Below are 57,671 nucleotides of genomic sequence, written 5' to 3'. Positions count from 1 at the left end.
GTTCTTTTAGCTCTTATGATTCGCTGTGTTTGGGGAACGCTTGCAGAGATTAGGACTCAGGCCGTCGAGGGTACTGAACCTTTTTGTATTGTCTGGTATTTTTCCCCCCTAATAATTCCCGTGGGTATTGCATTAGGCAGGATGGGAGGGGCCGAGGCGTCGAAGCGCATGTATCTCACAGTCCAGTTGGTGAATTTTACCGTTCTTTTGGGGGTATTTTGGGGCGTATTATTCCTTGCTGATGGGAATGGTTTAGCCTTCTTTCTCGGTGATCCGGAACCGGGAGTTGTTTCCGTCTATGAAGCATTCTTTATTTGGGTACTTTTCTTCTTCGGCGCGATACTTCAGATGCTGTCGGTGATGAATGATAAGCACCAGAATAAAATTCGTATCGGTGTTGGCGGTATCCTGTTCGTCATCAGTATTTTTCTACCTAAGTTGCTTGACTCATATGCGTTAGTGCGAGCAACTTGCGCGCCCCCGCTACCGGAAGACACATCTATCAAGGCGCAATGTCAACAGCGAGCACTTGAAACAATCCCGATCTTCGCCATGACGATTGCGTTTTCAGCGGCATTAATGGTTCTATTTTTCGTCAGTATGCTCTCGCCTACAATCGAGCGTTTCATTAGTTCGCTCACCTGTGATGGCGCTGACGAAAGAAGATCTGGAGCGCTCTCAGATGCTCAGGAAGGCGCTGAGTCTCAGTGGAATCTACTGGAACGAGAGCCAGAAAGTGCAGTGCTACCTTCCTCCGCTGAGTCGCTACATTCCGCAGTGCAGCGTAATGGCCGCTTTGGAAGCTTTACTGCTGCTGTCCTTGGTGGAGCGGTCGTCTGGATGATCCAGACAGTTGGGAAACGAGTATCCGGTCCTCGATAAGCCGCTCGCGTGAAGCTTCGAGCACATACTTAAAGAGACGTGAGTCAAGACGCTATTCTTGAAGAATAACCTTCACTAGGAGGCCGTATGCGCAAAACTCTCCCCAACGACATCCAAGAGATCCTCGCAAGCGGGGACGTCGAGGCTGTAGCTGACGCAGTGAAAAACTGCGAGATTGGCGCATACCTGCGGAGTGAATACGGAAAGCCCCAGCTCTTGCACCTCATCTGCTCGCAAGAGATCGTCGAGTTCTTGGTCGCTCGAGGCGAGGACATCAACTGTCGCAATGAACGCGGACAAACCCCCATTCACTGCCGCGTCAAGAAACGTCGACCCGATCTGATCCCCGGTCTGATTGCCCTTGGCGGTGACATCAATGCCCGAGATAATGCGGATCAAACTCCGTTGTTCGGCGCTGTCGAACGCCTAGACGCGCCCGAGGTGGAACAGATGATCCAATGGGGTGCTGACCCCACTCTTGATGCGCATTCAAAAATCTATGGGGACTACACGCTGACGAAGTACGCGCTGAGTTGGTACAACTTGTTTGATTCCCCCAGAATCCTACGTGTTTTCAACGTCTTGCGTGCACATGGTGCGCACCCAAGCGGCGAGGAATACAAAGCTCTTCAAGCCATGGATAAAGATCGCTGCTCGATCATCGCTCACAACCCTGAAGAGGCCAGCAGCCCCCGCTTCCTCGAAGCCGCGGAAGCCTTGCGGCAGCTATGCGAAATGTTCGGCGTCGCTCAGCAAGTTGCGCGTCCTGCACCAAGCGTTGGAGAAATGCTCAAGCTTGATTCCTCGAAGAGCTGGAAGAAGCTGTCCAACGAACTTTGGGACTTGCTCGTTCCACTCGATAATCAAGCTGAGACACTCCAAGGCGAAGCCATCAGGATCACGGGTAAGGTCGCCTACGAGGTCTACGACAACGGCGGCATCAACTGGGAACCAACCTTTAACGCGCTCCTCAAGCAATTCCTGGAAATTGTTTCCTCGGAGGTCTCCCTCAGTGCAGACGAGCTTGCACGCGCCGAGAAAGCAGTCGGGGACCTTCGCGGTGGAAAATCAACCGAGGCCAGTGATGTTTTGAGGGAAGCCGCTGTTCACTGGGTGCTTGCGAACCCTGTCTTACGCGCAAACAGCATGCCTTTCCTCGGCCGGTAAACGCGCGCTCTACTCGTCGCTACCCTTACGGCGGCGAACCCGCTTACGCGGAGCGGGCGAGTGTTCACCTCGGCCTCGGCCCTTTGTTCCGCGGTCAGAACGTCCCTGCTTTCCGGAATTCATTGTCTGATCTCCGTCCTTGCGGGTACGACGTCGGGTGCGGGTCCGTTCGCCAGAAGTTGAACGTTCTCCGCGTCCTCCCGAGCGGCTAGAGGAACGACCACCGCGGCCTCGGCCTCGGCCACCACGCGAGGAACCACCCAAGTCCTCAAGCTTTTCAGCACCAAGTCCTTCGCGCGTGCGCTTTGCGCGAGGCAGACGCCCGGTGACATCCTCGGGAATATCCAAATCCGTGTACAGGTGCGGCGAGGTGTGGTAGGTCTCCAGAGGTTCGGGAACTCCCAAGCCCAGCGCCTTGGAAATCAACGACCAGCGCGGGACATCGTCCCAATCAACGAAGGTCACAGCTGTACCGGAATTCCCCGCGCGACCGGTTCGGCCAATGCGGTGAATGTAGACCTTCTCGTCCTCGGGGCACTGGTAGTTGATGACGTGAGTGACATCGTCAACGTCGATGCCTCGCGCGGCAACATCTGTTGCAACCAAAACATCGACCTTGCCATTGCGGAAGGCGCGAAGAGCTTGCTCGCGAGCGCCCTGGCCCAAGTCGCCGTGAAGGGCAGCAACCGCGAAACCGCGCTCGCTGAGTTCGTCGGCAACGCGCGCCGCCGCACGCTTGGTACGGCAGAAAATCACAGCGCGACCACGGCCTCGTGCCTGCAAGATACGTGCAACGATCTCGGTCTTATTCATCGCATGAGCACGGTAAATCACCTGCTGAACCGTGTTGACGGTCTGGCCCTGATCGTCGGGATCCTGCGCGCGGATGTGGGTCGGCTGGGTCATGAACTTGCGAGCCAGCGTGATCACCGGCCCGGGCATGGTCGCCGAAAAGAGCATCATGTGGCGGTCCGCGGGAATGCGCGAGAGCAAAGTTTCCACGTCGGGGAGGAAGCCAAGGTCAAGCATCTCGTCGGCCTCGTCAAGGACAACGTTTTCCACGCCGCTGAGGTGCAGGACACCTTGACGAAGCAAATCGATCAAGCGCCCCGGGGTGCCGACGACGATATCCGCGCCTCGCTTGAGTGCCTCGATCTGCGGTTCAAAAGCAACGCCGCCGTAAATGTCAACGATGCGCGTTGAGAGCTTAGAAGCCGCTGCGCGCAAGTCGTCGGCCACCTGCTTGGTGAGCTCGCGGGTCGGCAAAATGATGAGTGCCTGCGGCATGTTTGGGTTGAGAAGGTCCTCGTAACCCTCTTCATCCGGAGCAATGACGTCTTCCAGCACGGGGATGCCGAATCCCAGTGTTTTACCGGTACCTGTCTTGGCCTGGCCAATAATGTCGTGGCGATCCAGTGCGACGGGAAGAGTCAGGGCCTGGATGGGGAAGGGGTGGGTGATGCCGCGTTCTTCGAGCGCATCAACGATGGGGTCACTGACCCCGAAATCAGCGAAAGATTTCGCTTCGAAAGTTTCATTTCCCGAGTTCGTAATGTCGGGGGTGGTTTCATCTTCCTGGGTCGAAGGGGCTTTGATTGAGCCCAAACGTACGACGCCAGCAGAGAAGTCAGACGGTGAAGTCACGATCAACCTGTTCTGGGAAAAACCCGTTGGAAATTGCAGCCGATCGCGGTTCTTCTTCAAGGGGCGTAGGTGCCCGGGCAAAATATCTCACGTGCGATCGGTCAGCACTGTCATTTGTATTCTACGAGGTTGACGCGGATCGCTCGAGGCGGAACCCGTCACGTTTATCTGATGTAGTGTTAGTGCATGGAACGCACCTATGAACCTGTGCCGGATCGCGACGCTGACGTTGTTGGTCTGATCGCGTATTCGATTTTGGCTGCAATGACACGCTTGGCAAAGGATAGTGACCAGGCGCCGACTTTCGAGGCGAAGGTCGAGCATGCACGCATGGCCACTCGAGTTTTCGATACCTACACCCAGGTTGAAACGTGGTGTCAGCATCGCGGTGTTGACTTAGCTGAGAAAGCTCAGGCTTTTGATGGGCTATATGACGATCTGGATGCCCGTACTCGACCGACGACCTGGTACGAGCGCACGGTGAAAACCTATGTGACTCTGGGGATCTTGGGTGGTTTGCTACGTGAGATCGCGTCGCGTAAAAACCTTTTCGCGGGGGCAAAGTGGGATCTCGAGCAGGGGGAGTGGGAGCGTCAGAATTTGGCTCCGATTTTCGAGGCCGATGAGCAGCTTGCTGCGCGCCTGTCTTTGTGGGCGAGAAGGGTCGCTGGAGAAGTTTTGGGATTGGTGCGTTCAACCCTGTTCATGCACCCTGAGTTATCGGATTCTCCCGAAGATGCAGATGCGATTGCTCAGACTTTGAGTGTTGAGCATGCGCAGCGCATGAAAGGAATCCACCTGCGCGCTTAGACGCAGGTGGATAAGTGCTAGCTTATTCGGCTTGCTTCTAGTGAATTGCAAAGCCGACGCGGTGCGTCTGCGGGGCAGTTACGCGCACGTAGGAAATTGCCTGGGCAGGAATGAGTGTTTTCTCTCCCTTGGTGTCCGTAAGGATCAGGGGAGTCTGCTCGCGTAGGGAATTGGTGACTTGGGCAAAGAGCTCGTCTTCGCTGAGGTCCAGCTCAAGGTCGAGTTCGCGCGGGCTGGCGTTGATACCGATCGTGATGTTCACTGCGACTCCCAGATGTCGTGGATCGAATGGTCTTCTGTGTCCTCATAGTACGTGCAAGCGGGGGAGTGGGCTTGCTATTTCTGCAAGAGCGTAATTGTGGGGGCAGTTGTGAGTTAATGCAGTTTACTGTCCAAATGGTTGAAATGTGGGGTTGTGCTGAAAATCGTGTGAGAAACAGCTGGTATCAGGCGGCTTTAATGTGATATTTTGTGTTCTGTCAGGGGAATTCAAAGTTGAATCTACTCGAAAGGTGAGCGATGTCGCTTCCTCCTCCTTCTTCACAGGGAATGCCCGTTGATGGGGATTCTTCGACTGTTCCTTCTCAAGGGCAATTCGGAGCAGCTGCAGTTAAACCCTTGTCTGCCCTTGCAGTAACAGCACTCGTGTTGGGTATCATTTCTCTCCTTCTGTCTTGGGTTCCGATTCTGAACAATCTAATTTTCATTCTGGCTCTGATTGCTGCGGTCGTGGCAATCGTCGCTGTCGTTCAGACGCGCCCAAATAAGACTCACCGCGGCTCCGGTATGGCAATCACTTCACTGGTGATTTCGATTCTTGCCATTGTTGTTGTTTTTGGAAGCCAGGCTATGTATTCAAAGGCTATTGATGAGGCCTTTGGGACAACTTCTGTAGCACCTTCCGTGAATGCATCCTCCTCTTCAGAGGGCGCTGCTACTCAATCAGCTGAAGCTTCCAAAGCTGGCGAAGACTCGACTGTTGCTCAGCTGAAGAGCGGTAAGGTGACGATCGAAGTGAAAAAGGTCGAGAAGTCAGTAAATGACTACGAAGGCAAGCCGACGGTTGCTGCGACCTTGGTGATCACGAACAATGACACAAGCAATTTGAATCCTTTTGAATACCGCGTCCAGGCGTTCCAGAACAAGGTTGAACTCGATACTGCAGTTTATTTCGATGCAAAGCCTGAAGGATACGAGCCTATGAGTGCGCTTAAAGAACTCCAACCCGGCGGAAGTATGACTGTTGTGAGTGCTTTCGTTCTCAGTGATGAAACTGCTCCAGTTTCCTTGAAGATTGACAGCACTTTCGGCTCCAAGAAGGCATTCGAAAAGGAATACCCGCTTCAGTAAAGGTGAAGCGGTCGCCTTAAGCATGACTGCCAGAGTGTGCCCCTGAAGCCTCCGCTTCGGGGGCACATTTTTCTCAATTTCGCTCTGAAGCCCAAAGTGGTCTCCAAATGCCGGTGGCCTCTGTCAGAATCACTATATGAACAACACACCGGTGCGTATCACGGTCGGCTCTGAATTCTCAGGGCTACCGGAACTCAGCGACCATCAGAGCTTGCTGCTTAAGCAGATTACTGAAGGTGATGCTGTACTTCGCGGTGCACCCGGAAGCGGGAAGACGACTCTTCTTCTTGCTGCTGTTGCTGAACTTGTACGCAACGACCACTCGTTTTTAGTTCTCACTCCGGATCGTTCGCGTGCCGATCAATTATTGCCTGCGGTACAAGCGCTTGCTCCCAATGCGGTACGCCCGGTTCGAACCCCCATTGGGTGGGCCTATTCAATCGTGTCGCAGTGGCGAAATACGCGTGATCAACCGCTGGGTGATGTTGAGCTCCTGACGGGCGCAAGCATGGATCGTATGCTCTCTCAACTGCTAGAAGAAACTGAGATTCGGTGGCCAGAAGAGCTTTCAGATACGATCCGTTCACTTCCGGCATTTCGGATGGAACTACGTGATCTTATTGATACTGCTGCAGAGTCTGGGACCACTGCTGAGCATCTAGAGCAGCTCGGCCGCATTCGCGCAATGAAGCAGTGGGTGAGCCTTGCACCCCTTCTCAGGAAGTGGAACGAACTTCCGCAGCTGGGGGTGGAGTTCCGAGGGACCATGCTGGCGCACGGGGCGCGGCTGGGAAGGCAAGCTGCCCCGCTCCTTGCCGATTGGGATGATCGTGCGCAATCCGCTGGAGTGCGGATTTTCGCCCCGATTCCACAGTATCTTCTGATCGATGACCTACAGGACTGCACTCCCTCGCTGCTGGCGCTACTTCATGTCGCACATCAATTGGGAAGTCGCATCATTGCTTTCTCGAATCCGGATCTCTCAGTAACCTCATACAAGCGTGGTTATGCCCATATGGATCTCGATCTGGCCAGAATCCTCGGCATTCAAATTGAAGATTGCGGGGCTGACTACGTCGGTACTCCTCAGCTTCATGCTTTGACCCTCTCGCTTGCCTCACGCATTACGCAAAGCGGACCCGCCGCAAGAAGAAACGCCCCATTTGCTGGTGACTCTGAAAGACGACTCGGTGAACAAGGGATATTCATCCACAACTGTGCCAGCCTTGCACAGATGGGGGCGGCTCTGGGATATCAGCTGCGCTCCCATTATCTGCGTGACAATATTCCTTGGTCTGAGCAGGTAGTGATTGTTCGCTCGCAATCTCTCATTCAGCAGGCCAGAAGGGCTCTGAAACGTAGCAAAATTCCCCTGGCTGGAGGTCAACAAGCCTTCAATTTTGCGTCTAATTCAATGACCAGTGCCTTGCTGAAAACCTTAATTCCGAATGAAGACAATGGCGTGGGAGTTATCGATCGCTGGCTACGTTCAGATCTGATCTCGATCGATGCTCTGCATGTAAGTTCGCTCCTTCACAACTATGCGTGGGCACATAGCGATCAGAAGCTGGCACAGGGTCGCGTTCAACACCTCAGTACAGATACGATCTCTCGCATTCTTCAGGACCCTTCTCTTGTCTCACAGAACGTGGAAGCGGAACTGCGTAAGCTCCTTAAGGCCTCGACGCTATGGAAAGAAGTAGAAGCCCTCAGCCCTCAAAAAGCACTCTGGGAAGCATGGGCGACGGCAGATGTAGCTGAGGAACTGAGCACACGGGCATTAGCGCACGACTCGGATTCAGATTATTTTGATGACGTCTTAGATTCGGTGATAGCGCTGTTTAGAGTCGCGGATATCTGGCAACAAAGAAATCCGCAGAGAACCGCCGCAGAGTTTGCGCGTGAGCTCCTCGAATCCGATGTACTGACCGACACCATCGCTGCAACCGCATATCGTCACGAAGGAATCCAGGTTCTCACCCCAGAACAGGCGGTTGGGCGGCATTGGGACGTCGTTGCAATTTATGGGCTTCAAGATGGGAGTTGGCCCGATCTTCGGCTTCGACAGCGTCTGCTGCGCGCCGATCTTCTTGGGGAGATCACACGCAGTACGGACCCTGCCCAAGAGGTCATCGATGATCCTCGAATCCAACGTCGGGCAGTTTTAGACGATGAACTTCGGCGACTTCTTGCTGCCGTTTCGCGAACGAATCTGACACTGCACATTGGAGTTGTCTCCAATGAAGATCAAGCACCATCGCAATTTGTTGAACTCGTTGCACAAGGCGCGGGTATGGAAATCCCCGAAGACGGCTTTCCCATTGAAGACGTGCCGCCCGCGTTAGACCTTTCTGGTCACATCTCCAGACTGAGGTATCTTGCCGCGCAGGAGAATGACCCCGAAACAGCTGAGCTTGCCACCCGTCTGCTTGCAATTCTTGCCAGACGCGGAGTCGCCAGCGCAATTCCCAGCAATTGGATTGGAGCCGGAGGAATCAGCTCGGATAGCCCGATCTATGACCAACAGCGTGTCGCCGTGAGCCCCTCCAGTTTTGATAGCGCACGCCAATGTATTCTTCGCTGGTTCTTTGCTTCCAATAGCGGCACTTCGATGCCGACGCAGAGTGCAGCAGATGGAACGTTAATCCACAGCTTGGCCGAGCGCTTCCCATGCGGGCCTCGCAGCGCTGTTATGGATGCGCTCGAAGAAGAGATTTGCGCAATGGGTGTGGATGAAGGACAGGCCGCAAGCAAGATCCACATGGACCACCTTCGAGAGATGGCATCTGCGCTCGGCGAATATCTTGAGCAATCTACTCAAATGGGAAACTGTGCAGATCCGAACGGAAATGTTCAAGTTGAAGTGCCATTCGATGTTCCGATCTCTTCAGTTCACATTCGCGGAAGAATTGACCGAATGGAATTGGATGGCCAAGGCGTTCGGATTATTGATTTCAAGACTGGGAAGAAGGGAAATAAAACCGGCGCGAAAAAGGACCCGGACCACCCGCAGCTCGCTCTCTATCAACTCGCAGTCGAACAACAGGGTTATGAAGTTTTAGGAGCAGAGCTCAAATATCTTGGTTACGGTGATGTCCGGACCATCTCGCAAGACCCCTTAGACCCGGAAACAAAGGCGGATTGGATCAGCCAGCTTGATGAGATCGGGCAGAAAATGAAAGGCCCATCTTTTATTGCAACGCCCTCTGATGAAGCATGCCAATACTGCGAGTTCGCCCGTTCTTGCCCAGCTCGTGAGTCAGGAAAGAGGAGTGTGGAATGAGCATCGATAGTACACAGCTCAGCGTTGATGAAATTCTGCGTTTGGCCACCCCTCGAAGTCGCCAGTATTTCCCCCCGACGGATGAACAGCGTGCCGTCATTGAAGCACCTCTTGAACCGCTGCTTGTCGTTGCGGGAGCGGGCGCAGGGAAGACAACCACCATGTCACAGCGCGTGCTCTACATGGTTGCCCATCATGGAATCGAGCCGGAGCGAATTCTCGGCTTGACCTTTACACGGAAAGCAGCGGGGGAGCTGGGCCTTAAAATGCGACAAGACCTCGGGGTCTTGGCATCAAGTCTTGGCCTTAGCTTCCAGGGCGATCCAACGGCATTGACCTATAACTCTTTTGCCGCTCGAATCCTTGGCGAGTATGGCGCAACAATTGGGGTAGATCCCGACTCGCGCTTGATCGGACAGGCGCAGCAGGTTCAGATCCTTACCGAGATCGTCCAAAACTGGAGGGGAGAATACCCCGAAGAAGATGGACGATACAAACCGACTTCATCAATTGTCGCAGCGGTACTTGCATTAAGCGGTCATATCGCGGAACAAAATATGACTCTTGACCAGGGAACAAAAGCCCTCCGTGCATTTAGCGAAGAGCTGGAAGAAATCGCTCAATCTGCAGGAAAAGATCCAACCGGTTCCCTCAAATCCATGATTACCGTCAATGCCAATAGGATTCTGCTCCTTGATATGGCACGGGTATTCGAAGACTACAAACGCAGTCACGGTCTGATTGATTTTTCAGATCAGCTTCTTCTCGCAACACGAATCGTCACGGAGAATGCTGCAGTTGTCCGCCAGGTGCGCTCCGACTATCAAGCTGTCCTTCTCGACGAATTCCAAGATACATCGGTCATCCAGATGACCTTCCTATCCACCCTTTTTGCAGATCATCCAACTACCGCAGTCGGTGATCCCAGCCAAGCAATTTACGGTTGGAGAGGCGCTTCAGCATCCGCGCTCAGTAACTTCTTGACCGCATTTTCCACCCGGCATGAGGCAAAGCAGCTCACCCTATCTACCGCGTGGAGAAACGACCACGCGATCCTTCAAGCAGCAAATGCGGTTGCTCTTCCACTGCGAGGCCTTCCCAGAATCGGCCAAGAAAACGGCTCGGCAAGCACTTCCATTAAGGTTCCTCAGGTCAAACCTCCAGTTCTTGGGCCAAGGCCTCAAGCGGGAGAAGGGAAAGTCAACGCAAGCTATCCGCTGACCTACCAGGAAGAACTTGAGAATGTCGTCGAATTTATCCGACAGCATCGCATCCAAGACGAAAAAGGGAAGTGGAACACCTGCGCTGTGTTGTGTCGTCGTCGTGCAGATTTTCCTGCGATCGAACGTGCACTCAAAGACGCAGATATCCCGGTTCAAGTTGTTGGTTTAGGGGGCCTCTTAGACCAGCCCTCAGTTAGCGATGTTCGAGCCGCCCTTGAGCTCGCTTCAGATCCGACGAATGCCCCAGCCCTCATGCGCCTCGTCACCGCGATGGATATTGGTGCGGCGGACCTTCTGGTTCTTAACCAATATGCAAAATACCGGGCTCGACAGGGAACACATGCTGAACAGGAACATCCGGATGTTTTCCTTATGGATGCCATCGATCAACTTCCGCCTATGGGATGGCATGCGCCTTCAGGAGGCCCATCATTTACCGCTGTCGCGCATGAACGGCTTTCGATTCTTGCGCGCCGACTTGAAATTATTCGTCAAGGAACCGGCAGACCACTCGATGAGCAAATCGAGCGTGCCATGTCCATCCTTGGGCTCAGAGAAGCCATCATGTCCGACCCCCTGGGCGACGGGGGAATGGAAATGCTCGATGCATTCGTTGATATCGCGGCTGACTACGAAGCACAGGTCGCAGGGGCTGATCTATCCGGATTCCTGACATGGCTGGCGGTCGCAGAGGAGGAAGAAAAAGGACTCCCAATCCCTACCAGCGCCACTCGAGCCGATGCCGTCCAATTGCTGACAATTCACTCTGCAAAGGGACTGGAATGGGATTCGGTCGTGGTCTTTGGCCTCCAAGATTCGCGCTTCCCTAACCACAGTGCCTCTCCAAGAGACTGGAAGCAGGATCCTCCGGGAGCAAAAGAATGGTTTAACTCGCTTTCAGAGTTGCCCTATCCCGTGCGTAGAGATTACTCGGATCTTCCCCAGATCGTCCCCGAAGAGTACGGGGAGATCGGAATAGCAGAATATTTCGATCTGCTTGCATCTGAAGCAACAAGTTCGCGGACCACCGCGATGAGCATCTTCAACAACCACATGCAGGGAAAGTCAGGCAAGGAAACAAATAAAGACAGCATTCACTATCGCCAAGGAATTCACCACGAATGCGAAGAACGGCGTTTGGCTTATGTCGCATGGACTCGAGCGCGACACGATCTGTTCCTGTGCGGTTCTTGGTTTGACTCAGGAAGCCTGAAGCCGCGCGATCCATCCCGGTATCTCATGGAAACAGTAAACGCACTCGATCTAGATGCTCGGCAGATCGCCGCGCGACCTGACGAAGACTGGGAATCTGAGCAGCTTATCGAGGTCGATACTCGACTGCGACAGTATCCAATCCTTCCAGGACGTTCACGCCAACTGGTCATTAAAAGCGCTGCACGCGTTCAAGCTCTCATAGATCAGAGTGAAGGTGACCCAGATGTTGTGGATGCCAGCGGCGACCCCTTGGTTTGCGACACCCAGCTACTGCTTGAAGAACGAGAAAAAACTCTTCATTCGACGCTTGATATTCGCATTGATCGTGTTCGTGCCACCGGGATCTCAGACTTGATTGGGAAGGCAGATACGTGGATTAACAATATCCGCAGGCCTTTGCCCCTTGAACCCCAATCAAGTTCCGTGCTCGGCACGATCTTCCACAAATGGGTTGAAAAAGAACTTCACCTCAGTACCGGTGAGCTGTGGGATGAACCCGTGGAAGGCAGCGAAGCATTGGAAGCTTCTGATCAACAACTGCTTGCTCAGATGCAAGAAAACTTCCATTCGCTAGACCTTGAACAGCTTGAACCCATTGCGATCGAGGAGCCCTTTGCACTTACCCTCGCGGGAATATCTATTCAAGGAAGAATCGACGCGGTGTTTAAAGATGCCAACGGCACATACATCGTCATTGATTGGAAGACATCGCACCTTCCTGGGAAGAACACGCCGCTTTCAACGTGGGAATACTACGCGCGTCAGCTTCAGCTCTACCGCATTGCCTGGGCGCAGCGCGAAGGTCTCTCTCCCAGTGAAGTGCAGGCGCGAGTGTGTTTCCTCAGGGGTCCTATTAGTTACAGCATCGATGACATCGTGACTCAAACCGGTGTGCCCGTCGATCAGCTTGAATCCCAGCTCACTCAGGCGCTCACCGAACTCCAGAAGAAAAATCCCAGCTAACGCTGATGGACAGTGAAGCTAGCACTGACGGACAATGACGGGAGGAACGATTGCCACTGAAGGCCTCCACCTAGCGTCGCTAAGTACCGCGTAGAAAAGAAGAAAATCTGAGAAATAATGCAGAGCCTGATCTACTCGTGAGTAGGCAGGATCACACTCATATCGATGTGCTCAGTCGGCGCTTCGGCCGCTTGCCCAGAGCCACCCTCCAAATCAGCTTGTGACGTATGGGCAGTCAGCCTGACCGGACCGGAGTGAAGACGAGCATGACCTTCGCCCTTGCCGGTGGAGGCAGTGCTTCGAGCTGCTTCGGTAGCGAGCGGGCTCTCGGGAGTAGGCTCAGATGCTCGAGGGGTTGTGTGCTCGCTTTGCGAAGAGGACTCTTTTTCTGAAGTCGAAGAATCGCTTGCAGTCTTCGCAGGCTCTTCCGAGCGCCTGGGAGCACTCTCTCCGACACTTGCCGAGAGCTCTGCCAACATGGCTCGGGCCTCGTCGACGATATCGGAATCCCCACTGTGTAGTCCGTGAACCAACCAACGCACCACGGCCAATTCAGAAAGAAGCTCAGCGCGCGCCAGAAGGTGCAGGTCTTTCTCGGAACGAGTCTGCTGGTAGGCCTCGTGGAAGCGCTCTAAAAACTCATCTGAAGCACGCGCAAATACCCATGCAATATCGACGGCAGGGTCGCCAACGTGTGCGGATGAAAAACCCGTCAGGGCACAGACCCGACCGTGGTCGATGTGAATTGAAGTTTCGGAAAGATCGCCGTGAATGGGGGAGGGCAGGAAACGCCACAGAGACAAATTCTCCAGCGACTCTTCCCAGCGATCCCACAAATTCGCGGGAATGACGACTTCCTGCGCGGCCTCGTCCAAAACCGCTTGATGACGGTCACGGCACTCAATTGCCGAATAAGCCGGAAGATTGACGCCGGTATAGATCAGTTCGGGAAGATTGTGTAGCGAGGCCAATGCATTTCCCAAAGATGCAGGAAGCAAGTGTGGGTCGTCGAAATCCGAGGTTTCCATGACGTGCCCACCCAGATCACGGTGGACCATGACTCGATCACCCTCTGGAGTGCGGGTGAAACCGGCGGGACGCGGCACCTCAAAGGGAATCTTCGAGAAATCGTGAGCCTTCCCCAAACGCTCCAAAACCGCGTTCTGTGCCTCCATGTCCAGTCCGCCGACAGTGTCGTGTGGGCAGACGACCATCCAACGGTCGCCAGAAGTGTCAATGAGTCCGGTGACTGAAAGGACCTCATCGCTGAACTGCGGGGGACGCAGCCCGGCTACTTCGAGCCGAGGAACCGCAACTGTTGCAAGGGCAGCAAGTTCATAGGGAGTCTTAGATCGAGTCACGTTTAGACCTTAATGCGCTGGGCGAACACAGCGGGGCAGGCGCATCGAGAGAAAACAAAATTGCCGTCAGCTACACCGAATATGTGAGCATCTGCTGCGGCTACTGCATGCCTGTGATCAGGGCGTGCGCAATGCAGAGTCCATATGTTGGAAAAGAAAAGGTAAATAAACCGGAGCAGTGCCATGATCAAGACATGAGTGAAAAATTCGATACATCCCAGCTTCCCCGCGAACTCGCATCGGTCTTCGATGAATTGGTAGCGCGCGACCCCCACCAAGGTGAATTCCACCAGGCAGTCTTCGAGGTTCTCTCGACACTGACTCCTCTGGTTGCACGCAAGCCCGAATACCAGGATCTGGCGATTTTCGAGCGAATTGTCGAGCCTGAACGCCAACTTATGTTCCGTGTTCCCTGGAGTGATGATCAGGGACGCATTCACGTCAATCGTGGCTTCCGCGTTCAATTCAATTCCGCGCTTGGCCCCTACAAGGGTGGCCTGCGTTTCCACCCCTCGGTGAACTTGTCGATCATCAAATTCCTTGGCTTTGAGCAGATTTTCAAGAACTCTCTGACTGGCCTGCCCATGGGAGGCGCGAAGGGCGGTGCAAACTTCAACCCCAAGGGTAAGTCTGACGCCGAAATCATGCGATTTTGCCAGTCGTTCATGACTGAACTTCAGCGTCATATTGGTCCCAACGTAGATGTTCCCGCCGGTGATATTGGCGTGGGTGGCCGCGAAATCGGTTACCTTTTCGGCCAGTACCGTCGCATTCGCAATAGCTTTGATGCCGGTGTTCTCACAGGCAAGGGCCTGACCTGGGGCGGCTCCTTTGCTCGCACCGAAGCCACCGGTTATGGCTTGGTTTACTTCGCACAGGAAATGCTTCGTGCTCGCGGAGATTCTTTTGAGGGCAAGCGCGTTGTTGTTTCTGGTTCCGGAAATGTGGCGATTTATGCGACTGAAAAGGCTCAGCAACTGGGTGCGAAGGTCGTTGCGGTTTCCGACTCTTCAGGTTTTGTTATTGATGAAGAGGGAATTGACGTCGATCTGCTGAAGGATGTCAAGGAAGTTCGCCGCGGTCGCGTCAGCGACTATGCCGCCGAGTGTCCCAGTGCTCACTTCTTCTCAGAAGGCTCGATTTGGGAGGTCCCTTGTGACGTTGCTCTTCCCTGTGCTACCCAGAACGAGCTTGGTCTTGAAGGTGTCGAGGCCTTGATTCATAACGGTGTGCAGATGGTTGCGGAGGGTGCGAACATGCCCACCACTCCCGAGGCCATTGATGAGCTGCGCCGCGCCGGTGTCCTTTACGCACCGGGTAAGGCCTCGAATGCCGGTGGTGTGGCCACCTCGGGACTCGAGATGCAGCAGAACTCGGGTCGTACGCAGTGGCCTTTCGAAGAGACCGACGCAAAGCTTCATCAGATCATGATTGGCATTCACGAGAACTGCCTTGCAACTGCTGACGAGTATGGTGTTCCCGGCGATTACGTTGCAGGTGCAAACCTTGCTGGCTTCATCAAGGTTGCCGACGCGATGGTTGCTCAGGGCCTGATCTAATTCACAGGCTGTTTAAGGGGGCTTCACGCCGGTGGGCGTGAAGCCCCCTTCTGTTATAGGCGGGGGGAGCGCGCTCAATGAAACAGAGCAGTTTCCTTTGCGCCTAGTGTGAAATGTAGGACGCGCGTAGCATTTTCGATATCGCAATGAAGCGCGGGCAATGGGTATGCGGAGGTTCAGTGATGTTCTGGGATCGGGTTGCGCCCCTTTATGACTTCTTCGAAAACACATTTAATCGTGCCGTGTACGACGGAACAGGCGTCGCAGTCGCTCAGCTGCTTGGCCCCGAAGACGAGGTCCTTGAATGCGCCTGCGGAACCGGTGCGATCAGTACCTTCCTTGCACCAATATGCAAGAGACTGGTCGCTACCGACTTATCTGAGGGAATGCTGAAACAAGCGCGGAAGAAACTTGCGAAATATCGCAACGTCATGGTCGAAACAGCGGACATCACAAAGTTGCATTACGCGGATGATTCCTTCGACATCGTCGTGGCAGGTAATGTCATCCATCTGCTTCCCGATCCTGGTGCTGTCATGCGGGAACTTGAACGAGTCGCCCGCCCCGGAGGCATCATCGTCGTCCCGACTTACGTCAAGCGTCGGCCAAGCAAACAAGGAATAATCCCAAAGATCCTTGCGAAGCTCGGTGCTGACTTCAAGGAACAATTCGATGTGGACTCCTATCGAGCTTTCTTCGAGAAGTTGGGATATCGCAACGTTACCTACACCGTTATTGAGGGCCGTATTCCTTGTGTGATCGCTTCTTTTATCTGCGCCAAGGCGTTCCGTTAGCGATCACTTGCTGAGTGCCGAGGCCTTGGAACGCCGCGTTCCTTGCTCACTTTTCCCCTCGCCTTTCTTGGCTAGGTGGGGATATCGTTGAGAGTGCAATGGAAAGGTGTGCAGGACAATGCAATCAGTTGCCATAGTTGCTATCGCAGTGTCGTGGCTCCTTGCTGCTCTTGCGATTGTCTTTTCTCTTCGAATGCGCCGAGATATTCAGCGCCTGCGTGCAGAAAAAGAACAACTACGTAAACTTCACCAGGACTACATGGCCGGCCCAGCGGTTCTCTCCCACGAATTACGCACTCCATTAACTGTTGTCAGGGGAGCGGCAGAACTTCTTGCTGATGGTTCGGCTGGCCCCATGAATGAGGTGCAAATGAAGTTTGCGAAGACCATTGCCGAAAATGCGAACCAGGTCGTCGAAATGGCTGATGATCTTCTGGCCGAAGTGCGCCTGGAATCTGATTTGTTCAATCTTCGTCTTCAACGCGTTGAAATGCGCGAACTGGTGCGTAGAAATGTCGCGCAGATGCGTCGTTTCCATTCCTCACCTATCCGTTTGGAAAATCACGGTGCGCCCATCTATATGTCATTGGATCCGCGCTTGATGGGGCAGGCGATCGCCAATGTTATTAATAATGCAGCCCGTCATGCGGGCGATGACGTTTCGATCGTCGTGACAGTACAAGCTTTTGACGAAGACGTCACCATTTCTATCGTTGATGACGGTCGCGGAATGACCCAGGAAGAAAAAGAGCGTCTTTTCATCCCATTCGATACTGGAGGATCGCTACGACCGGGAACGGGCTTAGGGATGATGCTGACGCAAAAGATTCTGAAACTTCACGGTGGCACGATCTTGGTTGATACGGTTTCCTCCAAAGGGACAACCTTCTATCTGACTATTCCGCGTACCATACGAAGTGTCGATCGATCACTCCTTCCTGAGGAGGCCAGGTGAGCGCGAAGGCTTTAGTTGTTGATGATGAGCCCCAGATCCTCATGATTATCAAATTTGCCCTTGAAACCGCGGGAATAACTGTAGAAACTGCAAGCGATGGGGCGAAGGCTTGGGAGAAATTCGCTACTCGCTACTACGACCTGGTCATTCTTGACCTGATGATTCCCGTGATCTCAGGGATTTCGCTTGCTCAAAGAATTCGAGCGATGAGTGATGTTCCGATCATCATGATTACGGCGCTTTCTGAAGAATCCGATCGCATTAAGGGACTCGAAAGCGGTGCGGACGACTACATTACGAAACCTTTTAGCCCAAAGGAAATGACTCTTCGCGCTCAGGCTCTTTTGCGCCGAAGTAAGAAGGATCCCGACGATGTTGTCTCCAACGGTCCTTTGCGTATCGATCGACGTGACCGGAAAGTCTACGTCGACGGTGTGCCGGTGGAGTTGTCCTCGACAGAACGACGGTTCTTGGATTTTCTTGCTTCGCATATCGGGGAGCCTGTGAGCTACCGCGAGCTTCTCAACTCTGTTTGGGAAACGCAGGATAGCTCTGGCGGGAAAGACATGATCAAGATGACCGCTTATCGTTTGCGAGGCGCTCTTGGGGATCGTGGGGGAGAGCTGATCCAATCGGTTCGCTCGGTTGGGTACACGATGCCGGATCTTCGGTAACAGATCAGTTACCGCTCGTTACTAAGGGCGCTCATTTCGTGTTCTGTTTCACGTAAGAATGAAACCAAGAGCGCACGAGCATAGTGACAGCCCCGTGCAAACCCTCGATTCAAAGGAGAATCCGATGAAGAAGAGCTTCATCTCCCTTGCAGCATTCAGCGCGGCGGGTGCACTAGCACTTTCCGGGTGCGTTGTGAATGACTCAGCATCCTCAGGTAGCAGCGAAAGCGGATCTTCGGATTCCATTACCGTTGCTTGCGGTGCAATGGAAGACCTCTGCCAGAAGTGGACAGAGACCTTCTCTCAACAGACCGGAATCAAGGCAACATACGTTCGCCTTTCCTCCGGTGAGACCGTTGCTCGTCTGGACTCTGCGAAGGACAACCCAGAGTTTGATGTTTGGCATGGTGGTCCGGTTGACGGCTACGGTGCAGCTGCAGAAAAGGGCCTGATCGAGGCCTACGATTCGCCCACCGCTAAGGAAATCCCGGATAAGTACAAGGACCCGAACCACTACTGGACCGGTGTCTACGTCGGTGTTCTGGGATTCTGCTCGAACCAGAAGGTGCTTGATGAAAAGGGCCTCCAGGTTCCTCAGTCTTGGGATGACCTTCTCAAGCCTGAACTCAAGGGCCAGATTTCCACGGCACACCCCTCGACCTCAGGAACTGCGTTCACGACACTGTGGACCCAGGTTGTTCTCCGCGGTAGCGAGGATGCTGGTCTCGACTACATGAAGAAGATGCACGCAAATGTCCTGCAGTACACCAAGTCCGGTACTGCCCCCGGCCAGATCGCGGGACGCGGCGAGGTCGCAGTGGGCCTGGTCTTCTCTCACGACTGTGTGAAGTACCGCGATGAGGGTATGAAGGACCTCGTTGTTTCCTTCCCCAAGGAAGGTACCGGTTACGAGATCGGTGGCGTGGCTTTGGTGAAGAACTCGAAGCACTCCGAGGCCGCCAAGAAGTACATCGACTGGGCAATCTCGGCTGACGCTCAGAACCTTGGCCAGACCGTTGGATCGAACCAGATTCTGACCAACCCGAATGCCAAGACCAACGACAAGATGGCCAAGCTCGATGAGATCAACCTGATCGATTACGACTTCGCTGCAGCAGCGGCCGCAAAGCCCGAGCTGACCAAGCGTTTCGATGAAGAGGTTGCCGCACAGCCGCGCCAGTAGTGGTGCATAGGGAGGGGATGGTTCTTTCCATGTCCCTGTTCCATCCCCTCCCTCTTTCTTCGCGTGTCCACTGAAGGACATGCGCATCAACAGGGACTTTTCCGCGTTACGCGGGTACTTGGAGAGATCGGATAGTCAATGTCAGTGGAGACAGTTGCGCCACCACGCACCCAAGGGGCGCAAACCCCGCAGGCGCAAGCCGTGGCCTCGGGAAAGAAAAAACGAACGAAGGTGCGTCGCGACCCTGTGACGGTTGCGATCGTTGCGATCATTACAGCGGTTCTCTTCCTTCTGGTCTTGCTGCCGCTGGTCACGATCTTGGCGCGAGCCTTCTCAACTGATGGCCTGAAGGTTTTGACCTCCTTCGCCAGCTCGACAACGAACCGAACGATTGCGCTGAACACGGTCGTTCTGGGCCTGGTTGTTGGCTTGATCGGCACTCTTGCTGGTTTCTTCTTCGCCTACGTGCAAGCGCGAGTCGATATCCCGGGTAAGAAGATCCTTCACCTGATCTGCATGATCCCGATCGTTTCGCCGCCTTTCGCTGTGGCAACGTCGGTCATCACCCTGTTTGGTCGTAACGGCCTGATCTCGACGCAGGTTCTGGGACAACAGTGGAATATTTATGGCCTCTCAGGTCTGACCCTGGTTTTGTCTCTTTCCTTCTTCCCCGTCGCATACATGAATATGCTCGGAATGCTCAAGAACCTTGACCCGGCGATGGAAGAGGCCGCCGCTTCCTTGGGTGCGTCATCGTGGACAATTTTCCGTACCGTCACGCTTCCGATGCTTGTCCCCGGTTTTGCCGCTTCCTTCCTTCTTCTTTTCGTCGAGGCCATCGCTGACCTAGCGAACCCGCTGGTCATCGGCGGCGACTTCACCGTGCTGGCCTCGCGCGCGTACATCGCTGTTAACGGCGAATACAACACGGCTGCAGGCTCGGCATACTCATTGATCCTTCTGGTTCCTGCGCTACTTGTCTTCCTTCTACAGCGCTACTGGTCAGGACGCTCCTCAACGGTTACCGTGACGGGCAAGCCGACCGGCAAGGTCCGTATGGTTCGCTCAATGAAGGCGCGCATCCCACTGGGAATTGCAACCTTGCTGCTGGCAGCTTTTGTTGTCACCATCTACGCAACGGTTATTGTCGGAGCCTTCGTCTCGATCTTGGGTGTGGACAACACCTTCACTCTGAAGAACTTCAAGTATGTGCTCTCGGGCATCGGCAATGATGCCATCATCGACACGACCATCTTGGCTCTGATCGCAACGCCCATCGCTGGCATCTTGGGCATGGTTGTTGCATGGCTGGTGGTCGTGCGTCTCAAGGCCTCGGCCGGCTTCATGGACTTCCTGGGCATGCTCGGCCTGTCTGTTCCCGGTACGGTTCTGGGTATTGGTTACCTCATCACCTATAACAAGCCGATCATTGTCGGCGGAAAACTGATGCTGATGCCCGCGCTCGCGGGTGGTTCCGCGGTCTTTGGTGGTGCCCTGGCGATCATTATGGTTTACGTTGCGCGTTCGATGCCCTCGGGCCAGCGTTCCGGTATTGCCTCTCTCCACCAGGTCGACCATTCGATTGACGAGGCCTCGACCTCCTTGGGTGCATCGGGCTTGTATACCTTTATGAAGGTGACGCTTCCTCTGATTCGTCCGGCATTCATCGCTGGCTTGACCTATGCATTCGCGCGATCCATGACGACGCTGTCGCCGATCATTTTCATCACGACTCCTAAGACGAAGATCATGACCTCTCAGATTCTTGCTGAGGTTGATGCGGGCCGTTTCGGTAACGCTTTTGCCTTCTGCACGATCTTGATCGTCATCGTGATGGCTGTTATCGGCCTAACAAATGTTCTTGTTCGAGATAAATCTGTCACCGCCACCAATGGCGCGGGCATGTAATTGTTGACAAAGGAAAGACCCATGTCGAATACGAATGACACCAATGCTCCCGGCCGCCTGTCCCTGGTGGAGCTGACCAAGACCTTCTCGAACACCGCTTCCGAGGTCACCGCGGTTGATCACATCAACCTGGATATTCACCCCGGTGAATTCATTACCCTTCTGGGCCCCTCGGGTTGTGGCAAGACCACGACCCTGCGTATGATCGCGGGCTTCGAAGATGCGACTTCGGGCCAGGTCATGCTCGATGGAGAAAACATGGTGGTTGTTCCGCCGAACAAGCGCCCCATGTCCATGGTGTTCCAGTCCTATGCGTTGTTCCCTCACCTGAGTGTGCGTGAGAACGTGGCGTACGGCCTTCACCTGCGTAAGAAGAGCGCAGCGGAAATTAAGGAAGAGGTTGATATCGCACTTGCGGCAATGAACCTGACCGCGATGGCGGATCGCGCTCCTTCCCAACTTTCCGGTGGCCAGCAGCAGCGTGTTGCATTGGCCCGAGCGATGGTTGTGCGTCCGAAGGTTCTGCTCTTCGATGAGCCTTTGTCGAACTTGGATGCGAAGCTGCGTGTGAAGATGCGCGTGGAGATTCGTCGGATGCAAAAGCGTCTGGGAATTTCTTCCGTGTACGTGACTCACGATCAGTCCGAAGCGATGGCGATGTCCGACCGCATTGTCGTGATGAATGCAGGACGAATCGAACAGGTGGATACCCCCGAGGAAATCTACCTGCACCCGGCTAGCGTTTTTGTTGCTGACTTCGTTGGTCGCGCGAACTTTGTTCCCGCAAAGGCCAGTGAGGTCGGCGAGGATGGCAAGGTTCAGATTGAGGCTCTGGGCCAGCAGCTCAACGTCCATGCTTCAGAGAGTGCAAAGGAAGCGGTTCGTTCGGGCGATGACCTGGTTGTTCTGGTTCGTCCTGAATCCATGCGTATCTCTGCAACCGATGAAAAGCCTGCGACACTGACCGGTTCGCTGGGCCAAGTTGTCACCTCGATCTTCTACGGTGAAACCGTTGAGTACGAGATCGAGACCGAGTTCGGTTCGCTCGTGTGTGTGGTCTCCGACCCGCGTGCAGAGGACCTTCTTGAAGAAGGGCAGTATGTGCGCCTGGGAATCGAGGCCGAAAAGGCGTGGCTCTTGCCTTCTGGCCAGCTGGCCTCCTGAACTGCTGGAGGCAATCGTCTGAATGCAGGCGGAAGCACTGTAGAGGCGTTCATACAATGAAATAACGGCACGGCCCGGGGCCGGGTGAGGGGAGTGATTGTCCCTCACCCGGCCCCGGCCTCGTCAATAATTAGATGAATCGGCTACCCTTTAGACGTGGCCATTGAGTTTTCTGAAGAGATCCAGTCCTTGCGTACGACGATGGAAAATATTTCCGCCGTTGTACAGCCCGAGCGTCTTCGCGCTCAAATCGCGGAGCTGTCGCAGAAGGCAGCTGCTCCTGACCTGTGGGATGACCCCGCGCATGCACAGGAAGTGACTTCACAGCTATCGCACCGCCAGAGCGAGCTCGATCGTGTTCTGGCAATGGAAGAGCGCATTGACGACCTCGAGGCGATTGTCGACATGGCCCGTGAGACCGCTGAGAGCGATCCCGCGGACGCGGAAGATATTTTTGCCGAGGCCGAATCTGACCTTGCCGCATTGAAGGACGACATGTCCGCCCTTGAGATCCGCACTCTCCTTGACGGTGAATACGACGAGCGCAACGCAGTCATTACCATCCGAAGCGGCGCTGGCGGCGTGGATGCTGCAGATTTCGCTGAGATTCTGCTGCGCATGTACTTGCGTTGGGCAGAGCGCCACGGCTATCCGACGAAGGTTATGGATACGTCCTACGCAGAAGAAGCTGGCCTGAAGTCCGCAACCTTTGAGGTCCAAGCTCCGTACGCCTATGGCACCCTGTCGGTCGAGGCCGGCACCCACCGCCTCGTGCGTATCAGCCCCTTCGATAACCAGGGGCGTCGTCAGACCTCTTTCGCCGCTGTTGAGGTTATTCCTCTGATCGAGTCGACGGACCACATTGAGATTCCCGAATCTGAACTGAAGGTCGATGTCTTCCGTTCCTCCGGTCCCGGTGGTCAGTCGGTGAATACGACGGACTCCGCCGTTCGAATGACACACATTCCGACGGGTATTGTCGTTTCGATGCAGGATGAAAAGTCGCAGATTCAAAACCGTGCGGCTGCTCTTCGAGTTCTGCAATCTCGCCTTCTTGTGCTGCGTCACGAGGAAGAGCAGGCGAAGAAGAAGGAGCTCGCGGGTGATGTGAAGGCCTCGTGGGGGGACCAGATGCGCTCTTACGTCTTGCAGCCCTACCAGATGGTGAAGGACCTGCGTACCGAATACGAATCGGGCAATCCTCAGAACGTCTTCGATGGTGATATCGACGGCTTTATCAACGCCGGAATTCGTTGGCGTAAGAACCAACAGAATCAAGACTGATGCGAAAAGCCCGGGCCTAGCCCGGGCTTTTGCGCGTGTCGCCTAAGTTTTGAGGCCCGAGCTGCATAGGGTAAAAGGGACCATAACCCCAATCAGAGACGGCTCATGATTCGATTTGATCACGTGACCATGGTGTATCAGCCTGGTGCGCGTCCGGCATTAGATGATGTTTCCCTTGAAGTGAAGCGTGGAGAGTTCGTTTTCCTCGTGGGAAAGTCCGGTTCCGGTAAGTCCACCTTCCTTCAGCTCACCATGAGGGAAATCCGTGCGACGTCGGGAAAGGTGTGGGTTCTTGGCCATGACGTGGGTAAACTCTCGCGTTGGTCGGTTCCTAAGCTTCGACGCCAGGTCGGGACCGTGTTCCAGGACTTCCGTTTGCTGCCTTCAAAGACCGTGTATGAGAACGTTGCTTTGGCGATGGAGGTCATTGGTAAGCCTCGCCATGCTATTGAAACCCAGGTTCCCGATGTTCTGGAACTGGTCGGTTTGGCAGGTAAAGAAAAGCGTCTTCCCCATGAGCTTTCCGGCGGTGAAGAACAGCGTGTGGCAATTGCGCGCGCGATGGTGAACCGTCCCGAGTTGCTTCTTGCAGACGAGCCAACCGGTAACTTGGACCCAGATACCTCGCTTGGAATTATGCGTTTGCTGGATCGTATTAACCGCAATGGGACCACGGTTGTTATGGCAACGCACGACGCTGCAATCGTGAACCAGATGCGTATGCGCGTCATTGAATTGCACGATGGAACGGTTGCTCGCGATCAGAACAGCGGCGTGTATGGGGCGGTGAAGTAATGAAGTTACGTTTTATTCTTTCGGAAGTTGGCAAGGGGCTGTCGCGAAACCGTGCGATGTCTATTGCCGTGGTGATCGTGACCTTCGTGTCCCTGCTCTTTGTGGGTATCGCTGGCCTTTCGCAGATGCAGGTCTCACGTATGAAGAGCCAGTGGTACGACAAGATCGAAGTATCGATCTACATGTGTGCCAACAACGACCAGACTCCGAGCTGCAATAACCAAGAGGCAACGGAAACACAGATTGCGGCGGTCCGCGATAAGCTCCGTTCTGCAGAGCTGGCTCCCTACGTGAAGGACGTCTACGAAGAATCGAAGGCTGAGGCCTTTAAGAACTTCGTGAAGATCTACGGTAATTCTCCGCTGGGGCAGTGGACGACCGAGGACATGATGCAGGTGTCTTTCCGCGTCAAGCTGGTCAATCCCGAGCAATTCAGTATTATTCGCGACGAATTCACCGGTTCAGCTGGTGTATCCGTTGTGAAGGATCAGCGTGAGATTGTTGAGCCCCTGTTCCAGGTTTTGGGTAAGGCCCGAGGCCTGTCGCTGGGCTTGGCGGGCGTGATGATCGTTGCTGCGGTCTTGCTCATTACGACCACTATTCGTCTGTCCGCGATGAGTCGTGAACGCGAAACCTCCATCATGCGATTGGTTGGTGCCTCGAATCTGTTTATTCAAGCTCCCTTCATGATTGAGGGCGCGATCGCTGCGGTAGTCGGTGCTCTCTTGGCAGTGGGAACGCTGTTCGTCGGTGTCCACGTCCTGGTCAATCAGTGGCTTGCGCAGGCCTTCCGTTGGACGAACTTTATTGGCATGCGTGAGGTGTGGATCATGTCGCCGATCCTCATCATTGCTGCGGTGCTCCTTGCGCTGTCGGCATCCGCATTCTCACTCGCGAAGTACACGAAGATCTGATCCTATGGCAAAGACGCGTTCTCACGGTTTTTCAACGGGACTGACCAGTGCGGTCGCGCTGCTTGTTGTTGCAGCGCCCCTAGCTCTGGTACCACCCGCTTTTGCGGATGAAGATCGTGATCGCGTTGCTCAGGCTCAGCGTGAGTCCGCGCAGCACGTGCAAGAGCTTCGCAACAACCTTGAGGGTTTGGATGCTTCGCTCGCCCAGGTTTACTTAGACCTCGAAACTGCGAATGCTCAGATCCCCGTTGCTCAGGCTGAGCTAGACACTGCTAATGAACGCTACGAGGGCGCTAAACGCGAGCACGACGTTGCGCAGGCACAACTGGATGCAGCTCAGGCCGAGGTTGCTCGTCTCAACACAGCGATGGAGAAAGCGCGCAAACAGCAAGAGGAATCTCAAAAAGCTGTGGGTGCATTGGCGCGCGAGATGTACCAGTCTGGGGGAGTGAGCTCGCCCCTTCTGATCGCACTGTCGTCTTCGGGAACCGAGGAAATTGCTGATCGTGCAGCTGCAGCGGATGCGATGACACGCGCACAAGACAGTGCACTCAGCCAAGCAATGGATATGCAGGCAGCGACGCGCAACCAGCAGAGCAGGCAAGACGCCGTCACTTCGCGAATTTCCTCTCTGGAGGAGAAAGCGCGCAAGGCCTCGGAAGAAGCAGAGAGCGCAAAGAACACTGCGGAAACAAAGCTGCGCGAACTCGACGAACTGAAGAAGACCTCGGAAGAAAAGCGCGCCCAGTGGGATGCACAGAAGGCTCAGGCCGAAGAACAGCTCGGTCAGTGGCAGCGTGAATACCAAGATGCGACCTCAAAGCTCGCCGCGATCGATGAAGAAAATCGCCGCCAGAATATGCGCTACACGTCTTCGTCGAACTTCTCGAGCCCCCTTCCGGTTCCGCTGGTCGTGACCTCTCCCTTTGGATGGCGCCTCCACCCGGTTTTGGGAATCTCGCGCTATCACAACGGAACAGACTTCGCGGCGGACTGCGGAACTGAAATTTACCCGGTCGCCGAGGGAGTTGTCACTGCGGTGACGTATGAAACTGCTGGTGGGAACGTTGTCTACGTGAACCATGGGATGATGAATGGCGCGTCCATGTCGACTGCGTATGTTCATATGCAGTCAACGAACGTCCATGTAGGTCAGCAGGTTGGGCGTGACACTGTTTTGGGTTGGGTTGGAGCGACCGGCTACGCCACTGGCTGTCACTTGCACCTGTCCGTTATGCGCAATGGTGCTGATGTTGAACCTCTGGATTACTTGTAGGACAATAGTTCTTCTGTAATTTCTCACTGAGGGGGTGCTTATGCCGAAGGAATGGAAGAAACCAAAGCCTACCGAATCCGAGAAGCGTAAGGCCGCCTCGGATGCGAAGAAGACAATTGCGCGCAACAAGAAGGCTCGCCACGACTATCTCATTGAAGATACGTGGGAGGCCGGCATGGTGCTTTCGGGTACCGAAGTGAAAGCCCTGCGTATGGGGCGTGCGTCGCTTGTCGATGCGTGGGTAGAGATTAAGAACGGCGAGGCTTGGCTGTACGGGGCGAATATCCCCATGTATGCGCAGGGTTCGTGGACCAATCACGCGCCGACACGAAAGAGGAAGCTTTTACTGCATAGCAGTCAGATTTCCACTCTGGCCGATAAGTCTTCTGCCAAGGGGTACACGATTGTTCCCCTTGAGCTGTACTTCATCGGCGGCCGCGCAAAGGTCGAGATTGCCCTTGCTCGCGGTAAACAAGAGTGGGATAAACGTCAGGCCCTGCGCGAAAAACAGGACCAGCGTGAGGCAGAGCGCGCGATGCGTCGCTATGTCAAACAAGCGCGTCGCTGAGAGCGGCGGCGCGTTCACGAGGAAGTGCTGTGTGCCCTCCGTATGGAAGGTGCACAGCCTGTTCTGTTTGAGGAGCTCTTATGAAGCCCGTTATGCGATCGCTCAAGCGGGATATTCGGCGTCTGGTGACCGTGCCTGCCGCCTGGATCGTGATCATTGGTCTTCTCTTTGTTCCAGCACTGTACGCCTGGTTTAACATTGTCGGTTTTTGGGATCCCTATTCGAATACCTCGAAGATTCGCGTCGCAGTTGCCAATGAAGATCAGGGTGCGACGAAGGACGCCATCGGTTTTATTAACGTTGGGACCACGGTAGAAAATCAACTCCGCGCAAATGACCAGCTGGGCTGGTATTTCGTTTCTGCCGATCAAGCACAAAAAGATGTTGAGCGGGGTCACGCGTATGCTGCGATCGTCATCCCCTCAGACTTTTCTCAAAAATTAACGGGCATTGTTGACGGCACCTATTCAAAGCCAAACGTGCAGTACTACGTGAATGAGCGCAACAACGCCATTGCTCCAAAAATTACTGGAGCCGGTGCGAATGCCCTTGACCAACAGATCAACTCGGCTTTTGTCTCGACCGTCGCGCAGACCCTTTCTGCAAAGATCTCCTCAACAGGGCGCTCCATTTCTGACATTTTGCAGAGTAACCGTTCTGATCTTAAAGATAAGATCACCGCCGCTCGCGATCAGTTGGGGGAAGCTGAACAGACACTCAAAGGAATGGATGGCAGGATCGATGCGGCTAAGGAAAAGGTTTCTGGTGCACGCAATTCGTTGAATTCGGCCGATTCGAGCCTGTCTGATCTCAACAGCGCGCTCTCCCAAGCAGATCAATTAGTAAATGACACGCGCTCCACTTTGTCGACTTTCAGCACCAATATGTCTGGTGCGCTCGATGGGCTAGCAAATCATGCTACTGATGCCACCGCGAAGGCATCGGCTGCAGGAGGGGCATTCAACGGGGGAGTGCAAGGCGCAACGACCACGATTAATGGACTCCTGACAGAAGGACAGTCCATCAACCAGACCAATGGGGACATCCTGCGCCAACTTCAAAACTTAGGAATCGCGCAACTTCCCACGGCCTCGCAAGCTTTGCAGGACCTGAGCACGCAAAATTCTCAGGTTGGACAAACTCTGGCGAACTTGTCAACTCTTAACGCCAGCCTTGCCGCGACCTCGAGTTCGATCACCCAAGCGCTCGCGACACTTCACAGCTCCAGCCAAGCACTGAGCAATTCCGCTGCTCAAGCGCGCTCGGGTATCGCAGACCAACTTCCCGCGATTTCCAATGCGCTGGACCAAATGTCGAGCGCCTCAGCGAGTCTTCGTTCCGCAATTGCCGTGCTTCAAGGCCAACGAGACCAGATGAATGGCCTGCTCGATCAGCTCACTGCGCTTCTTGATTCCACGAAGACCACTCTTGCGCAGTCTGCGACAAAGGTAGCCGCATTGATGAATGATCTTGGAAGTGCACAGGGAGATATCTCTGCGATTTCTTCCTCGAATGCGATTCAATCTCTTTCAGGCTCCATGAATCTGAACCCTGAAAAGATCGCTGAATTTATGGCCGCACCGACGTCGATCCAAACCCAGGCCGTCTTCCCAGTTGCCACATATGGCTCCGCGATGGCGCCGCTCTTTACGAACCTTGCGTTGTGGATTGGCGCATTTTCTCTTGTCGTTATTTTGAAGCTCGAGGTCGATGACGAGGAAGTCGGTCCCATGAGCTCGGTCCAGCGTTATATGTCGCGATGGATGCTTCTGGCGCTCTTCGCTCTTGGGCAGGCCCTGGTTATATCCATTGGAAATCTCATCATTGGAGTCCAAACTGTCTCCAAGCTTGCTTTCATTGGGACAGCAATGATCAGTTCACTGGCCTACCTCTCGATTATTTACATGTTGGCGACTTGCTTCCAACACATTGGTAGAGGCCTATGTGTTGTTATTGTCATGCTGCAGATCCCGGGCGCTGCCGGCCTGTATCCCATCGAAATGATGCCCTCCTTCTTCCGTTTCCTCCATCCGCTTTTCCCCTTCACCTATGGCATTAATGCGATGCGCGAAACGGTCGGTGGCTTCTATGACCACGCGTATATTCGAGCAATTGGGGTGCTGGCGATTCACATGGCAATCTCGTTCACCATTGGGCTTGCATTGCGCCCGTATCTGGTGAACCTTAACGCGATGGTGACCCGTGATCTGGCACGGTCTGGATTGTTTATTAGCGAGGCCACTCGCCTTCCCTCCTCGCGTTTCCGTCTTTCCCAGATCGTCTCTGTTCTTGCCGATCACGATTCATATTCGCGTTCCGTTTCACGTCAGGTGCGCACCTTTGAACGTCGCTACCCGCGGATGCGCCGTGCAGCGCTGGTCCTGGGGATTGTTGTTCCGGCTCTCCTTGCGGTTTTATCTGTGACGAGTGCGACCGAAGTGCCGATTATGTTGGGACTGTGGATTGTGTGGATCCTCGCGATTATCGCATTCTTGATTGCTGTCGAGTTTGTTCGCGACTCTCTTGAACGCCAGCAGTTGCTCACGAATATGAATGACTCCGATGTGCGCTCACTTTTGCAACGGAGGGTTCGAGGCGCAGCAGCACTCCTCGCCTCGGCAGTGAAGAAGAGCGCTGCTGTGCACGACGAAGAAACAGCGGAAGAAGGGAGCGAGAAGTGAAAGCGGTATGGGAAATCTTCCGCGCTGATCTTTCGCGAGCACATCGAAGCGTGATCAGCATGGTCGTTGTTCTTGGGCTGGTTGTTCTTCCGTCATTCTTTGCGTGGTTCAACATCTCGGCATCATGGGACCCTTTTGCCAACACAAAAAACCTACGGATTGCGATTGCCAATACCGACAAGGGGTATAAGTCTGATCTGATTCCCCTCGAGGTCAATATCGGTAACCGTGTTGTGTCAGCTTTACGGACGAATGAGCAATTCAATTGGGTCATTGATAGCGAAGAACAAGCAATTGAGAAGACGCGATCGGGGGAGTACTACGCGGCGGTTGTTATCCCTTCGGACTTCTCTCAAGAGATGCTGACTTTCTTTTCCAGTGATGCGCATTCGACGCCCCTGACCTACTACATCAATGAAAAGAAGAATGGCTTGGCGCCAAAAATCGCCGGCCAAGGCGCAGAGCGCGTTTCTGCGCAAATCAACCAGGTATTTGCGCAGACTGTTGCAGAAATTGCCGTGGATACGGCTTCTTCGCTTTCAGATGCGCTTTCTGATCCCACGAATGTTCGCGGTATCCAGGCGTTGAATTCTCGCCTAGAGTCGACCTCGCAGCGTCTAAACGCTGCGGCAACCAGCGCAGATGCCTATGCCGAACTCATCGCCTCCTCCGTTCAGCTGGTGGATTCTACGCAGAACATGATTGCCAATGCTTCGAAGGCCCGAGATCCCCTGGAGAGCGCGGCCAATAACGCCTCGGCTTCCGTTGACCAGATCAGTGCCGGAGCTTCGCAAGCTGCCTCTGCCCTTTCCTCAGCCGTGAGTGCGTCTGCTCATTCCCTCGAGGTGCTTTCTGCATCCATTGATGATGTGTATTCCCGAGGCGGCAGTAGCGTCGCTGCGGCGGTGGCGACCTTGCGTTCCCAGGCCTCGTCGGTGGGCAATCAAGCGACGCAGTACCTGCATGTGAAGGAAACACTGGCAAATTTGCCGGGAACACCTATTTCTCAAGATGTTCTGGATCGCCTGCAAGCTTCTGCTGACCGTCTGAGCGCGCTGCAGAATGCGATGAATAAGCTTGCTGATGACATGGAAAAGAACGCCGCAGATGCTGGCGCAAATCGCCAGGATGTCAAGAACCTCGTTGGACAAGCTCAGTCGGCTATCGCCAATTTGAAGAGCGATGTTGATTCTTCCCTGCGTCCGCAATTAGAGCAGCTTTCGGGAACCATCAACTCAGCAACCTCGTCGATGGAAAACCTGCGCGCACAGCTGTCTGCAGCAAACTCCAGCGTCAATGATGGCTCGAATGGGGTTCGGGAGGGCTTATCGAAACTTCAATCGACGTTTAGTGGAATTGGAAATCAACTTCGTGAAGCCTCGCAGAAAATCGCAGACATTCATAACAAATTGAATGATGCTTTGGAAAGTGGGAACCTTGCGCGGGTTCGAACGATCATCGGTTCGGATCCTCAGGCGCTTGCAATCGCGCTTGCAGCGCCGGTGGGGATCGAGACAATTCCGGTGTATCCGGTCGAGAATTTTGGCTCTCAGATGGCGCCCTTCTATACGGCGCTCGCACTGTGGGTGGGGTCAATCCTCATGATCATCAGCATTCGCAGTGATGTCACCACAGAGAATGTTGTTGAGGGATTGGATTCTTCCCACCCAGCTGTCGCGTATTTCGAGAGGCATCGCTTAGGCCTGTGGGAAGGCTTCCTTGGGCGTTACATGATTTTCGGGCTGTTTGCTCTGACCCAGGCCACCATTATGTGCTTGGGCTTGCTGTTCTTTGTGAAGATCCAGCACGTTCATCCCTGGCTATTTATGTTTACCGGGTGGGCGATTGCCTTGGTATTTTCTTTCCTGCTCTACACCTTCATCGCTACTTTCGGTAATGCGGGGAAAGCCTTGGGAGTACTGTTCCTGGTCTTGCAGATCACGGGTGCCGGCGGATCCTTCCCCTTGGATATTCTGCCGAGTTTCTTCCGGGCAATTTCGCCGTATCTTCCCGCAACGCATGGAATTACTGCCCTGCGAGCTGCGATAGCCGGCTATTCGGGCAGTGAGTACCTTGATGCAATGTTGTTGCTGGGGGCCTTTGCAGTCGTTGCAGCGCTGCTTGGTTTTGGATTGCGTCCTTTGCTTATCAAGAGGACCCGACTCTTGGTTGAGAAGCTGGAGTCCACAAAGCTCATGTAGAGCCTCCGGGGATTTTTCTTCCTCGGAGGCCAAGGGGCTGCGGCTACTTGCGTGTGGAGGCGGGGGCGGACAACCGCACATATCGTGGCTTGCGCGCGGCGCTGCCTCGGGAATCTCTTGCCAGCTCAGCTGCGGGGACGTATGATTTCAAGTCCGGTGTTCGTGCTGCTGTGGTGGCTGGGCGCCGGAGAGTGAAGAACTCAATAGGGGATGATCGGTTTCGACAGCGGTCGTCGATCGAGGGGAAGCGAGCCGAGGAGGCATGCTCTACTCGTTAACGATGTGTGCAAACCAATAGGTGCCGAACAGAATCGCACCGACTACGTTCTCGCCGCCTGATTGCCGCGAGAACCTTTAGTCCGTCAGCCCGGAAGGTGCTTCCGGTCCGGTGTCTGGCGTCGTCTAGGAAGCCACTGGGTGCCGTTCGTGTTGGTAGGACGGCTCCGACACTTAATCAACTGAGCCTATCTGGTAGCAGGTCTGCATGATGCCAGGGGCTGAGAAATAACTCGCAGACTGCGCTCGGAGAAGACCTCGGGGTCGGCTGTTGGACGGGGGTTCAATTCCCCCCATCTCCACTGATACCGTTTTGGAAACGTTGGAAAAACGGGTTTTTTTCGTTGGTATTCCAACGTTTTAAGCCAGAGCGGGATAGGATATAAGCGGATATAAAAGGGCATAAAAGGGTGCAAAAACGGTACCAAAACGGTACGCCGCCCGGCGTGGCGCGTCCTACCCAGTCGATCACGCCTAAGGACTTGAGCGCCGTGAATGCTGTTGCTGCTGCGGCGATGATGACCGAGGCCTGGGTGGCCACCAGCTGCCAGGAGAGGGGGTAGACCCCAGCCCACCACACGACAAAAGACAACACCAGACTCGCCGTGAGAACCAAGACGCGGCGGCGGGCAGACGTCCAGTAGGGCTTATCCAGGGCCGCCTGGATCAGAGGCCAGGCGAAGCCCACCAAACCGCACGTAACAAGCGGATCAAAATTTAATCCAAGCATCAGAGTCTTCCTTTCATTTTTGGGCGCGTAAAACCCGCCTGCCAGGGGGCGGCAGACGGGTCGGGCGCGCGTAAAATATTCGTTATGTTTGCGGGGGAGCAGGCATGTGGACGGGATAGCCAGCCCCTCGGCAGGTTTGCGCTAGGCGCGCAACCGTGCCCTCAATGCGGTGTGATTTTTCCGCTGCGCCAACCACGGAGAGGACATCGTTCAAATCCTCTTTGGCCTCGTGCGATACATTCAGCCGAAGCGCCCACGAAGCCTTCTGGCCCAGCTCATTGCGCGCCTCTTCCAATTCCCGCGTATACGCCTCGCTCGGCAGGCCAGAAGCCGGGGAGCGGTAAACGACAGCCGCATATTTTTCGTAGGCGCTGCCGACCTCCTGGCATGCGCGCTGCGTGGGAAACAAAAAACCATAGCGCCACGCGACAAACGAGGCCCCCAACACGAGGACAAGCACGCACGCGAACAGTTTCTTCTTCACCCCAACCTCCTAACCGCAGCGGGAAATGCCACAAGGCTAGCCTAGAGCGGCAGATAACTAAAGACTTTCAGAAGCGGCCTTCGTTGAGGCGCTGCTGCAAGGCCATAACCATCGCCGACCCTTCACTTACCACCCCGTCTACGGGGGTCCCAAGATAACTTTGCAGCGCGCGGAAAGTTCCCGGACCGACAAGACCATCAGCCTTAACACCAAGACGGCGCTGCATGGCGGCAATAACCGAGGAAGCGACCGCGCTAAAGGAAGCAACCCACTCCCAACCAGAAACAAGCCCCGGGTTTGAGCCCTTCCATCTCCACTTAGCGGGGTCGTGTCGAGCTCTCTCACGAGCTTGATACGACCCTTAGAAATTTTGGTTTCAACAGGCTCTTCCGACGTAACTCTTGTCTACGAAGTATTTCAGCAGCGTCGTGCGCGTCTTAGCATCGTCGGACGTCGCCTTGGCATGGTGTTCGTATACGCGCCAATAGACGCTTCGTCCTCATGGAGTGCTGCTTTAACATTCTCCTTTTGGGTAGCAACTGTCAGCTCATCGCGACGGTCTAACAGTCCCTATACAGCATGTGCCGAAATAGCACGGTAACCCGCCCGACTTCAACGACAAGTCACCGCCGTTGTCGCTCCAGCGCCACGCAGCTAACTGGCAGCTCATGAGTAGCGACCTGTCATCGTTGAATAATTCAGAACAGACCCCTGGTCTTCGCCAGATAAGAGGTACCGGAACATCTGACATCGGTTGATGCGGATTCGGGGGGGCGGCTCGTTGAGCTTGATTACCGCTTTTGTCTTCAATAATGACGATGCGCCATTAGAAGGGTTGGTTGGCGGGCTTTTTGCCCAACTCGTTCATGTGGGCGTATATGGAGGAAGTCGGAGAACAACCGCAGCGCGTTGGCATAATCAACGGTAGAAGTTTCATTACTGTAGTTCTGGTTCGACGTCGTTAGCCGTGTCAGACCCCATGGATATCCTTGGAATAAATGCGCGGCAACCGTCATGGGTGGGAGTTAGTAGCAGTGCAGACTAGACTGCACAGTGGATGTTGCAACATTGGTACCAGCAATCGTCGTGGATTGGAAAGGAGACGTGGATAATGGATCCTAGAGATCGGGAGAAATACCGACAACGGCGTCGGCGTCCGCGCGCTCCGCGAGAGGAAAGCGGTATCGAGATTCCTAACGAGGTTGGTACCGTCTTCGATCTCGTTCCTACGATAGGAGAGGGGTATCGCTGGTATGACTATCCTTACCGTGTATCGCGCTGGCTGAAGACAGGCTGGCGGTGCAAGTTCATACCATCCCTCATGCGGACATGGCTCGCGAACGGAGATAACTGGCTTTTCCGTTTTAATCAACACGACCGAAACTTCGCTGAGTCGCTCGATAGCTCGATGCACAACATTCGGGTACCGAGAGATGAACATGTTACGACGCCCATTATTTGTCTGGTCGAGCTCTTTCCCCCGTCCGTTCTTCCAAGACTTGAAGCCGCACTCCGGAAGAATGGCTGGGATGTGGGAAGGCGGTTTTCGCCGATTAATGTGCGCAATCACGTGCTGCTAGCGCGCTCCCGCTCAGGTGGAGGAATAAATTGGTGGAATCTCATCACTGTAGTGCGATACGATCGTACCTGCTTAGCTGGGGACAGCTTCCGTGAGCATCTACCGCCTGAGTTTGACCGCATCGAACTCGACGCCGTGCAGGTTGGGCGAGGTCTCACTGCGGTCGTCGCTGAGTTTCACCTCCGGGACGAAGCGGCTCGGGCGCTTGATATTGAGTGGCACAAACAACATGAGCCTTTGCTGCTCTGGGAGCGTCTGAGACCTCGCAGTCTTAATCGGTACTTTGCAACGATCCACGAGGTCCAGCTTGCACGCCGTTCAATGCACTACGCCGCGCGCGACTGGCTTACAGCTCGTCTCCCAGGTTTTTTCGCTAACATGGAGCATCCGCAACCATTACTTGAGCTGATGCTCTTTGATAAACTTGATCCCACGGGCTTATCGAATTCCACGCAAAGCGGTGACCTACGTGTGTCCGACGATGCCCTGAGTGCTCTCGGTATCGAGCATCCAGTGTTCGATATGCTCACCTCTCCCCTCATTCCGAGGCTAGTGCTCCAGCGCCATCGGAGCATCGGGATAGAAGACCCACTGGGGGATGATCCTACATGGACGCTCTGGGGAAGCCGACCGGCAGTGCTCAAGGTAATCGGCCATGCAGGACTCAAGTTCATCGATGGAAATGATAACAAGGAGATCGCCTTTAGGCTTTTCAAGAGAATGAGAGACCTGTTTCTCATGATCTCCGTGTCGGTCTACCTTGAGGCAACTGAGGAGCGCTTTGCCGAGATCCGAGATCGAGCCAGCGCGCGGCACGGGAAGTTCCGTCCACGGGCGATCAATGAGCTACGTTAGAGCTTCCTTACGTTGAGCCTCGACCTTGCAAGCATGCAACGTGATGTTGCTATGTTTTGGAGACGCATTTGGCAATGTCAGCTAACCCCACACTTCAGCTATGTCCCGACTCCTGACGAGCGCGTACGCGATCGCGAGGATGAGTCGCCGGAACCGCCTATCAGCTTCGATGAAAGTCTCGAAGAGGAACATGAGGATTGGTTCGAGCGGCTGCGGCAAGCGGATCGTGACTACCGCGACATTCTTTCGACCGTTTCCTCGCTTGGCTCCTCTGCTGATGCTTTCCGGACTAGCCGGCTTGCGCTTTGGGTTGCGATCATGTCCCTCATCGTTGCGGTGCTGACGGCTCCCGTGTTGCAAGTGGGCGGGAAAAGCCTCTTCGAATGGCTCTGGCAGATGATCTCGTGATGATCTTTGACACCTGTGTTGTCGTACGTCGCCGATGATACTCTCGTAGCCAAGGACTGGATGACAGGTCGGAAGATTGTGCTTGCGGCTGACTATGAATACTGTCCTGCTCAGGGGAGTCACGGAGCTGAATCGTCTGTGCGCGGTCTCTTCTAAACCGTCGTACGGTGGCTGGTGAAAAAGGCCGCAGATCGAAAGGAGACTCTCGCCGTACCTACAGACGGTTCGGATCTCGTACGTTTTCTGCGGAGTAGTCAGGGTTCGATCCCGTCTCGTTTGGGCCGTCACTATCCTCTAGACTCGAGTTCCGCAGCTTGTGGTTGCTGCCTCCCGATTCCTAGTCTCGCCTACTATCATGCGGAACTATCATTGAAGATCCTTTTACCGTTCAGCTCTCGCAATTTGGAGGCGGAGGGGAAGCTAAGATCAATCCCGATTTTGGGTACTAGTTTAGCTACACCTTAGAGACTGAGATTAAAGAACGGTTCGGCTATAAATCGACTTCTATGTGTTTTGTGCTGAGAGGAATCGTTTGATCCAGTTTGGGGATGACTACATAGCAACACGCTGAGTAAAACTCTAAAAAGACGCCCTCCCTTACTCGACCGGTTACTTTCATCGCTTGCACATATTTGCCTTAAGGGAGTCGAGGTGGATTGAGTGCGGAGATTGTTCGTTTATGGAGATTTAGCCCCGTTAATCGGCCCTCCCTCTCCAGGCTGATTCTGGTAAAGGTACGCTCACGGGACCCAGTACCGTCCTCATGAGTAGATGATCCTCGAGCAAAAAGACTTCGACACGGATCCCCCCATCTCCACTTTTAGCCTCGGAACTTCGTTGAAGTTCCGAGGCTTTCTGTTGTTATGGCGCGCTTTAATGAGCTTTGGGGGCGGTGCTCCAGCGAATTTTGCTCGCGAGAATGTGCTTGATGGAAAGGGCTAAGGTCAGTACCTGACGACTCAAGCTGAAACCAATTTCTGGTAGTAGGTATTTGCTGTTAGGAACTTTCTTGCATCCTTGGTAGTCGAGTCATCGAAAGTGATATCGAAGCCAATGAGTTTATTGATGTAGCTATCTTGCGTTGGCTGCATCAAGGATATACGCAGAGGGACAACAGACGTTGAAATCGAAAAATCCAGCAAAATAACTTGGTGAATATTCGCTTCCAAGGCTTCGGAAAGCGTACTTTCTGAGTAACTTGAAGCAAAGATTCGTTACGCATCGATGCGCATCACTTTGTGCGTAAATCCGCTAAATTATGCGCATCAGAAACTCTAAGTGAGCCATAAGAGTTTGCGCAGGGTTCGTGGAGTAGATGACAAGGTTGACTCAAGATTCCTTTATACCCGTTCTCACAAAGCGGCCCTAATCTTAAAGCCCAATAGACCATTCCTTAATGATCAGCGAAGACAACATGGAAGCGGTCTATCGAATATTCAGGATCGGCGGGAGTGGCTAGGCGGGCGTGCCTTTAGGTCATCGACGTCGTTGACCGATGTAAAGGAAGAGCTTCTTCATGGAACACCGAAAGATTGTGGGAGCAGTTGGCGCGGTGGCCGCTATTGCCATGGTTCCCACCTTGAGCGCAACCAGTGCCGTGGCAGACGATGGGGACTGGACTTATGGCGCTTCCTTCCCGTATACCCGTTACGAGGCCGAGCGTGGCTGGCTTGATCGTGCTCATGTTGTTTCGCTTGATGAGAGTCAGTCTGTCAACGACATGCTTGACTCCACAGCGATTGAAGCGGGGGAGCAGTCTTACGTTGAACTTTGGGGCAAAGATTCGTCCGTAAGCTTCACCGCAGAGGTTCCCGCAAACGCCATCGACCTGCGCTTTAACCTTCCCAATCATGAGAGGGGAAGTGTTGATATTCGTGTTAACGGAGAGACGGCTGCCAGCTTCAACCTTTCTTCTGAGAGTGCGTATCAGTACGTACAGGGCAGCAAGGTCTTTGACGAAGAGAAAGACAAGCTGCCAGGCAAAGGGCCTGCGCATGCCCGCTTCCTTTTTGATGAGGTTCATGGCCTGCTTAACAGGCAGGTAAACCCGGGAGACACGATCAGTGTCGTCCGTACGGATGGCAATAAACAATCCATGGGGATTGATTTCGTTGAGCTTGAGCAGGCGCTTCCGGAAATTCAGCGTCCTGGTAATTCAGTGAGCATTACTGATGATGACTTGACGGTTACTGAAGAGAAAGCACCGGGTGTTTGGGAAACTCGTAACGTTTATGCGCGTCCCAATGACGGAAAAGATGATTCCGAGGCATTCTTGGCAGCCCTTAAGCGTGCCTCGGACGAGAATAAGACTCTGTATATTCCGCGCGGCACCTTTGAATTTGATCGCCAGCTTGTGATCCGGCATTCTCCGAAGGATAACCACCAACTAGTAATCCAAGGTGCGGGCATCTGGTACACGAATATTCACTTCACGAAGTCGGGTAAAAAAGAAGGCGGTTTTGATTTAGAACATACGTCTCACCACCTGACTTTCCGTGACTTCTATGAGGATTCGAATCTCGTCTCTCGTTATGATGAAAAGGCAAAGTACAAGGGTTTCCAGGGGGTTACCAAGGATTCGCAGTTTATCAACCTGTGGATTGAGCACTTTGAATGTGGCTTCTGGATTGGTGAAGATGTTAACTATGACAAGATTAAGTACACGGAGCGGATGCTGGTGGATCACTCCCGTATTCGCAACAATTTTGCGGATGGCTTGAACTACTCGCAGGGAACCCGTGATTCCGCTGTTCGCAATTCGAATATTCGCGGAAACGGCGATGACGGCCTCGCTTCGTGGGCAAGCCACACAAAGTCACAGCCCGGGGATCCGGAACAGTACGAATCCAAGTCCAGGGTTACTCAAAACAACGAGTTTACTCACAACACGATCGAGCTCGGGTGGCGTGCCGGTGGTATTGGTTTCTTTGGCGGTGTTGGCCACAAGGCAGAGAACAACCTTATTACGGGGAATTTCGAGGGTGCAGGTATTCGCCTGAATACTGTCTTCCCGGGCCATAACTTTAATTTAAATCAGGAACGGAACAGACGCATCAGTATCCAGCGCAACAAGATTGTGCGCAGCGGTACGCAGGACGACTACTATGGCGGGCACCGCGGTGCGATCGACTTCCAAGAGATGTGGGGAACAATTCTGAATATCGACGTGAAGGACAACATTATCGTGCGTCCTTTTGCAGAAGATATTCGTTCGGACTTCGTATTCAATGACGAGCAACTTAACTCGCGGGGGATGAGCGTAGGCGACAACCCGCGTCGTGACTGGGACGGTTATGAGCCTCAGCATCTGGTTGTGAATTATGCTCGCGTCAATGGCAAGGTCGACCGAGGTATCCCTGAAGATGCGAATTATGCTCTCTACTGGTGGGACGGCGACAGAAACAATCCCGTTGATGGAAAGACCCATCGTTATTGGATTCCTAAGGCTGATGGTGTCCAGATCAACGACGGAATGGAGTTCTCGTGGGAAGGTAACAGGAAGGTATATAACTTCACTCCTAGCGACAAGCCGGAGTATTTGCCGATTTCTTCGACCCGTTTCTTGGATGACTACACCTATCAGGGGGAGATGGCGCAGTCTTTCCAGGACCCCAACCAGCCTCAAACAGTGATCCGTTTCTGGTCGCATAAGTGAGTGTGGCGGTATCCGCTGCAATCATTCACTCTGTGTGCCCGCGCTGCCCAGCAGTGCGGGCACACCTTTATCCATACTCAACGAATCAGCAATTAATTCGTACATATCTCATCTTTTACGGCCAAGATTGCGCATCATGATGCGCAATTAATGCGTGAGTGATGCGCATCGAAATGTATAAGTAATTCATAAGAATTCGTGCAGAAATCTTGTAGCAGATGATGAGTCCGAATCAAGAATCCTTTACAAATGCTCCCACGAAGCTTCCTTAGGGTTGAGAACGTATAGGCCATCTCATTGCCGTAAAAACGCTCGGGCTGCCTATTTCGACACCTAGAAGCGACCAAATTTCGCAATCTCATATGCGGAAGTGGTGTCGCTGCCAATACAAAGGAAGAACTTCTTCATGAAACACCGAAAGATTGTGGGAGCAGTTGGCGCGGCTGCCGTCATTGCAATGGTGCCTTCACTGGGCGGTAACACTGCCGTCGCTGCCGGTGACGACACGACCTACGGGGCCTCTTTCCCCTATACCCGTTACGAGGCCGAGCGTGGCCGGCTTGACCGTGCACACGTCGTCTCGCTTGACGAGAGCCAGACTGTCAACGACATGCTCGACTCGACGGCGATTGAGGCCGGCGAACAGTCCTATGTTGAACTCGAAGGCAAGGATTCTTCAGTGAGCTTCACTGCTGAAGTTCCCGGGAATGCAATTGATCTTCGATTCACTCTTCCTGACCACACGGCCGGAAGCGTTGATATTCGTGTTAACGGAGAGACGGCTGCCACTTTTAATCTCTCGTCGGAAAGTGCGTATCAGTACGTTCAGAAGAGCAAGGTCTTTGACGAAGAGAAAGACAAGTTGGCAGGCGAAGGGCCTGCACATGCCCGCTTCCAATTTGATGAGGTCCATGCTCTGCTCAATCGCCAAGTAAACCCGGGAGACACGGTCAGCGTTGTTCGAACGGGGAGTGAAGGTTATGCCTATGGCATTGACTTTGTTGAGCTTGAGCAGGCGCTTCCGGAAATTCAGCGTCCTGCTAATTCAGTGAGTGTTACTGATGATGACTTGACGGTGACTGAAGAGAAAGCGCCTGGTGTTTGGGAAACTCGTAAGGTTTATGCGCACCCCAATGATGGACAAGATGATTCTGATGCATTCTTGGCTGCATTGAAGCGCGCTTCGGATGAGAACAAGACTCTGTATATTCCGCGTGGAACCTTTGAGTTTGATCGCCAGCTTGTCGTTCGGCATTCTCCGAATGGCAACCACCAACTGACGATCCAAGGTGCGGGTATCTGGTACACGAATATCTTCTTCCGTAACCCGAACAAGGCAAGTGGTGGCATTGTTCTTGAACATACCAGCCATGACCTGCAGTTCCGAGACTTCTACATGTCGACAAATCTCAACTCCCGTTACGACGAAGGGGCGAACTATAAGGGATTCCAAGGCGTCACCAAGAACTCACAGTTTGAAAACCTTTGGATTGAACACTTCGAGTGTGGCTTCTGGATGGGGGACTATGTCAATGAAAATCAAATGCAGTACACAGAGCACATGCTGGTCGACCACTCCCGTATTCGCAATAACTTTGCCGATGGCCTGAACTACTCACAGGGAAGCCGGGATTCGGCCGTGCGCAATTCGAATATTCGCGGAAACGGCGATGACGGCCTTGCCTCGTGGTCGAGTCATGCACAGTCAAAGCCGGGTGATCCCGTTCAATACGTATCGAATGCTCGTCACACCGACAATATCGAGTTCACGCACAACACGATTGAGCTCGGATGGCGCGCAGGTGGAATTGGGTTCTTTGGCGGATCTGGGCAGAAGGCAGAGAACAACCTCATCACGGGGAATTTTGAAGGCGCAGGTATTCGTCTTAATACGGTGTTTGGCGGCCACAACTTTGACTGGAACTTGAAGTTAAACAAGAGGGCCAGCATTCAGCGCAACAAGATCGTTCGTAGCGGCACTCAAGATGACTACTATGGCGCTTCCCGCGGCGCCATTGACTTCCAGGAGATGTTCGGCCGCATTGCTGGCGTTGATCTTTACGACAACATCATCGTGCGTCCTTTTGCAGAGGATGTTCGCTCAGACTTTGCATTCAATTCCGAAGAGATGAAACTTCGCGGTATGAGCATTGGCAATAATCCACGCAGAGACTGGGATGGCTACGAGCCTCAGCATCTGGTTGTGAACTACGCTCGCGTCAATGGCAAGGTTGACCGCGGGATTCCTGAAGACGCGAACTACAGCCTCTACTGGTGGGACGGAGATCGGGTGAATCCGGTTGATGGAAAGACCCATCGTTATTGGATTCCTAAGGCTGATGGTGTCCAGATCAATGACGGAATGGAATTCTCGTGGGAAGGCAACAAGAAGGTCTACAACTTTATCCTTGGTGATGACCCGCAGTACCTGCCGACGTCCTCTACTCGCTTCTCCGATGACTACACCTACCAAGGTGAGATGGCTCGATCATTCCAAAATTCTAGCCAGCCACAGACAGTGATCCGTTTCTGGTCGCATAAGTGAGGTGCGCGAGTAGCGTCGTCAAACCTTAGCTTTACTGCCCGCGCTGCCCTGCAGTGCGGGCAGTAGTTTATCCATAGTGTTGTTCGTTCATCGGCTAATTTCTGCATAAGATTTCGCATTGCTTGAGCAGCAATCTTGTCCACAGAGTAAGCGTAGAAAGAAGTTATCCACAGATTTCGCATCCTCGTCCCGAGCCGATAAGACATCCTCATACCCTCGCATCATGGAGGAGCGACCTCCAGTGATTGCGAAAGGAATGATCCATGATCGGGAGGCATCCAAATATTCGAAAACGCTGGGTGCATCGTGCAAGAAATCGCGCAAGAAAAGGAGCTGTTGCACTGGTCTTTGCAACAGCAATCGGAACTCTCAGCACACTGGCGTTGAATCCGCAGCCGGCGCACGCGCTCTTTGAAGGAAACGGTATGTACGTTAAAGGCGTCGGAGCGCAATCTGTTGGAGGATTTTGGCTAGGGGCCTACACTGCACCGCACAACGTTGAGACGCGTTACCCGGTGTGGTGCACCCACATGTGGCGCGCAAACCCCAAGCCGCAGGACACCGCATCGATTACAGATTTGGGAGAATCCAAGCGCTGGGGACCGGATGAGCTTGATCTATCGACCGCGCAAATGGCGTGGCTTCTTGATCGCTACCAGGATGACCGACACCAAGAAAACCGAGCAGCTCTCTCATTCCTGATTCACGCGAATTTTGAAGGAGACCAATCAGGAAAGAACACTCAAGATTCCGTCAATAGTTTGGTTGACGGCGTGCGCCGTCAACTGCCGCAAGTCTTCGACAGGGCGAAGGATTACGTGCGCCAAGCAAAGGAATCTGCTGTTACAACCTACGAAAATGGAAGCGTAGAAACCCAGACTCCTCGCAGTGGTTTACTCAAGGACCTCGGCGTGAAGAATGAAAAAGGGGAGTGGATTCCCAAATTGAAACTTCACCTCATGCTCATTGGTCCTGCGCGTTTCACTTCCACGGGTACCAGCCGCTGGGATGGAGAAACGCAAGGAAATGCCCTCAATCTTGAGTGGGAAGCAACGGGTAACGGAACCGTGAAATGGGTAGGAAACTACGAAAACCCTGTGCGTTCGACACTTACGAAATACGGAGTTAACTCGGCAACTCAGGACACGGCCTCGTATGGAAACAGGCCGGGTGGCGATAAGGAAGAAAAGCGCCTCAAGGGAGGAACCTGGAAGGTGCTCATGGACTTTCAGCCAATGGGACGCTCACAAGTTGCCCAAACCAACGTGAAGGACAATACCCTGAGTGATACTGTCACGGCATTTGCAGACCCCAATTACGGGGATGGAAAGTGGATCAATGATGAGCACGGACCAATACCGGTAACCTTCGAAGGGACTGCCTACGATCTGGGGACCGAACCTCCAAACGAGCCTTTGGACGTGCGTTTCATCTCGAAGGATATGCGAGTTCTTGGCAGCACAACGGTCGTTTTTCGCGGCGAAGGAGAGCGTCTCGTCAGCATCCCTCTTCCTGAAGGACAGGCAAAACCAGGATTTGTTTCTTGGGTATGGAGGGTGCGTAAAGAAGCACAGGGACAATACGCTCCCCTTATCCACGCCGATTGGGCCGACCAGCTGGGGCTCACTCATGAAACTCAAGTGATTCCCTGGAAGATCCAAATTCACTCTGCCGCACAGCTCAAAGAAACCAATGGGGGTGACTTCTTAATCGATGATCTCTGGGTGAGCGGCTTCCCAGAAGGGCACACTCATTGGAGTGGTTCTGAGAGAATTGCTGCCGACACATCCCACATGCGTCATCGTCTGCTTTTCTTCCCTCAAGGACTTGAGGTTGTTGAAGAAAACCGGGAGAAAGCAGAAGAAATTGGAACTATCGAGGTCCCTGCAAAGAATGGATACTATTCATCGCTTGGCGATCTTCGATTCGCAGTGGACCCGCAGCGTGTCGGAACCTACGTGTTTACAACAGAGTTTGACGGTGATGGTCGCGTTGAAGCTTTCCGTTCCAGTGTTGAGGATCCGCATGAACAGTACACGCGACAAGCGTCCTCGATCATTCGCCTGGCAACGCGTGCTCGCGATGGAGGTGATGGTGACCAGATCATAGGCCACTTGGGGCCATCCAAGATCGTCGACCAGGTCTGCTATGAAGGTCTCAGGGTAGGGGAACGCTACTCCCTGAAAGCAATTGTGGTTGACCGAGAAAACGGCGAACCATTGAGCGCAGCTGGTCGAATGGTAGAAGGAACAGCTGATTTCACTGCTGAGACAGCGTCTGGGTGTGCAGAGGTGACGATTAACGTTCAGGGCGAAGATATCAAAGCAAAGAGCGTTGTCATCTTCGAAGATCTATTTCTCGGTGATCAGCGAATCGCATTCCATCGAGATATCAATGCAGCTGAGCAAACCCTTAACGTAGAACAGCCCAAGCGTCCGAAGGTTGCTCGTACTGGCACTTCGGGTGTTCTGATCGTCTCGCTTGCGGGAGTCGGAGCCCTTGCTGGTGGAGTGCTCTATCGTCGGGGAAGGAAAGGATGCTTGTAGGGCATGTTGTTATATGAGGTGAGTTATCGGATTGGAGGATGCGAGCCTTAGGTAGACCTAAAAATGAGTGGTGGTGGGAACGGCTCCGTTCCCACCACCACTCATGTGTGCAGGCAAATCTCAGGACATGCGACGGGCGCGCGCTGCGCGGCGCTTGAGGGAACGACGTTCCTCTTCGCTCATCCCTCCCCAAACACCAGAGTCCTGATTGTTGTCGAGTGCCCACTGCAGGCAGATTGCTTGAACTGTACATTCGCGACAAACTGCCTTGGCTTCAGCCGCCTGTGCTATGGCCGGACCCGTATTCCCGATCGGGAAAAAGAGTTCTGGGTCGACGCTGAGACATGCGGCTTTACTCCGCCAATCCATTATGGGTACTCCTTCAAGAGCATAAGTGCAGGCAAGGCGTGCCCGCACCGAACAAAAACAACAGTCCTTAGTTTCAGGGATGAGCGAGTGTATATCAAGAGTCAAGAGGCCATAAAAAACATAAACTGGTGTGTAAGACGTCACGTTATTTAAAAGTCAGGACGAAACGCCCAGCTACGCCATGATGAACAATTACCCCGGAATAAGAATTCCAAGAATGTGCATATAAAGAACTGGGAAAACTCTGGCAATTCTGGGCGATGAATCGAAGTGCCTCTTTGGGTGGATTTGTGAAAAGTAGCAGTTCGGTGCGGTTTTCAAGTGCTCTCATCCACTGCGAGTGTTCGAAATGGTGAATGATGCAACCCGTATTTATGGCTCTAAGAGCGTCAATTAATGGCGAATTATCTTCTCCGATAAATGTGCAATTCTTTTCAGAAAATAAGAACCGTTTTAATTGCGCGCCGTAACGAATGATATACGAATGAATTCGCATGTCAGGGTTGGTTTTGGTAAGTGAAGCAACTCTAGATTCGGGCGTTGCTGGGGTAATCGGGAAGTGAGGTCTTTGTTGGGTTAAAGCGTATGTATCGAGTGCAGCCAAAGGAAAAGAAGAGCAAGAGTTCAGCTGCCGGGATGCTGCATTGCCTAATTGCCCCTGACAGTCGTGAAGTATCTGATTCCACGATGGGATACTCAACGGTAAAGAGGGCTTCACTGAGTCGGTGCATAAGCAGAGCAAAGACTTGTGAACGCTGCTCCAAAGTTGAGCGGGCGAATCTGTACACTCGGCTCCACGGATTGTTGGGCAACGTTCCGCAATTTGGGGATTGGAAATCTCATACCAAATGTGCTCATAGGAACCAAAAAGCGTGCGTGAGGTGAATCGGCCTGAAACATCGCTGGCAATGAGAACAATGTTGACACCATCGCATGAGCGAGTGAACTGACCCCACAGATCATGAGCGCGAAGCACACCTAAGCACTCTTCCAACATATGCAGGGTCCCTTCGATATCCTCGAGCCAGACAACACAGGGAGTGCGATGACACAGGTCTTCGCAGAGGACCCCAAAATCCACGATGTCACGTATCAGGTAGTCGGGTGAAGTTGCGCTCGAATGCGGGGTGCCCGGATCAATCGAGACCCCGCAAATGGGGAAGCCCAAGGAATCGCTCAAGGTCGTGGCGCATGAACGGACAAGTAAAGCAAGCTTGCTTGCCGAACTCCCAGAACCGCTCATCATGATATTTCCGTGTTGCCACGTAAGACATCGGTGTGCACCTCTTTCAATCCCGTCGATGAGCCCTATGTGTATGCCCCGTTCTGAAGAGTGCAGCTGATCAAGATCGCCTCGCGTGAGCTGAGAGGGTAAAGAAGGACACCACAAAGGCGCTCCGATGGAAGCTGACTGTCTCTTCGAAATCGAAGCGATGATCTGCTCGATATTCCTGCAATATGCAAATTGGACAGGTTTTCCGGAACCGAGCAATGCTCTGCCAGGAATACGAGGAAGGTGCGCAGCCTCTGCGCTGCCGATGACGCTGTGTGAATCAGATTCAGAGATGCTCCGCAGTGCAATCCGTAGTTCGGTGTTAGCGCGCATGTGAGCGTTGATTGAAGCACCGGGATTCTGGGTCGCATAGATCAAATGCAAACCAAGAGAACGCCCCTGAGCCGCGAGCCTTGAGAAGGTTTCGAGGGTTTCCGGATGTAGATCGGCAAGAACTTGGAATTCATCAATAACGATGAGGATCCGTGGAGGTGGGGGAGGTGCGCCCCCTTGAAGAAAACGCTCACGCCACTGTGACAGGTCCTTGACTGCGTATTGTGCAAATTGAGCTTCTCGCGTCGCAATACATGACGCGAGACCTCTGAGAGCGCGCGAGGAATGACCGAGGTTAAGGTCGGTTAAAACGGTTTCAGTGTGGGGGAGCGCGGTAAGGGGAGCAAGGGCAGAGCCGCCTTTGTAATCCACCAAAACCAAGCGGAGACGTGAAGGGGAGTAGCTCGCGCACAATCCAAGAAGCCACGTTCGCAGCGCCTCTGACTTTCCGCTACCTGTTGTGCCGGCAATAAGGGCATGAGGTCCGTGCTTCACGAGGTCGATGTCAACGATTCCTGAGGCGTCTTTCCCAATCGGTGTCCGTAGCCCCTCATCGCTATCGATTACTTCAAATGGAAGTTCATCGAAACTGACGTGGTCGGGAATAGAACCAGATGGTGCGTCTCTCCCCAGCATCTTCCACCATGCCAAAGACACCGGTGCTCGGGAAGCAGGTATCACTGCGTGACACCACGTTGGAAGTTCACTGAAATGAGGCGCCCAAGCAAGGTGAATATTTTCATCCCCGGTCTCATCCTCACCCGGAGCGTGAAGTCTGATGCCTACACGAGAGGGCTGAGAATTAGTGGAACCCGAGCTAAAGGATTTCTGCCTCCCGATATCGATAAGTTCATCAGAACCATCCTTGACGCGCGCCCCTCCCAACTGTGCCGCCAGCTGCGCTGCGCACCACAAAGCACTTAATTTGGCCTCGGGGCCAACAAAACCAAGATATGTTTGCCCGTTAGCGTGAGAAACCGCGTGAGCCCTCCCGCGCCCAATTTGGTTGGGATAGATCAGGAGGGACGAAGATTCTGAGATGGAAGGAGCTGCAGCTTCAAGAAGAAGTGCAAGCCCCGCCGCATCAATGCGATGTCTGGGTTTTCGTCGTTTCATGACTACTATCCCGATGATTGACATGCTGATGAGGGGAAGGGCAAATAGAAGAAGTGACATGCCTCCGTAGGCTCCCATGACCAGCATGCGAAGTAGCATGAAAAGTAAAAGCGGAACAATGCCAATGAAGGACATTGTAGATAGGTGCCTTGACGTGCGGGAGGAAGAAGGAAAAGAAAGATCACGCGGCCGTTGGCGCAACTGGTAATAGTCAGTAGCTAAGTGGCCAGCTACTTTGAGTTGCATACCTTTGACGGGGGTATATACACGCTGCGTACGTAAGCGTCGCCACGGTGTGAAAGCCGCCGCGCGAATCCGTATTTGCGCATCCTTACTGCGGAGAAGGAAACATATGCGCTCGTGGCCTCGGTGATCGGTGAAGATCTCTATCTGTGCTGGAAATTCTTGAGGGCACCCCAGGGGAGAAACAACAAGCCCAATGTTTGGCCCACTCACGCAGGCAAAATGCCATGAGGAGCGAAGGGCAGCTTGAAGAAGCGTTGGCGCCAAGGGGAAATCTCCCACGTGTGTGATCACCTCCCAATAACATCCCTGCGTAAATACGTGAACTGTGCGGTTGCGTGAGGCCAGTTTCTTTTCACCTTCAGCCTTCGGCAGTCGTCGTGCTCATACTCGCGAAAGGGCAAAGCTGTGGAAATCGCCGATGCTGCGTCCAAGCTGTGGAGGAGCAACAAAAAGAGGAGGAGCAACAAGAAGATCGCCGTCTGGGGAACAAGCGCACCCTGAATGGAGATGACACAATGACAAGCATGAGTGAAGAGGAACGCCAGCTAGTTGACCGCTACCATCAACTCATTCAGGAAATTGATGATGCCCGAGCGGCGTACTACGACCGTGATGCTCCTGTTTTATCGGATGCAGAGTATGACAAGCTCTACCGCGAACTCGAAGACTTTGAGGCACAATACCCGCAGTATCGCAGTGCAGATTCTCCGACCACTCAGGTTGGAGGTGCGGCTTCCGAAGCTTTTGCCCCCGTCGAACACCTCCAGCAGATGACCAGCCTGGACGATGTTTTCTCTTTGGAAGAGCTCGCAGGCTGGGAAACCCGAATGGCTAACGACACGGGCCGTAGCGATCTGGACATGCTCACCGAAGTGAAGATTGACGGTCTTGCCGTCAATTTGCTCTATGAAAATGGAGTACTCAATCGCGCAGCGACGCGAGGCGATGGATGGGTTGGTGAAGACGTCACCGCCAACGTCCGGACAATTTCGTGTATTCCTCATCGCTTGCAAGGCTTGGTTCCCGCCCGCGTTGAAATCCGCGGCGAGGTCTACTTTCCAACGAAGGATTTTGAATCTCTTAATGCTGAGCGCGTCCGTATGGGTGAGGCGCCCTTTGTAAACGCGCGTAATGCTGCTGCGGGTTCTTTGCGTCAAAAAGACCCGAAGAAAACCGCTGAGCGTCCTCTTGCGATGTTGGCGCACGGCATTGGTTTTGTCGAAGCCGGAGATAGTGGATTCACGGAGCCCGATACCTTGTCAGGATGGTTTGAGTGCCTGAAAAATTGGGGAATGCCAGTCTCTCCTCACACCAAACTCCTGCGTGGTCGCGAGGCCATTGAGAAGCGTATCGGTGAATTGGGCGCTCAACGACACTCTTTAGAACATGAAATCGACGGGGTTGTCGTCAAGATTAATGATCGTGCGATTCAGGCAAGCTTGGGGACGACCTCGCGCGCTCCGCGTTGGGCCGCTGCCTATAAATTCCCGCCGGAAGAGGTTAATACCCGCCTCCTTGATATCCGAGTCCAAGTGGGTCGTACCGGGCGCGTCACGCCGTACGGCGTCATGGAGCGTATCCTCGTTGCCGGCTCTCACGTCTCACGCGCAACTTTGCACAACGCTAGTGAAGTTGCACGAAAAGGCGTTCTGATAGGCGACCTTGTTGTTTTGCGGAAAGCGGGGGATGTTATCCCCGAGATCGTCGCCCCCGTAGTCGCTGCCCGCGATGGCAGTGAGTATCCCTTCGTCATGCCGGAAAACTGTCCTTCGTGCGGGACGAAGCTGGCTCCCCAGAAGGAAGGGGATGTGGATCTTCGTTGCCCAAACCAAGCGGGCTGCCCGGCACAAATCACCGAGCGGATTGCCCACTTGGGTGCCCGCTCCGCCTTGGACATCGAAGGACTTGGGGACGAGGCCGCGCTTGCCCTGACCCAGCCCGAGGCCAATCGTGATGAGGTAGCGGCCGCGCTCGCGGCAGGACGGAGCGTTTTCCTGGAAAACGGGACTGCACTGCGCATGGAAAAGACTGCTGAATTGACGCATGGTGAACTGATCGGTGATGCCGAGGCTCTTCTGCCTTCTGTCCAAAAGCCTGTTTTGTCCTCGGAAAGTGATGTTTTCAGCCTCGACGCTGAACGACTTCGCGATGTCATGGTGTGGAAGCCTGTGACCAAGGATGGCCAAGAAACCGGGGACTGGATGCAGGTCCGATATTTTTGGACTAAGGCTTGGAAACAGAAGGGAAATAGCGGAGTCTATACCCCACTTGAGAGCACTCCTTCAAAGAACACGGAGATGATGCTTGAGCAGATTGAGGCCGCAAAAGAGCGTCCACTTGCACGCATTCTGGTTGCGCTTTCGATTCGCCATGTTGGGCCAACTGCTGCCTCGGCTCTGGCTATGACCTTCCCCTCGATGGATCTCTTAATGGAAGCTTCTGTCGAGCAATTGGCAGAGGTCGACGGTGTTGGCCAAGTCATTGCTCGATCTTTGCGGGAATGGTTCGATGTAGATTGGCATGTGGAAATCGTTCGTGCCTGGCAAGCTGCGGGGGTCCGTATGGAAGATGAAGTGCGCGAGGATATTGAGCAGACCCTCGAAGGACTAACGATCGTCGTTTCAGGAGCAATGCCTGGCTACACGCGAGAAGGCGCGAAGGAAGCGATCGTCGCCCGAGGAGGAAAGGCCTCGGGATCGGTATCGAAGAAGACGTCGCTGGTCATCGCGGGGCCCGGTGCAGGATCGAAAGCCGCAAAGGCCGAGGCCCTGGGAGTGCCCGTTGTTGACGAAAACTATTTTGAGCGGGTACTTGAGCGTGGGCTGGCTGCCCTCGATGACTAAACGATAAATTCGAAGGGGTGCAAAAGACGCTCGGAAATTCGGGTGAGTAGCGAGCGTTCTTCCCATTCCTCGAAGGTAAGCTTGCGCGCATTGGTCAGGTCAAGCTCAAAGATCCGATCCATCGTCGCTGCGAAGGCTTGCGAGCGGAACTGGACATTGACTTCGTAGTTGCCCTGCAGGGAAAGCCTGTCGATATTTGCGGTTCCGACAGTCGACCAGACTCCGTCAATTGTCATGGTCTTGGAGTGGATCATTGCATCCTGGTACAGCCAGATTTCCACCCCTTCCTTCAACAGCGGTCCGTGGTAGGGACGTCCAACCCAGTCGGCGAGGATGTGGTTGGAATACTCGGGGATCAGAATCTGTACCCGGACGCCTCGGCGCGCTGCGTGGACCAAGGATTCGAAAATCTCGCGGTCAGGGATGAAATACGCACTTGTGATACGAATTGAGTGCTGCGCCCGATCGATTGCGTCGATGTAGAGGCCGCGAACGGGGTAGAGCAGACGTGAAGGCTGGTTGAAGGCCAGTGATACATCGCTGGCCCACCTGGGGGCCCGACTGCGCGGAAGTTTAGGTTGTCCGCGACGCTTGAAGTGATTCCAGAAGTCAATGAAGCCGTACTTCAACTCTGCGACTGCTTCCCCTGTCACGCGCACGTGGGTATCGCGCCATTCGAGGGCAAAAGGATCACCAATGTTGTACCCGCCGACGAAGGCGACGCGGTCGTCGACGACCATGATCTTGCGGTGATCGCGACCGGTTTTACGCAGATTGAAGGTGAACATTCCCGAACGGATTTCGGGGAAACGGCGGATGTAGAGGTGGGGAGTCTTTGGGAAAATATAAAAGAATGGGTCTTGGTTCATGACGGCAAAGCCGTCGTAGACGATGTGGACGTCAACCCCGCGCTGTGCGGCGGCAAGGAGTGCCGATTTGAAACGTTTGCCCCATGCATCTGAGCGCCAAATATACGATTCGAAGAAAATGTAGTCCTCTGCTGAGGTGATCGCTTCAAGCATGTCCTCATAAAGAGAGGTGCCTTCGGTATAGGTGCGAACCTTCGTCCCATCAACTTCGGTGTCTAAGGGAGGAAAAGTCGGGAAACCGCCTGCGACCTGTGGAACGCGGTTTTTACGGAGCTTATCAACGATATGAACGCCGATCAGTGCCGCTGCCTGGGCACCCACAAGCGCTGCGCCAGTAATTTTCAGTGCCTTGAGGGTACGCGAAGAAAAAGACGGTCGATGATGAGACATGTTTTAAGCCTACTCAAAAGTCGCCAACGATGGGCATGGTATGAGAGGTGCGCCCCGGGCGGGTATCATCCTTGTTATGGCAAGGATCAGTACTGATGAGGTCACCCGTGTGGCGGGATTGGCTCGAATTGCACTTACACCGGAAGAAATCACCAGAATTGCTGGTGAGCTAGACGTTATTACCGAGGCTGTTGCAAAGGTCTCCGAGGTTGCAACCCCGGATGTGCCCGCAACCTCGCACCCCATTCCACTGTCAAATGTGTGGCGTGAAGACGTCGTTGGCCCAACGCTTGACCGCGACGAGGTTTTGGCGCAGGCCCCTGCACAAGAAGACGGAATGTTCTTGGTTCCGCAGATTTTGGAGGAGGACTGATGAATCCGTTGTTGAAGAAGTCCGCCTGCGAGCTTGCTGACCTGCTGCGTAGCGGTGAAATCACTTCTGTTGAGCTCACTCAGGCGTGCTTGGATCGCATCGATGCGATTGACCCTAAGGTTCACGCCTTCCTGTTTGTCGATCGTGAGGGTGCTCTTGCAACTGCTGCCGACGTGGATGCGCGTCGTGCCGCTGGGGAAGAACTGCCTCGCTTGGCAGGCGTGCCCATTGCGGTCAAGGACAACATGGTGACCCGAGGCGTTCCCACGACCTGTGCGTCGAAGATCCTTGAGGGATGGCTGCCTCCCTACGATGCAACCGTCGTCGAGCTTCTGCACAAGGCTGGAATGCCGATCTTGGGTAAGACCAATATGGACGAGTTCGCTATGGGCTCGTCGACCGAGCACTCCGCTTACGGCCGTACCGGAAACCCATGGGATCTTGATCGTATCCCCGGCGGCTCCGGAGGTGGCTCCGCTGCTGCTGTTGCGTCTTTCATGGCGCCGCTGGCTTTGGGCTCTGATACCGGTGGTTCGATCCGTCAGCCCGGTGCTGTGACGGGAACCGTGGGTGCGAAGCCCACATACGGCGCAGTTTCACGTTACGGGCTGATCGCTATGGCCTCGTCGCTGGACCAGATTGGCCCGGTAACCCGTACGGTTGAGGACGCGGCCGCACTGACCGAGGTGATCGGTGGCTACGATCCCCACGATTCGACGTCCCTGAATGAACCGGTTCCCGCGCTTTCTGAAAGTGTTGCTCAGGTTGCCAAGGACGGGAAGATTGAAGGGCTGCGCGTTGGCGTTGTCCGTGAACTCTCCGGTGAGGGCTACCAAGATGATGTTCTCGAGGCCTTCAACGCGACCGTTGAGAAGTTGCGTGCCGCCGGTGCTGAAATCGTTGAGGTTTCCTGCCCGAGCTTCGATTACGCTCTTGCTGCCTACTACCTGATTATGCCGGCTGAGGTTTCCTCGAACTTGGCGCGTTTCGACGGTATGCGTTATGGCATTCGCGTCGAGCCCAGCGAAGGCCCTGTTACCGCCGAACGCGTTATGGCTGCGACTCGTGAAGCCGGTTTCGGCGATGAAGTGAAGCGTCGTATCATCTTGGGCACTCACGTCCTATCGGCGGGCTTCTTCGACGCCTACTACGGAAGTGCACAGAAGGTTCGTACTCTGATTCAGCGCGACTTTGCACGTGTCTTTGAAGAGGTTGATGTTCTGGTTTCGCCGACCTGTCCGACAACGGCATTCCGTTTCGGAGAGAAGATGGATGATCCCATGGCGATGTACCTCAATGACATCGCGACCATCCCTGCAAACCTAGCCGGAATTCCTGCGATGAGTGTTCCAAACGCCGTCAGTGCCGAGGGACTTCCCGTTGGATTCCAGATTCTTGCTCCGGCCCACCACGACCTCAAGATGTATGAAGTCGCAAGCCTTGTTGAGCAACTCAGTGGCGATATCGCGGGTAACTGCCCCGCAGCGCAGTGGGAGGAAAAGTAATGACTGAGCTGATGGATTACCAGGAGGCTACCGCTTCCTTCGATCCGGTTCTCGGAATTGAAGTTCACGTTGAGTTGGGGACTGCGACCAAGATGTTTGATGCCGCCCCCAACGCCTTCGGTGGCGATCCGAATACCTACGTGACCCCCGTGTCGCTTGGTCTTCCCGGCTCGCTCCCCGTGGTCAATCACCAGGCAGTCGAATACGCGATCAAGATCGGCCTCGCATTGAACTGCTCAATTGCCAAGAGCTGCCGTTTCGCGCGTAAGAACTACTTCTACCCGGACCTGACGAAAGCTTTCCAGACCTCACAGTCAGATGAGCCCATTGCTTATGACGGCTATGTGGACGTTGAGCTCGAGGACGGCACTATGTTCCGCGTTCAGATTGAGCGTGCGCACATGGAAGAAGACGCCGGAAAGAATACTCACATCGGTGGCGCAGATGGTCGTATTCAGGGTGCTGACCACTCGCTGGTTGACTACAACCGTGCGGGTGTCCCCTTGGTTGAGATCGTGACCCGTCCTATTGAAGGAGCAGGGGAGCGAGCACCTGAGGTTGCCGCTGCATACGTTCAGGCGCTGCGCGATATCTTCCGTACTCTTGGCGTGTCTGAGGCGCGTATGGAGCGCGGAAATGTCCGTGCCGATATCAACGTTTCTCTGCGTCCGACCCCGAGCTCTCCTTTGGGTACTCGAACCGAAACGAAGAACGTGAACTCTTTCAGGGGGATTGCGAACGCCGTTCGTTTCGAGATTCAGCGACAAGCGCAGATCTTGGCTGACGGCGGTTCAGTGCTTCAGGAAACCCGACACTTCCACGAGGAAGACGGAACGACCTCGTCCGGTCGTGAAAAGTCCGATGCAGAAGATTACCGTTACTTCCCCGAGCCGGATCTTGTCCCGGTCGTTCCCTCTGAGGAATGGGTTGAATCCCTTCGTCAGTCCCTGCCTGAGCTTCCGGTTGCTAAGAGGCGCCGTCTGCGCGAGCAATGGGGTTTTGCCGATAAGGAAATGCGTGACGTCATCAACGCGGGTGCGCTTGAACTCATCGAGGCAACCGTCGAGGCAGGCACCGATCCCGCAGCTGCACGTAAGTGGTGGATGGGTGAACTGGCTCGTTACTCGAAGGACAAGCAGGTTGCGCTTGAGGATCTACCGGTTACTCCGGCCCAGATCGCACAGCTCCAGTCCTTGGTGGATAGCGGTCGTCTGACAGACAAGCTTGCTCGCCAAGTCCTTGAAGGTGTTCTTGCGGGTGAAGGCGATCCCGAGCAGGTCGTTGCTGCACGCGGACTTGAAGTTGTTTCTGACGACGGCGCACTTACTGCGGCCGTTCAGGAAGCATTGGACGCGAACCCCGATATCGTCGAGAAGATCAAGGGCGGCAAGGTTCAGGCCGCTGGCGCCCTTGTCGGTGCGGTGATGAAGGCTACCCGTGGTCAGGCAGATGCCGCCCGCGTTCGCGAACTCATTATGGAAATGGTTGGCGCTTGATCTTTCGTTGATTAAACGCCCGTGGCCCGGTCTGCTGTGCAGACCGGGCCCTTTCCATGTCTGTCGAAGACCGAGGAGCGCGGGGGAGTGAGGAAACTGGAGTTCATACCACGGCCTCGGAAATCGGGCTCAAAATGGACACTGCTGCACCCGCGCACCGGCGCAGCTACGATGGAGGAGGAGTCCTTGTTGGCTCTCCTCAAAACAATCGGATATGCAAAGGTGACCAATGCGTACTTCTCCGTCATACACCGCGTCCTACCGTCTTGAAGTCGACGAAGCCAACCTTTCGGTTTCGCAGATCGTGGATGCCGTTTCTGCTACCGGTGCTCAGATTAAAGGCCTTGATGTTGCCGATTCTGACCGTGGTCGCATCGTTATTGACCTCACCTGCGACATGCGTGATTCCGAGCATCGCCGTGAGGTTGAAAAAGTTCTCGATGGCCTTGAAGGCGTTCACACCTCTTCCGTGGCAGACCAGACCTTCATGGCCCACGTCGGTGGCAAGATCGAGGTTAAGCCCAAGGTTCCTCTGCGTAACCGTGACGATCTTTCTCGCGCATACACCCCCGGTGTTGCACGCGTCTGCACAGCGATTCATGACACGCCTTCGAAGGCTCACCTGTTGACTATGAAGGCCAATTCTGTCGCCGTTGTCTCGGATGGTACCGCGGTTCTTGGGTTGGGCGATATCGGCCCTGAAGCTGCTCTTCCCGTGATGGAAGGTAAGGCTGTTCTGTTCAAGCAGTTCGGTGACGTAGATGCGTGGCCGGTTGTCCTTGATACCAAGGACACTGAAGAAATCATCTCGATTGTTAAGGCAATCGCGCCCGCATATGGCGGAATCAACCTCGAGGACATCTCTGCTCCCCGCTGCTTCGAAATTGAAGAGCGTCTGCGCGCAGAGCTCGATATCCCGGTTTTCCACGATGATCAGCACGGCACGGCAATCGTTGTGCTGGCAGCGCTGATCAATGCGCTCAAGCTCGTCAACAAGAAGATTGAGGACGTGCGCATCGTCGTCTCCGGTGTTGGTGCAGCGGGTTCGGCAATCATCAAGCTCCTGCTTGCTCAAGGCGCGCGAGACATTGTTGGCTACGGTCGTACTGGCGCGCTTGCAGGTGATGATGTTGAGGGCATGCACCCCTCACGCGCATGGTTGGCGCAGAATACGAATCCGCGCATGGTCCATGGCAGCCTGAAGGAAGGCATCGTTGATGCCGATGTCTTCATTGGTGTCTCCCACGGAAACATCTTGGAGCCTTCGGATATCGCGAAGATGGCTTCGGGTGCGATCGTTTTTGCTCTTGCGAATCCGACTCCCGAGGTTGACCCGATTGCAGCTGCCCAGTATGCGTCAATCGTTGCGACCGGTCGTAGCGATTACCCGAACCAGATCAACAACGTTCTGGCCTTCCCCGGTCTGTTCCGTGGGCTCCTGGATGCAAAGGTCAAGGAGATTACAACCGAGGTTCTTCGTGTAGCTGCAAACGCAATTGCCGATGTGATTAGCCCCGACGAGCTTTCGCCGAACTACATCATCCCCGGTGTTTTCAACGAGGCCGTCCCCGGTGCAGTCTCGAAGGCAGTGCGTCAGGCGGTCCACGACCTTCCGACCATCGACATCCCCGTTCAAGAGCACATGGAAGCTCGCTGATTCAGGGGAGCGGAGTTTCGTGGGAAGTGGGTGCGCTTTGGTAGCACAGCCGTCTGCCTGAAAACATCCGCTTAAACCATAAATCGCAGGATCTGCCTCTTTGTGAGGCAGGTCCTGCTTTTGTTGATATGCACATGTATCGCATTGGAATTTAGCCATTTTTGGGTGAATGTTTGCTGGCTGATCATTCAGAAATGGTGGTATCACTGGCTTTTGTGTGCTGGTTCACGTGGTTTTGGTTTGACGTGGTGGGGGTTGGGTGTGTAGAT

The 57,671-nt window shown here is 54.1% G+C and carries 38 protein-coding genes and 1 other RNA gene (1 of these 39 running past the window's edge); 31 read left to right on the top strand and 8 right to left on the bottom strand.

What is annotated here, in order from left to right; translation table 11 throughout:
- On the top strand, positions 1-882 hold the 3' portion of the coding sequence (locus RW023_RS06190) for a hypothetical protein (protein WP_315580375.1). It extends 69 nt beyond the left edge of the window; 882 of the gene's 951 nt are visible here — the last part of the coding sequence; its start codon lies off the left edge, out of view; it ends in the stop codon at positions 880-882.
- Positions 883-969: 87 nt separating this feature from the next.
- Positions 970-2,049: an ankyrin repeat domain-containing protein gene (locus RW023_RS06185; protein WP_315580374.1), complete on the top strand. Its 1,080-nt coding sequence runs from the start codon at positions 970-972 to the stop codon at positions 2,047-2,049.
- Positions 2,050-2,058: 9 nt separating this feature from the next.
- Here RW023_RS06185 and RW023_RS06180 read toward each other — a convergent pair whose 3' ends face one another.
- Positions 2,059-3,693, bottom strand: a complete 1,635-nt coding sequence (locus RW023_RS06180; RefSeq protein WP_315580373.1) for a DEAD/DEAH box helicase — start codon at positions 3,691-3,693, stop codon at positions 2,059-2,061.
- 186 nt (positions 3,694-3,879) lie between these two features.
- Between RW023_RS06180 and RW023_RS06175 the strand changes: the two genes are divergently transcribed.
- The gene (locus RW023_RS06175) at positions 3,880-4,503 is read left to right on the top strand and encodes a ferritin-like fold-containing protein (protein ID WP_315580372.1); all 624 of its coding nucleotides are present in this window, start codon (positions 3,880-3,882) and stop codon (positions 4,501-4,503) included.
- Between the two features lie 37 nt (positions 4,504-4,540).
- On the opposite strand, the gene RW023_RS06170 is transcribed toward RW023_RS06175, so the two are convergent.
- Positions 4,541-4,765 carry a DUF3107 domain-containing protein gene (locus tag RW023_RS06170; protein WP_019127226.1) on the bottom strand — a complete coding sequence of 75 codons (225 nt, stop codon included), beginning with the start codon at positions 4,763-4,765 and terminating at the stop codon, positions 4,541-4,543.
- 257 nt (positions 4,766-5,022) lie between these two features.
- Here RW023_RS06170 and RW023_RS06165 point away from each other — a divergent pair, with 257 nt between their 5' ends.
- The 3 genes from RW023_RS06165 (at position 5,023) to RW023_RS06155 (ending at position 12,537) form a co-directional block, all read left to right on the top strand.
- Complete coding sequence (locus RW023_RS06165) at positions 5,023-5,853, top strand: DUF5067 domain-containing protein (RefSeq protein ID WP_315580371.1); 831 nt, start codon at positions 5,023-5,025, stop codon at positions 5,851-5,853.
- Positions 5,854-5,989: 136 nt separating this feature from the next.
- Positions 5,990-9,136 (top strand): PD-(D/E)XK nuclease family protein, encoded by a 3,147-nt coding sequence (locus tag RW023_RS06160; RefSeq protein WP_315580370.1) that lies wholly within the window; start codon positions 5,990-5,992, stop codon positions 9,134-9,136.
- Complete coding sequence (locus RW023_RS06155) at positions 9,133-12,537, top strand: ATP-dependent DNA helicase (protein WP_315580369.1); 3,405 nt, start codon at positions 9,133-9,135, stop codon at positions 12,535-12,537. The genes RW023_RS06160 and RW023_RS06155 overlap by 4 nt, the downstream gene beginning before the upstream one ends.
- A 131-nt stretch (positions 12,538-12,668) precedes the next feature.
- Here RW023_RS06155 and RW023_RS06150 read toward each other — a convergent pair whose 3' ends face one another.
- Entirely contained in the window at positions 12,669-13,898 is a 1,230-nt protein-coding gene (locus tag RW023_RS06150; protein ID WP_315580368.1) for a phosphotransferase, read from the bottom strand.
- 194 nt (positions 13,899-14,092) lie between these two features.
- Here RW023_RS06150 and gdhA point away from each other — a divergent pair, with 194 nt between their 5' ends.
- The 15 genes from gdhA to ssrA all read left to right on the top strand — a co-directional run bounded on the left by gdhA (position 14,093) and on the right by ssrA (position 32,435).
- The gene (gene gdhA / locus RW023_RS06145) at positions 14,093-15,457 is read left to right on the top strand and encodes an NADP-specific glutamate dehydrogenase (protein ID WP_315580367.1); all 1,365 of its coding nucleotides are present in this window, start codon (positions 14,093-14,095) and stop codon (positions 15,455-15,457) included.
- 182 nt (positions 15,458-15,639) lie between these two features.
- Positions 15,640-16,251 carry a class I SAM-dependent methyltransferase gene (locus RW023_RS06140; protein WP_315580366.1) on the top strand — a complete coding sequence of 204 codons (612 nt, stop codon included), beginning with the start codon at positions 15,640-15,642 and terminating at the stop codon, positions 16,249-16,251.
- Between the two features lie 118 nt (positions 16,252-16,369).
- Complete coding sequence (locus RW023_RS06135) at positions 16,370-17,206, top strand: ATP-binding protein (RefSeq protein ID WP_315580365.1); 837 nt, start codon at positions 16,370-16,372, stop codon at positions 17,204-17,206.
- The gene (locus RW023_RS06130) at positions 17,203-17,880 is read left to right on the top strand and encodes a response regulator transcription factor (RefSeq protein WP_315580364.1); all 678 of its coding nucleotides are present in this window, start codon (positions 17,203-17,205) and stop codon (positions 17,878-17,880) included. Before RW023_RS06135 ends, RW023_RS06130 begins: the two co-directional genes overlap by 4 nt.
- 124 nt (positions 17,881-18,004) lie before the next feature.
- Positions 18,005-19,063: an ABC transporter substrate-binding protein gene (locus tag RW023_RS06125; RefSeq protein ID WP_315580363.1), complete on the top strand. Its 1,059-nt coding sequence runs from the start codon at positions 18,005-18,007 to the stop codon at positions 19,061-19,063.
- 138 nt (positions 19,064-19,201) lie between these two features.
- Positions 19,202-20,971, top strand: a complete 1,770-nt coding sequence (locus tag RW023_RS06120; RefSeq protein WP_315580362.1) for an iron ABC transporter permease — start codon at positions 19,202-19,204, stop codon at positions 20,969-20,971.
- A gap of 21 nt (positions 20,972-20,992) precedes the next feature.
- Positions 20,993-22,135 carry an ABC transporter ATP-binding protein gene (locus RW023_RS06115; RefSeq protein ID WP_315580361.1) on the top strand — a complete coding sequence of 381 codons (1,143 nt, stop codon included), beginning with the start codon at positions 20,993-20,995 and terminating at the stop codon, positions 22,133-22,135.
- Between the two features lie 156 nt (positions 22,136-22,291).
- On the top strand, positions 22,292-23,419 hold the full coding sequence (gene prfB / locus RW023_RS06110) for a peptide chain release factor 2 (protein ID WP_315580360.1): 1,128 nt from the start codon (positions 22,292-22,294) through the stop codon (positions 23,417-23,419).
- Positions 23,420-23,524: 105 nt separating this feature from the next.
- The gene (ftsE, locus tag RW023_RS06105; protein WP_009408207.1) at positions 23,525-24,214 is read left to right on the top strand and encodes a cell division ATP-binding protein FtsE; all 690 of its coding nucleotides are present in this window, start codon (positions 23,525-23,527) and stop codon (positions 24,212-24,214) included.
- Positions 24,214-25,128, top strand: a complete 915-nt coding sequence (gene ftsX, locus RW023_RS06100) for a permease-like cell division protein FtsX (protein ID WP_315580359.1) — start codon at positions 24,214-24,216, stop codon at positions 25,126-25,128. Before ftsE ends, ftsX begins: the two co-directional genes overlap by 1 nt.
- 4 nt (positions 25,129-25,132) lie before the next feature.
- On the top strand, positions 25,133-26,404 hold the full coding sequence (locus RW023_RS06095; RefSeq protein WP_315580358.1) for a peptidoglycan DD-metalloendopeptidase family protein: 1,272 nt from the start codon (positions 25,133-25,135) through the stop codon (positions 26,402-26,404).
- Between the two features lie 40 nt (positions 26,405-26,444).
- Entirely contained in the window at positions 26,445-26,972 is a 528-nt protein-coding gene (gene smpB / locus RW023_RS06090) for an SsrA-binding protein SmpB (protein ID WP_009408200.1), read from the top strand.
- Positions 26,973-27,052: 80 nt separating this feature from the next.
- Complete coding sequence (locus tag RW023_RS06085; protein ID WP_315580357.1) at positions 27,053-29,653, top strand: YhgE/Pip domain-containing protein; 2,601 nt, start codon at positions 27,053-27,055, stop codon at positions 29,651-29,653.
- The gene (locus tag RW023_RS06080) at positions 29,650-31,854 is read left to right on the top strand and encodes a YhgE/Pip domain-containing protein (RefSeq protein ID WP_315580356.1); all 2,205 of its coding nucleotides are present in this window, start codon (positions 29,650-29,652) and stop codon (positions 31,852-31,854) included. Before RW023_RS06085 ends, RW023_RS06080 begins: the two co-directional genes overlap by 4 nt.
- A 206-nt stretch (positions 31,855-32,060) precedes the next feature.
- Positions 32,061-32,435, top strand: a transfer-messenger RNA (tmRNA) gene (gene ssrA, locus RW023_RS06075).
- On the opposite strand, the gene RW023_RS06070 is transcribed toward ssrA, so the two are convergent.
- Both RW023_RS06070 and RW023_RS06065 read right to left on the bottom strand, forming a co-directional pair.
- Complete coding sequence (locus RW023_RS06070) at positions 32,414-32,860, bottom strand: hypothetical protein (protein WP_315580355.1); 447 nt, start codon at positions 32,858-32,860, stop codon at positions 32,414-32,416. The two genes, ssrA and RW023_RS06070, sit on opposite strands and share 22 nt — an antisense overlap.
- An 82-nt stretch (positions 32,861-32,942) precedes the next feature.
- A complete protein-coding gene (locus RW023_RS06065) occupies positions 32,943-33,344 on the bottom strand; it encodes a hypothetical protein (protein ID WP_315580354.1) in 402 nt (133 codons plus the stop codon).
- Positions 33,345-34,455: 1,111 nt separating this feature from the next.
- On the opposite strand from RW023_RS06065, the gene RW023_RS06060 reads away from it, so the two are divergent.
- From RW023_RS06060 to RW023_RS06040, 5 genes are all read left to right on the top strand, one after another.
- Positions 34,456-35,778 (top strand): hypothetical protein, encoded by a 1,323-nt coding sequence (locus RW023_RS06060; protein ID WP_315580353.1) that lies wholly within the window; start codon positions 34,456-34,458, stop codon positions 35,776-35,778.
- Positions 35,779-35,790: 12 nt separating this feature from the next.
- The gene (locus RW023_RS06055) at positions 35,791-36,186 is read left to right on the top strand and encodes a hypothetical protein (RefSeq protein ID WP_315580352.1); all 396 of its coding nucleotides are present in this window, start codon (positions 35,791-35,793) and stop codon (positions 36,184-36,186) included.
- 1,516 nt (positions 36,187-37,702) lie between these two features.
- Entirely contained in the window at positions 37,703-39,841 is a 2,139-nt protein-coding gene (locus tag RW023_RS06050; protein ID WP_315580351.1) for a glycosyl hydrolase family 28-related protein, read from the top strand.
- Between the two features lie 406 nt (positions 39,842-40,247).
- Positions 40,248-42,386, top strand: a complete 2,139-nt coding sequence (locus RW023_RS06045; protein ID WP_315580350.1) for a pectate lyase — start codon at positions 40,248-40,250, stop codon at positions 42,384-42,386.
- Between the two features lie 425 nt (positions 42,387-42,811).
- Entirely contained in the window at positions 42,812-44,932 is a 2,121-nt protein-coding gene (locus tag RW023_RS06040) for a VaFE repeat-containing surface-anchored protein (RefSeq protein ID WP_315580349.1), read from the top strand.
- A 120-nt stretch (positions 44,933-45,052) separates the two neighbouring features.
- Here RW023_RS06040 and RW023_RS06035 read toward each other — a convergent pair whose 3' ends face one another.
- Positions 45,053-45,301, bottom strand: a complete 249-nt coding sequence (locus RW023_RS06035; RefSeq protein WP_291459524.1) for a WhiB family transcriptional regulator — start codon at positions 45,299-45,301, stop codon at positions 45,053-45,055.
- Positions 45,302-45,446: 145 nt separating this feature from the next.
- Positions 45,447-48,158: an FtsK/SpoIIIE domain-containing protein gene (locus RW023_RS06030; protein WP_315580348.1), complete on the bottom strand. Its 2,712-nt coding sequence runs from the start codon at positions 48,156-48,158 to the stop codon at positions 45,447-45,449.
- A 626-nt stretch (positions 48,159-48,784) separates the two neighbouring features.
- On the opposite strand from RW023_RS06030, the gene ligA reads away from it, so the two are divergent.
- Positions 48,785-51,112: an NAD-dependent DNA ligase LigA gene (gene ligA / locus RW023_RS06025; protein ID WP_315580347.1), complete on the top strand. Its 2,328-nt coding sequence runs from the start codon at positions 48,785-48,787 to the stop codon at positions 51,110-51,112.
- On the opposite strand, the gene RW023_RS06020 is transcribed toward ligA, so the two are convergent.
- Complete coding sequence (locus tag RW023_RS06020) at positions 51,109-52,371, bottom strand: phospholipase D-like domain-containing protein (protein WP_315580346.1); 1,263 nt, start codon at positions 52,369-52,371, stop codon at positions 51,109-51,111. The genes ligA and RW023_RS06020 overlap by 4 nt on opposite strands.
- A 76-nt stretch (positions 52,372-52,447) precedes the next feature.
- Here RW023_RS06020 and gatC point away from each other — a divergent pair, with 76 nt between their 5' ends.
- The 4 genes from gatC to RW023_RS06000 all read left to right on the top strand — a co-directional run bounded on the left by gatC (position 52,448) and on the right by RW023_RS06000 (position 57,402).
- Complete coding sequence (gene gatC / locus RW023_RS06015) at positions 52,448-52,744, top strand: Asp-tRNA(Asn)/Glu-tRNA(Gln) amidotransferase subunit GatC (protein ID WP_019127204.1); 297 nt, start codon at positions 52,448-52,450, stop codon at positions 52,742-52,744.
- Positions 52,744-54,249 (top strand): Asp-tRNA(Asn)/Glu-tRNA(Gln) amidotransferase subunit GatA, encoded by a 1,506-nt coding sequence (gene gatA / locus RW023_RS06010; RefSeq protein WP_315580345.1) that lies wholly within the window; start codon positions 52,744-52,746, stop codon positions 54,247-54,249. The genes gatC and gatA overlap by 1 nt, the downstream gene beginning before the upstream one ends.
- Positions 54,249-55,745: an Asp-tRNA(Asn)/Glu-tRNA(Gln) amidotransferase subunit GatB gene (gatB, locus tag RW023_RS06005; RefSeq protein ID WP_315580344.1), complete on the top strand. Its 1,497-nt coding sequence runs from the start codon at positions 54,249-54,251 to the stop codon at positions 55,743-55,745. Before gatA ends, gatB begins: the two co-directional genes overlap by 1 nt.
- Positions 55,746-55,974: 229 nt before the next feature.
- The gene (locus RW023_RS06000; RefSeq protein WP_315580343.1) at positions 55,975-57,402 is read left to right on the top strand and encodes an NADP-dependent malic enzyme; all 1,428 of its coding nucleotides are present in this window, start codon (positions 55,975-55,977) and stop codon (positions 57,400-57,402) included.
- The last annotated feature ends 269 nt before the right edge of the window (positions 57,403-57,671 follow it).

Origin of the sequence: uncultured Actinomyces sp. (assembly GCF_963542285.1) — a bacterium.
Taxonomy (GTDB): domain Bacteria; phylum Actinomycetota; class Actinomycetes; order Actinomycetales; family Actinomycetaceae; genus Pauljensenia.
The sequence above is the reverse complement of the archived record's forward strand: the minus strand, read 5'-3'. Positions and strand labels throughout refer to the sequence as shown.

Excerpts from the sequence above, each read along its gene's own strand:
- RW023_RS06185 (WP_315580374.1), top strand. The coding sequence starts at position 970 with ATGCGCAAAACTCTCCCCAACGACATCCAAGAGATCCTCGCAAGCGGG.
- RW023_RS06175 (WP_315580372.1), top strand. The coding sequence starts at position 3,880 with ATGGAACGCACCTATGAACCTGTGCCGGATCGCGACGCTGACGTTGTT.
- RW023_RS06165 (WP_315580371.1), top strand. The coding sequence starts at position 5,023 with ATGTCGCTTCCTCCTCCTTCTTCACAGGGAATGCCCGTTGATGGGGAT.
- RW023_RS06160 (WP_315580370.1), top strand. The coding sequence starts at position 5,990 with ATGAACAACACACCGGTGCGTATCACGGTCGGCTCTGAATTCTCAGGG.
- RW023_RS06155 (WP_315580369.1), top strand. The coding sequence starts at position 9,133 with ATGAGCATCGATAGTACACAGCTCAGCGTTGATGAAATTCTGCGTTTG.
- gdhA (WP_315580367.1), top strand. The coding sequence starts at position 14,093 with ATGAGTGAAAAATTCGATACATCCCAGCTTCCCCGCGAACTCGCATCG.
- RW023_RS06140 (WP_315580366.1), top strand. The coding sequence starts at position 15,640 with ATGTTCTGGGATCGGGTTGCGCCCCTTTATGACTTCTTCGAAAACACA.
- RW023_RS06135 (WP_315580365.1), top strand. The coding sequence starts at position 16,370 with ATGCAATCAGTTGCCATAGTTGCTATCGCAGTGTCGTGGCTCCTTGCT.
- RW023_RS06125 (WP_315580363.1), top strand. The coding sequence starts at position 18,005 with ATGAAGAAGAGCTTCATCTCCCTTGCAGCATTCAGCGCGGCGGGTGCA.
- RW023_RS06120 (WP_315580362.1), top strand. The coding sequence starts at position 19,202 with ATGTCAGTGGAGACAGTTGCGCCACCACGCACCCAAGGGGCGCAAACC.
- RW023_RS06115 (WP_315580361.1), top strand. The coding sequence starts at position 20,993 with ATGTCGAATACGAATGACACCAATGCTCCCGGCCGCCTGTCCCTGGTG.
- ftsE (WP_009408207.1), top strand. The coding sequence starts at position 23,525 with ATGATTCGATTTGATCACGTGACCATGGTGTATCAGCCTGGTGCGCGT.
- ftsX (WP_315580359.1), top strand. The coding sequence starts at position 24,214 with ATGAAGTTACGTTTTATTCTTTCGGAAGTTGGCAAGGGGCTGTCGCGA.
- RW023_RS06095 (WP_315580358.1), top strand. The coding sequence starts at position 25,133 with ATGGCAAAGACGCGTTCTCACGGTTTTTCAACGGGACTGACCAGTGCG.
- smpB (WP_009408200.1), top strand. The coding sequence starts at position 26,445 with ATGCCGAAGGAATGGAAGAAACCAAAGCCTACCGAATCCGAGAAGCGT.
- RW023_RS06085 (WP_315580357.1), top strand. The coding sequence starts at position 27,053 with ATGAAGCCCGTTATGCGATCGCTCAAGCGGGATATTCGGCGTCTGGTG.
- RW023_RS06070 (WP_315580355.1), bottom strand. The coding sequence starts at position 32,860 with ATGCTTGGATTAAATTTTGATCCGCTTGTTACGTGCGGTTTGGTGGGC.
- RW023_RS06060 (WP_315580353.1), top strand. The coding sequence starts at position 34,456 with ATGGATCCTAGAGATCGGGAGAAATACCGACAACGGCGTCGGCGTCCG.
- RW023_RS06050 (WP_315580351.1), top strand. The coding sequence starts at position 37,703 with ATGGAACACCGAAAGATTGTGGGAGCAGTTGGCGCGGTGGCCGCTATT.
- RW023_RS06045 (WP_315580350.1), top strand. The coding sequence starts at position 40,248 with ATGAAACACCGAAAGATTGTGGGAGCAGTTGGCGCGGCTGCCGTCATT.
- RW023_RS06040 (WP_315580349.1), top strand. The coding sequence starts at position 42,812 with ATGTACGTTAAAGGCGTCGGAGCGCAATCTGTTGGAGGATTTTGGCTA.
- RW023_RS06035 (WP_291459524.1), bottom strand. The coding sequence starts at position 45,301 with ATGGATTGGCGGAGTAAAGCCGCATGTCTCAGCGTCGACCCAGAACTC.
- RW023_RS06030 (WP_315580348.1), bottom strand. The coding sequence starts at position 48,158 with ATGTCCTTCATTGGCATTGTTCCGCTTTTACTTTTCATGCTACTTCGC.
- ligA (WP_315580347.1), top strand. The coding sequence starts at position 48,785 with ATGACAAGCATGAGTGAAGAGGAACGCCAGCTAGTTGACCGCTACCAT.
- RW023_RS06020 (WP_315580346.1), bottom strand. The coding sequence starts at position 52,371 with ATGTCTCATCATCGACCGTCTTTTTCTTCGCGTACCCTCAAGGCACTG.
- gatC (WP_019127204.1), top strand. The coding sequence starts at position 52,448 with ATGGCAAGGATCAGTACTGATGAGGTCACCCGTGTGGCGGGATTGGCT.
- gatA (WP_315580345.1), top strand. The coding sequence starts at position 52,744 with ATGAATCCGTTGTTGAAGAAGTCCGCCTGCGAGCTTGCTGACCTGCTG.
- gatB (WP_315580344.1), top strand. The coding sequence starts at position 54,249 with ATGACTGAGCTGATGGATTACCAGGAGGCTACCGCTTCCTTCGATCCG.
- RW023_RS06000 (WP_315580343.1), top strand. The coding sequence starts at position 55,975 with ATGCGTACTTCTCCGTCATACACCGCGTCCTACCGTCTTGAAGTCGAC.